Here is a 57671-nt window from a genome sequence, read left to right as displayed (position 1 = left end):
GAACCGGAGCGGCAAAGTTTCCGAAAAAAAACATCTAGTTTTGCAACGATTTAGCGGTTTAAACGATTTAAAGCGCGAAACACTCCCTTTGCCGCCCCGCGGCCCCCGTCATGATTCGTCTCTCCTCAATTGCGCTTTTGCGACGACCGATGCAGGTCGTGCGAATAATGCCAGCTTAAGCGCTGGCTGCAATACTTCGCCGGCCATCCTTCCCAAAACCCGGCGCAGGGTCTTCCGTTACACGACCCTACTGAAGAGAACTTTTACGAATAACCGACCTTAGTCCGAGTGTAATTTCCTAGTGTGACTTTTTCCGGCCCGGTGCCGGGATGCCCCGCTCTCTGGCCTGATCCGCCAAACCCACTTCTCTTCTGGGTTTTTCCGCCAAACCGCCGCTTTCGGCGCCGGTTGCCGCGTAGCCTCGCCCACCCGCTGCGCTTCCCCTTGCTTTTCGTCTTTCCGAGTCCGTTGCCGTATAAAGAGGCGACTAACCGAGCTTTGACCATGCTATTACGAGTCGCTACTGCTGCCGATGCGCAGTATGTGGAAACCCTTTGCCAGTGGTACGAGGAATCTGCCAAAACACGCGGCGTCGGCATTGCCAAGCGTGACCCTAACTATCTGAAAAAGAAGATGGAGAAGGGTGATGCCATCATTGCCTTCGTGGATGACCAGCTGGCCGGTTTCTGCTATATCGAAACGTTTGAGGACAACAAGTTTGTCGTCAACTCCGGCCTGATCGTGAATACCGAGCTGCGCAAGGAGGGCTTGGGCCGCGCCATCAAGCACCGCGTGTTTGAGCTCTCGCGCACCAAGTACCCGGCCGCCAAAATCTTCGGTATTACTACCAGCGGGGCCGTGATGAAAATCAACTCGGAGCTGGGCTACCGCCCCGTGGCATTCCCTGACCTGACCCAGAGCGACGACTTCTGGAAGGGCTGCATGGGCTGCAAAAACTACCCGATTCTGCAGGAAAACCAGCGCAAGATGTGCCTCTGCACCGGTATGGTCTACGACAAGCTCGACGACCAGTTCAGCCAGAAAACCATTGAAATCCTGAGCCAGGAGCAGTCTTAGCAACCGGCAGGAAAACACCAGAACGTCATGCTTCATCTATCGTCCGCGAAGTAGAAGCATCCCGCAGGCTGACGTCTGGGTTACCATTGCAACCGCAGCACGTGAGATTCCTCGCAAGCTCGGAATGACGTTCTAATATCCCCTCAATACATGAAAAAGGTAGTTTTAGCGTACAGCGGCGGTTTGGATACCTCCTTTTGCGTGGTGTACCTGACCCGCGAGCTGGGTTTGGAAGTGCACACGGTTATCGTCAACTCCGGCGGCTTCTCTGAGGAAGAGCTTACGGCTATTGAGAAGCGGGCCTACGAGTTGGGCTCTACCAAGCACGAGGTAATCGACGTCACCCAGCGCTTCTACCAGGACTGCCTGCGCTACCTGATTTTCGGCAACGTACTGAAAAACGATACCTACCCGCTGAGCGTCAGCGCTGAGCGGATGTTTCAGAGTCTGGCGTTGGCCGAGTATGCTCGGGAGCACAAAGCCGACTACATTGCCCACGGCAGCACCGGTGCCGGCAACGACCAGGTGCGCTTCGACGTGGCCTTCTCGGTGATTTCGCCCAACACCGAAATCATCACCCCAATTCGGGATTTGAAGCTGAGCCGCCAGGCCGAAATCGACTTTCTGAACCAGCACGGCTTTGAAATGAGCTGGGAGAAGGCCAAATACTCGATTAACAAAGGCATCTGGGGCACCAGCGTGGGCGGCGTCGAAACGCTGACTTCGCACCAGGCTCTGCCCGAATCAGCTTACCCCACGCAACTCAGCGCCACGGAGCCGACCAGCATTGAAATTACCTTCGAAAAAGGCGAGCCGGTGGCCCTGAATGGCGAAACCATGAACCCGGTGGCGCTGATTCAGGCTCTCAACGAGCTGGCTGGCGCTTACGCCATTGGCCGCGACACCCATGTCGGCGACACGATTTTGGGCATTAAGGGCCGCGTGGGCTTCGAGGCCCCGGCCCCGCTGATTCTGCTCAAGGCCCACCACTTGCTGGAAAAGCACACCTCCAGCCGCTGGCAGTTGCTGCACAAGGACTACGTGGCCAACTGGTACGGCACGCTGCTGCACGAGGCTCAGTACCTCGACCCGGTGATGCGCGACTTCGAAGCTTTCCTCACCTCGTCGCAGGAGCGGGTGTCGGGCAAGGTATTCGTGACCTTGAAGCCTTACCAATTTGAGCTGCAGGGCATCGAGTCGCAGTACGATATGATGCGCTCCAAAGTAGCCACTTACGGCGAGGAAAACGACGCATGGGACGGCCGCGACGCCAAAGGCTTTATCAAGATTTTCAGCAACCAGCTGCGCATCCACTCTTCCTTCAACGATGAAAATTAAGGTCGGTATTGTCGGCGGCGCGGGCTACACGGCCGGGGAGCTGATCCGCATTCTGCTCTACCACGAGTTCGTGGAGCTGGGCGCCATCGTCAGCTCGTCCAATGCAGGCAACACGGTGCATCAGGTACACGATGACCTGGTGGGCGACACCAACTTGGTATTTGCCGCTGAGCTGGTCGGCGACGAGGACGTAGTGTTTCTGTGCCTGGGCCACGGCAACTCGAAAGCCTGGCTGGAGAAAAATGCGCTGCCCGACACGACCCATGTTATTGACCTGAGCAACGACTTCCGCCTGGAAGCCGACGCCGAGTTTGCCGACCGGGAATTCGTGTACGGGTTGCCGGAACTCAACAAAGGGCGGATTCAGCAGGCTCAGAACATTGCTAATCCCGGCTGCTTTGCCACCGCTATTCAGCTAGCCTTGCTGCCGCTGGCCCAGGCCGGCAAGCTGACCGAGGATGTGCACGTGTCGGCCATAACGGGCTCCACGGGGGCGGGGCAGAGCCTGGCGGAAACGGTGCACTTCTCCTGGCGCTCCAACAATATGTCCATCTACAAGCCTTTTACGCACCAGCACTTGGGCGAAATAGGGGAGAGTCTGGCGCAGTTGCAGCACGAGTTGGACGTGGATATTCACTTTATCCCATACCGTGGCAATTTCGCCCGGGGCATCTTCGCCAGTGTTTACACGCCTTCGGAGTTAAGCCAGGACGAGGCGCGGGAGCTGTACCGGAAGTTCTACGCCGACGCCCCGTTCACCACGGTTTCGGACAAGGAAGTACATTTGAAGCAGGTAATCAACACCAACAAATGTCTGCTGCACGTGCAGAAAGTGGGCAAGCAACTGCTCATCACCTCGGTTATCGATAACCTGGTGAAAGGTGCTTCGGGTCAGGCAATTCAGAATATGAACCTCCTTTTTGGCCTGCCGGAAACGACGGGACTCAACCTTAAATCGGTGCTTTTCTAATGGAGCTTTTCAACGTATATCCGCTCGTCAACATCACGCCCGTCAAGGCGCTGGGCGCTAAGCTGTGGGACGACAAAGGCCAGGAATACCTGGATTTCTATGGCGGCCACGCCGTTATTTCCATCGGCCACAGTCACCCGCATTACGTGCAGCGCCTCACCGAGCAACTGCAGAACATTGGCTTCTACTCCAACTCGGTGCAGATTCCGATTCAGCAGCAGCTGGCGCACAAGCTGGGCCAGGTGTCGGGCTACGAAAGCTACTCGCTGTTTCTGTGCAACTCCGGCGCTGAAGCCAACGAAAACGCCCTGAAGCTGGCGTCCTTCCACACCGGCAAAAAGCGAGTCATTGCGTTCAAAGGCGCGTTTCACGGCCGGACCTCGGGCGCAGTAGCGGCTACCGATAACCCCAAAATCGTCGCGCCTTTCAACGCCGACCATACTATTTCCTTCGTGGAATACGACCTGGCCGCCGTGGAGCAGGTGCTGCAGGGTGGCGACGTTTGCGCGGCCATCATCGAGCCGATTCAGGGCGTGGGTGGCATCATCATGCCTTCCGATGAATTCCTGCAAAGCCTGGCCGCGCTGTGCAAGCAGTACGGCGCTCTGCTCATTGCCGACGAAGTGCAGAGCGGTTACGGCCGCAGCGGTAAGTTCTTTGCCCACCAACACGCCGGTATTCAGCCCGACGTTATTTCCGTCGCCAAAGGCATGGGCAACGGCTTTCCCATCGGCGGTATCCTGATTTCGCCCGAGCTGAAAGCCTCCTACGGTTTGCTGGGTACTACCTTCGGCGGCAACCACTTGGCCTGCGCCGCCGCGCTGGCCGTGCTGGAAGTTATTGAGCAGGAAAACCTGCTGAACCACGCTGCCGAGCTGGGCGCTTACCTGCGCAATGAGTTGGAAGCCAATGCCGGGGCTGAGGAAATCAGGGGCCGGGGTTTGATGGTGGGCATCAAATACGACTTCGCCATCAAAGACGTGCGTGACAAGTTGCTGTCGGACTTCCATATCTTTGTCGGCAACGCATCCGACCCGACCGTGCTCCGCTTACTCCCTCCCCTCAATATAACCAAGGCCGAAGTTGACCGATTCCTGCAGGCGCTATATGCCTTAACAGAGAAATCGGTTAACGTCATTCAGCAGGCCTCCGCGCTGGACTAAAAACTTCTTCCCCTCCTCGCTTGATGTGCAACATCATCTGAGGAGGGGATTTTAGTACCCGCATAGCCTAAGTCACTCACTAGAATTTCCATCAATTGATGAAGCAAGTAAAGCTGGTGCTGGAAGATGGCACCGAAATCCAGGGCGAATCCTTTGGCGCGTTTACGTCTGCCGCGGGTGAAGTCGTATTCAGCACGGCCATGACCGGCTACCCCGAAAACCTCACCGACCCGTCCTTCGCCGGCCAGATTCTGGTGCTCACCTACCCCATGGTGGGCAACTACGGCGTGCCCGGCGAGGAATTGTACGAGTCGATTTCGAAGATTTTCGAGTCGGACAAGATTCACATTGCCGGCCTGGTGGTGAATTACTACTCCGAGGAGCACAGCCACTGGAACGCCGCCAAGAGCCTAGGCGACTGGCTCAAGGAGTACAACATTCCCGGCATCTTCGGCGTGGATACCCGCATGCTGACCAAAATCCTGCGGGAGAAAGGTGCCATGCTGGGTAAAATCGTGGCCGAGGAAGACGTGGAACTGCACGACCCCAACCAGGACAATCTGGTGGCCCAGGTGAGCCCCACCGAGGTGCAGCACTACGGCACGGGCCAGCACAAAATCGTGCTTGTCGACTGCGGCACCAAGACCAACATCATCCGCTGCTTCCTCCAGCGCGACGTGGAGCTCATCCGCGTGCCCTGGGACTACGATTTCACCACGCTCGACTACGACGGCCTGTTCCTGAGCAACGGCCCCGGCGACCCGAAAATGTGCGAGCCGACCATACAGCACCTGCAAACCGCGCTGGGGCAGGACAAGCCCATTTTCGGCATCTGCCTGGGCTCCCAGCTCATGGGCCTGGCTGCGGGCGGCGACACGTTCAAGCTCAAGTACGGCCACCGCAGCCACAACCAGCCCGTGCTGCTCACCGGCACCAAGCGCAGCTACATCACCAGCCAGAACCACGGCTTCGCCGTCGATACCGACACGCTGCCGGCCGAGTGGGAAATGTTGTTTGAGAACCTGAACGACGGCACCTGCGAAGGTATCCGCCACAAGACCAAGCCCTTTTTCTCCACCCAGTTCCACCCCGAAGCTGCCGGCGGCCCCGAGGATACGGAGTACCTGTTCGACGACTTCTTGAAGGCTGTGGCGGAGTATAAGGCAGCTAAGTAGAACGTCAAGCTGAGCTTGCCGCAGCATCTCTACCAGTTGCAAGTATTCTAACCAACAACGAAACCCGACTGCCCTTTTAACACGGCCTGATTTACGGTCTGTTACCAACCCTTAGAATGAACAAACCCAACAAAGTTCTCATCCTCGGTTCCGGCGCGCTCAAGATTGGGGAGGCCGGTGAGTTCGATTACTCCGGCTCCCAGGCCCTCAAAGCCCTGAAAGAGGAAGGCATTCGCACCATCCTCATCAACCCCAACATTGCCACCGTGCAGACGTCGGACAATATTGCCGACGATGTCTACTTCCTGCCCGTGACGCCCTACTTCGTGGAGGAAGTCATCAAAAAGGAAAAGCCCGATGGTATTCTGGTGGCTTTCGGCGGCCAAACGGCCCTGAACTGCGCCGTGGCCCTGTTCCGCGGCGGCGTATTCGAGAAGTACAACGTGAAGGTGCTGGGCACGCCCGTGCAAAGCATCATCGACACCGAGGACCGGGATATTTTCAAGGAAAAGCTCGAGCAGATTGGGGTGCTCTCAGCCCGCAGCGTGGCCGTAACGACCATGGAGGACGCGCTGGCCGCAGCCGAGAAAATCGGCTTCCCGATTATCGTGCGGGCGGCGTTTGCGCTGGGCGGTTTGGGTAGTGGCTTCGCCAATAACATGGACGAGCTACGGACCCTGGCCCAGAAATCCTTCACGACTTCCGACCAGATTCTGGTGGAAGAGTCGCTGAAAGGGTGGAAGGAAGTGGAGTACGAAGTGGTGCGCGACCAGTATGATAACTGCATTACGGTCTGCAACATGGAGAACTTCGACCCTATCGGTATTCACACCGGGGAAAGCATCGTGGTGGCTCCGTCGCAGACCCTAAGCAACCGCGAATACCACAAGCTGCGCAGCATCGGTATCAAGACCATCCGCCACCTGGGCATCGTGGGTGAGTGCAATATTCAGTACGCCCTCGACCCTGTGTCGGAAGACTACCGCGTGATTGAGGTGAATGCCCGCCTGTCGCGCTCCTCGGCCCTGGCTTCCAAGGCCACGGGCTACCCGCTGGCGTTTGTGGCGGCCAAGCTGAGTTTGGGCTACTCGCTGTCGGAGCTCAAAAACAGCGTAACCCAGACGACTTCGGCCTTTTTTGAGCCGGCCCTAGACTACGTGGTGGTGAAGTTGCCGCGCTGGGACTTGGGCAAGTTCGAGGGCGTAAACCGGCAGATCGGCTCGGCCATGAAGAGCGTGGGCGAGGTAATGGCCATTGGTAAATCGTTCGAGGAAGCCATTCAGAAGGGCCTGCGGATGCTGGACACCGGCAAGCGCGGCTTCGTGGCCAACAAGCCCGAGCAGGTCGATACTGCCACCATCGATAAGCTGCTGAGCGAGCCGAACGAGGAACGCATCTTCGCCATCAACCTGGCCTTCGAGGCTGGCTATACGCTCGACCAGGTGCACGATCTGACCAAGATTGACCACTGGTTCTTGCAGCGCCTGATGACCATTTTCCAGCTGGGTAATAAGCTGGCCGAAGGTCGGGCCACCGGCCTGGCCGGGCTGGAAACCCAATTGCTGCGCGAAGCCAAGAAAGCCGGTTTCTCGGATCAGCAGATTGCCGTGAAGCTGCTCGGCGAAGGCGACGTGAAAGCCGACGAACTGCTAGTGCGGGCCCGCCGCAAGGCCCTGGGCGTGCTGCCCGTCATCAAGCAGATTGACACGCTGGCCGCCGAATTCCCGGCCAAAACCAACTACCTCTACAGCACCTACCACGGCACCGAAAACGACCTGGCCCAGGAAACCAGCAAGTCCATCGTGGTGCTGGGCTCGGGCGTGTACCGCATTGGCAGCTCCGTGGAGTTCGACTGGTGCGGGGTAAATGCCGTGCAGACGGCCGCTGCCGAGGGCTACAAAACCATCATCATCAACTACAACCCCGAAACGGTCAGCACCGACTACGACGTGTCGGACCGGCTGTACTTCGAGGAGCTGAGCTTCGAGCGGGTGATGGACATTCTGGACTTTGAGCAGCCCCAGGGCGTGATTCTGAGCACCGGTGGCCAGATTCCCAACAACCTGGCAATGCGTCTGGAAGAGGCCCAAGCGCCGATTCTGGGTACCACGGCGGCCATGATTGACCAGGCCGAAAACCGCCACAAGTTCAGCAGCATCATGGATGAGCTCGGCATTGCTCAGCCCCGCTGGAAGGAGCTGACCTCGCTGGAAGCCATGCACCAGTTCGTGCAGGAAGTTGGCTTCCCAGTGCTGATTCGACCTTCCTACGTCTTGTCGGGGGCGGCTATGAACGTCGTGTCCAACACCTTTGAGCTGGAGAACTTCCTGCAAACGGCTAAGGAAGTCAGCGCGGAGTATCCGGTGGTGGTGTCCGAATTTATCCAGGATGCCAAGGAAATAGAGCTGGACGCGGTGGCCGACAAAGGCGAAATTGTGAGCTACGCCATTTCTGAGCACGTGGAGTTTGCCGGCGTGCACTCCGGCGACGCTACCATGTACTACCCACCCCAGAAGGTGTACGTGCGCACCGTGCGCAAGCTCAAAATCATTGCCGAGAAGATTGCTAAGCGCTACGAAATCAGCGGGCCGTTCAACATTCAGTTCCTGGAAAAGGGCGGCGAAATCCGCGTCATTGAGTGCAACATTCGCGCCTCGCGCAGCTTCCCCTTCGTGTCGAAAGTATCGGGCCGCAACCTGATTCAGAAAGCTACGCAGGTGCTGCTGGGCAAGAAAGTGGAGCGCGACGAGAGTGAGCGGGTCTACGATTTGCCCTTCGTGGGTGTGAAAGCCCCGCAGTTCTCCTTCACCCGCCTGCCCGGCGCCGACCCAGTGATGCGCGTCGACATGGTGAGTACCGGTGAAGTAGGCTGCCTCGGCGACACGGCCGAGGAAGCCCTGCTGAAGTCGATGCTGAGCGTGGGCTACAAGATTCCCCAGAAAACGGTGCTGATTTCCGGTGGCCCCATCAAGTCGAAAGTAGCCTTGCTGTCGGCCGTAGAGCTGCTGGTGAAGAAAGGCTACCAAATTTACGCCACCCAGGGCACGCACCGCTTCTTCGCCGAAAACAGCATCCCGAGCAGCCAACTCTTCTGGCCCGATGAAATGGTAGAGCCCAACGTGCTGACCTACCTCAAGGAGAAGAAAATCGACCTGGTCATCAACATCCCGAAGAACCTCTCGAAGGGTGAGCTGGACAACGACTACAAAATCCGCCGCACGGCCGTGGATTTCGGCATCCCGCTACTGACGAATGCGCGGCTTGCCAAGGCGTTTATCCAGGCTTTCTGCAAGCTGGAGCTGAAGGATCTGAAGATCAAGAGCTGGAACGAGTATAAGGCTATGTAAGACCTGTGGTAAAAAAAGTGGAGCAACTCAAAGTAATTTGAGTTGCTCCACTTTTTTAGTGTTTGGTGACTAGTATCCGATTAACAGTTTATGACTAAAAAGACTTTATTCAAAGCTCTAATTATAGTAATAGGCTGCCTTGTAATTTTTGTGTTTGCTTTCGACAACACTTGGTTTGAACGGCCGCTAAAAGCAACAGCTGGTAAAGCTTTATTCAACTCGCCTGGGACTCGGTTAGAGCTCAAATGCAGCCGGGACTTTCTTGGACTTACGAATCACGGCGAAGCGTTTGAATTCTACCAATACGCTGTTTCTAATTCAGACGGAATAAAGGTTGGGTCCAACTCTACCTTGCCAGATTTTGAGAATGGCCTTTACGATCAACAACCAAGTATATTACAAAACGTCAAATCTTCTTCGTGGCAATCTACACCAGTACGTACAGAAGATACGGTTTACATGGCTGTAGCTGAATTTGGTAATCTTGATGGTTATAGTTGCAGTAAGCATTTTGTGCTAAATAAATATCTCAAAAGATCTGGTAGCTATTACGCTTTCTTCGCGGCTTACCCAGTCGGTAATTTCGTTTATGTATGGGTTCCTGCTGAACAGAAGTTGTTTCTAATCAAAAAGAGAGGTTGACGCATTTGCGTCGATAACCACTCATCCTACACACCACCCCACATGAAAAATTTCACCTCCTTCGCCGATGCCGGCGACTATCAGGCGCTGCTCAACAAAGCCCTCGAAATCAAGGCCGACCCCTTTGGCTACCAGCACGTAGGCCGCAACAAAACCGTCGGGCTGATTTTCTTTAACCCCAGCCTGCGCACCCGGCTCAGCTCTATCAAGGCAGCATATAACCTGGGCGCGCAAGCCTGGGTACTCAACGCCGGTGCCGACTCCTGGACCCTGGAAATGGCCGACGGCGCGGTGATGAACGGCACTACCCAGGAGCATATTAAGGATGCCATTGCCGTGATGAGCCAGTACTGCGACGTGCTGGGCGTGCGCACCTTTCCCACGCTCAAGGACCGCGAAGCCGACTACAGCGAAGAGGTCTTCAACAAGATTATGAAGTACGCCACGGTGCCCGTTATCAGCCTGGAAAGTGCCACGCTGCACCCGCTGCAAAGCTTTGCCGACCTGATTACGGTGGCCGAGTACAAGCAGACCGAGCGGGTGAAAGTGGTACTCACCTGGGCCCCGCACGTGCGGGCCTTGCCGCAATGCGTGCCCAACTCCTTCGCCGACTGGTTTTCGGAAATCAGCTGGGTGGATTTTGTCATTACTCATCCTAAGGGTTATGAGCTCGACGAGCGGTTTACTAAGGGTGCCCGGATTGAGTACGACCAAAAAAAGGCCTTCGAGGGCGCCGACTTCATCTACGCCAAAAACTGGAGCAGCTACCACGACTACGGCCAGGTGCTGAGCCAGGACCAGAGCTGGCTCGTGGATACGGCCCACATGAACCTCACCAACAACGGCAAGCTCATGCACTGCCTGCCCATCCGCCGCAACGTGGAAGTGTCGGATGCCGTGCTGGATTCACCCGCCGCGCTGATTATTCCTGAAGCCGGCAACCGGGTTTTCTCGATGCAAACCGTGCTGCACGAGTTGCTGAGTTAATAGCCGGCCGGCAGTGTGCCGCCCAGTACCGGTTGCTGCATACTGGTTTCAGAAAAAAAGGCGACGAAGAAGCCCGGAATTTCCGGACTTCTTCGTCGCCTTTTTTTAGCCTGATAAGTTGTGCAGATGGCTAGTCCAGCACGAAGATGCGCACGTCGTATATTTTCTGGATAACATACTGAGCAATGCCGCCCGTCACGGTCACGATTACCTGCGTATTGCCTGTTTTTAGCGAGTTGAGCGTCCAGACGATGTTGGTGCCCTGGATGCCCGCCTTCTCCAGCGTCAGAACCGATGGGTCGAACTTCATCGTTACGGTACCGCCAGTCGGCACCCGGTCACCTTCCTGAATGTTGAAAGGCATCTTGAACAGAACGTTGATTTTCTGGTTGTCGGGCTGCATGAGCTGCGGAGCGGCGTGTGGAGCTTCGACCGGGGCGGCGGCTGGGGCGGCACCCGCTGCAGCCTGGGCAGGAGCAGTAGTGGCTTTTTCAGTCGCCTCATTTTCGGCGGGAGGGATGAAGCCGCCCAGGAAACGCACCGGTACTGCCACGCCACTGGGGTGGTTGGCCGTGGCGATAATAACACTACCGGAGGGGGCTACCCGGGAAGGCATCTGGAGCTGAAATGCCTGTTCGTGGGTGTAATGTTCGTACGATTCCGGGTCGGCCAGGGGCCCGGTCCAGCCCTCCAGGTTAAACTTGTAGCCGCCCAGCCAGCTTTGCCGCTCAAATTGGATGCCAGTCGTGTAGTTGCGCGCCTCGCCTTCGGCAGATAGGGTCAGCGTTTGGGTGTGTACATTATAGGAAGCCGCCAGTTTATCGGCCGGGATTGGTCCAAGAAAGCCCATGGTATAATTGTGTCAGAAAGGGTGAGAAGGAATGCCCGCCGCGGGTTGAAGCGCGGCCCGGAATAGCCGACGGCGGCCGGCAACGGTTACGTGGTGTATTCGTGGGCGAGACTTGGCACGTAACCACCGCAACCCTCCCCTGAGCTACATGACAAAGGAAGTGCAGCCGGCCTCGGGTATTCAGCGTAGTAATACGCCTTTTTTTAACCACGTATTTCTACCTGCCTAGCTTGCAATAGGCTATGCAGGAGCTGGTTGGCTGGCGGCACGCTTCGATTAGGCAGTGGTTGACTTTACGGCTGTAAAAAGGTAAATTCAGTGTCCACTTTATCTTTTGAAGTCATGGAGAATCAGGCTGAAAAACGGGCCCGAATGCTGGTTGAGCAATGGCTGGTGGCCCACCCGGAACGTGTGCGGAACCGCCGGCGCAAACCCGACGACTTTCTGAACTGGAAGCTGGCTGCCATTCGCTCGGTGCGGGATGGAAACCCCTACGACGTGGAGAATATCCTGAGCTGGCTAGCCACGCAGGCCGAAGGCGCGGCCATGGAGGATTAGCGTAATTCTGAAAAACGAAAAGCCCGCCGGATTCCTCCAGCGGGCTTTTTGTTGAACGTGGCTCGGGGCTTACTGCTTCACAAACTTGGTCGTGAGTTGGGTTTTAGTATCCTCGTAGCGCACCAGGTAAATGCCACCGGTCAGGGTACCGGCGTCCACGGCCGTGTGTTCGGTGCCGGCTGCTACGGGCAGCTGGGCCACCTGTCGGCCCTCCATGCTGTATATCAGCACTTTGGCCAGCTTACCAGCCAGCGGGTGCGTCACGGTCAGTTGGGCCCTGGCGGGGTTAGGATACACGCCCAGACCCATTTTCAGGCTTTCCGAGGCTTTAGTGCCCATCACCACGGCCGTAAGGCCGTTGAGGTAGTTTTCCAGCATAGTGTAGCCGCTGGCGCTCCGCACGCTACGGTCCGAAGCGTCGTTAGGATTCAGGCCGTTGGCCAGCTCAAAGGTATCGGTCATGCCGTCGTGGTCGGTATCGGCGGGGGCAGTGCCGCAGGTGAGCGTAGGCCAGGCGCTTTGCGAGATGCTGTAGGCCGTGCCATGAGCGTAGCCGCCCTGCACGTCGATGAGGCGACCTTTACGCTCCTGCACATTGCGGATGATCCGCTGGTCGAGCGTGTCGCGGGCGGGCAGTACGGCTCCCACATTGGCCAGCACCGCGTCGTAAGCGGCCTGGGCCGACTGCGTGGGCATGGGCAAAATATTAAACGGCGTCGTGACTTTAGCCTGAGCCGTGTCGGTGCGGGCCCCACCGGCCATAACCACGCCCAGCCAGTTGCGGTTCGTGACGGCCGGGTAGCCGTCTACGTAGTTGCCGGTCATGTATACCTTGGGGTAGGGCAGCACTGGGGCGGTGGTCTGCTTGCCCGGGTTCATAATCATCGACCTCACCGGCACGCTGGACGAGCTTCCGGTGCTGGTGCTGGGGCCATACTTGTAGTAGTTGTTGACGACGTTGTAGTTGCCGCCTTCCCCGCCATTGGTGCTGTAGCTGGCCCAGTTGTAGATAACGTTGTTGCGGAAGTCTCCATTTTCCTGGCCTGCGGTGTAGGGCGGCAGGTTGCGGCTGCCCTCGAAGCGCGGGTTGCGGCCCCGGCAGTGGGCAAACAGATTGTGGTGAAACGAGGCATTACGCCCGCCCCAGATGCCGCCGTAGCCGTGGCGCTCAAAATCAGTATCACCGGTTTCGAAGTGGTAGGAATAGTCGAGCGGCTCGCTCATCAGGTTCCACTGCAAGGTGGTACTGTCGCCACGGTACACGCTCAAGGCCTCATCGGTGCTCCAGCTCATGGTGCAGTGGTCAATGATAATGTTTTTGCGGCCCGTACCACCAAAGGCGTCGTCGGCGCCCGCGCCGTTTACCATACCCTTGTTCTGGAACCGGTCGCCCATCCGGAACCGCACGAACCGCACAATGACGTTGTCGGCTCCGATGGTGACGGGGTAATCGGCCAGGCAGATGCCTTCGCCGGGCGCGGTCTGGCCCGCCACGGTGGTGTTAGCCTTGTTGAAGCTCAGCGCTGAAGTCAGGTGAATAGTACCACACACCCGAAACACGATAGTGCGGTGCGCGGCGGCCTGGTTGATGGCGTAGCGCAGGGTACCGGGCGTATTGGTATCAGCCAGCGAAGTTACTTCGAATACAGTGGTGGGCACGGCTGCCGTACCGCGGCCACCCTTGGTATACTTGCCGGCTCCCTCGGCCCCCGGAAACGAAATGAGCTGGGCCTGCGCCCCGATGGCCGGAACCAGCAACGACAGGGCCAGGGCCAGGCTCAGCCGGCTTGGCGCAGCGCGGACAGCGCTTTTCAGCGGGGTAAAATTCAGGAGCATAGAGGCTGTTGACTAAGGCGAAGAGAAGAGTAGTTCAGGCGCGCCAAGGGCAGACCGCGTGAATCAGAAGTTGATATTACTCAATCAGCTGCGCCTTCGCAGGGCCGTCAGCGGACTTTATTCGCGCAATCGTTACCGGGAACGTTGCCAACGTAACCGATAAAAAATAGCGGCGGTGGGTGCGTACTCACTCGAACCCAGGGTGTATGCGAAAAATTCAGGGCAGCGAAGCAGCACTGGCAACGTTCCCGACAACGATTGCACAAATAAAGAAGCTGACTAAGCCTAAATCTGCTGCGTAATCGGCTTACTATTAAGTTCTGATTATTCCCACCAAATCGTTTTCCTATGACTTCTACCCGTACGCATTCCGGCGCTTCAGCGTCGGCATTCCGGTATTGGCTAGCCCTGTGTGTGCTGCTAACTACCTTTCTCCTGAGTAGTGCCGCACAGGCCCAGACCTACGATGCGGTAGTAGCCCAGGATGGCTCCGGCGCTTTCCGCACGGTGCAGGCCGCCATCGACGCCGCGCCTACGGCCCGCACCGCTAACTATACCATCTACATCAAGAACGGCCGGTACAAGGAGAAAATCAACGTGCCGAGCAACAAGCCATTTTTGCAGCTCATCGGCCAGAGCGTGGCTAACACCATCCTGACCTACGACGACTTTTCGGGCAAGCCCAACCCGGCCGGTGGTACGTTTGGTACGTCCAACTCGGCTTCGGTTACCATCAACGCCACCGACTTCTCGGCTCTGAACATCACCTTCGAAAACACGACCGGCGACGCGCCCCAGGCCCTGGCCATCAACGTGAATGCCGACCGGGCTGCGTTCAAGAACTGCCGCTTCCTGGGTGGCCAGGATACGGTGTTGGCCAACGGCAACGGCCTGCGTCAGTACTTCCGCAACTGCTACATCGACGGCACCGTGGACTTCATCTTCGGTAGCTCCCGCGCCATTTTCGACCGGTGCGTAGTGTACGCCAAAACCCGCCAGGACGGCCTCGGCGGTAGCTACATTACAGCCGCCAACACCCAGCCCGGCCAGGCTTTCGGCTACGTATTCCGCAGCTGCACCATTCCGGCCAACCGCGGCACGACTACCTACGTGCTGGGCCGCCCCTGGCAGAACTCGACCGGCAGCGTACCACTGGCGGAAAACAAAGTAGTGTGGCTCAAAACCACCATGGCTACCGGCGTTATTAAGCCCGAGGGCTGGAGCACCTGGGATGCCGGCACCAACACCGCCCTGATTACCTACGCCGAGTACAACAGCCGCAAATTCGACGGCCGCCCCATCAATGTGAGCCAGCGCGTGAGCTGGTCGAAGCAATTCACCCCGGCCGATACGGCGCAGTATTCCATCAGCAACCTGTTTGGCACCTGGGACCCTTGCACCGTCAATTCGAGCATCTGCACCACCTTCACGCCTGATATTGCCGTCACGAACCTGCGCGCCGTGAAAGGGGCCAGCACCGCCACTTTCACCTGGAACATGGCCTGGGCTATCAATCAGGTGAAGTTTGAGGTGTTCCGTGCTTCCACCCGCAAAGGCACCTACGCCAAGGTTGGTACCGACATTGTAGCTGCCAACGACACCACCTACAACTACCAGACGGCCGACGCGCTGCCTGCCGCCGGTGCTGCTTACTACTATTACATCCGGGCCTCCAAAACCGGCCTGGCTACCCAGATTACTGATACGCTCGAAGTGTCGCGCGTCCCCACCGTTACCATCACCGGCAGCCTGGGTACCTTCGCGCAGTATGCCAACGGCCCTTCGGCAGCCCGTACCTACCAGATGGCCGCCGAAAACCTGACCGCCAACCTGACCGTGACGCCGCCCGCCGGCTACGAAGTATCGCCCAACGGCGGCCTCAACTGGTTTACACCCACCACGCCGCTGGTCCTTATTCCGACCAATAACGTTGTGGCCAACACCACCATCAGCGTGCGTCTCAACGCTACGGCGGCGGGCAGCTACGCCGGCAACATCGTGCACAGCAGCCCCGGTGCGGCCTCGGTTACAGTGCCGGTAAGCGGAACGAAAGTGAATACCAGCGCCCCGGTTTCGGAGCGGCTCCAGATGTGGTCGATGCGGGTAAGCGCCCAGGACAGCGCCGCCATCCGCTCGCCGCGCGTGGCCGCCAGCACGCCCACGCTGCGCCGGCTCTACGTTTCCAATGGTACTACGGTAGCTGGTGTGCCAGCCTACTCGTCACGCTACGGCCAGGCTTTCGGAGCCAGCACCAACGGTGACGGTTCGTGGGGTACGGCTTCGCCCGTGCTGGGTCCGGGCGGCAACCTGAACCGCCGCTTCTACGAGCAGTTCACCATCACGACCACCGGCAGCGCAGCCCGCATCGACTCTGTGCTGCTGTGGTCGGCGTTCTATAATACCAACAGCAACACCAAGCTGGCGGTAGTGTACTCCAAAACCGGCTTCACCACTGCTGACTCCACCGACGTATCGGGTGGTATGGGCCCAAGCGGGGCGCTGAATAGCACCGCTAACGGCGCTTTCGCCACGCCTATCGTTCTCAACAACCAGAACACGGGCACCAACCAGAACTACCGCCTGGCGCTGGCCGGGGCTAGTGGCGTACAGCTGGCCGCCGGCCAAACGCTGACAATCCGGATGTACTGGAGCTGCGGCAGCGGCAGTTCGGGCCGCTACGGTCTGCTGCGCGACGTGCAGGTAAAGGGCGAAGCCCTGACTATCACCGGCACGCACGCCGCCGCTGCTTTGGCTGCTGGCCTGGCCGTGTACCCCAACCCGGCCCAGCAGGTAATGACCCTGACCCACCCCAAAGCCGAGGCCAACGCCACCGTGACGGTGTACTCGTTTGACGGCCGAAAAGTGGCGACTTTCAGTACCAAGCCCGGCACCGAGCAGACCCCGCTGAAGCTGGAAAGCTTGGCGAAAGGCACCTACCTGCTGCGCTACAGTAGCGCCAAAGAAAGCCTAACGACTAAGTTTGTCAAAAACTAGCCTCCGCTAAAAAACGGCCCCGGAAATTGCTTCCGGGGCCGTTTTTGCTTTAAGTAGGTACCAGTAACAATAGCTCAGACCGCCCTGCACGCGGTAACCAACTCATTACTGAATGGTAAAATCAACCCGAATTTTCCTGCTGGCTGCTTTGGCGGCTATTTTCTGCCTGCCCCGCTTCACGGCGGCCCAAACCTCTTCCCTGTCGAAAGTATGGGTACCCGACCTGGGCAACGGTACTTATAAAAACCCGGTGCTGTATGCCGACTACTCCGACCCCGATGTGGTGCGGGTGGGCAATGACTACTACCTCACCTCATCGAGCTTCAACGCCGCACCCGGTTTGCAGATTCTGCATTCCACCGACCTGGTCAACTGGACCATTATCGGTGCGGTATTCACCCAGCAACCCCCGCAGGCTCGCTACGACCTGCCCCAGCACGGCAACGGCGTGTGGGCACCCTCCATTCGCTACCACAAAAAGAAGTTCTATATCTATTACCCCGACCCCGACCTGGGCATTTTCGTGACGCGGGCCGACAACCCGGCCGGGCCCTGGGAAGCGCCGGTGCTGGTGAAGGAGGCCAAGGGTTGGATTGACCCCTGCCCGCTCTGGGACGAAGATGGCAAAGCCTACCTCGTACACGGCTTTGCCGGGAGCAGGGCCGGTTTCAAGAGTGTGCTGGCTGTGAGCCGCATGAGCCCCGACGGCCGCAGCCTGCTCGGCGACGACGTGCTGGTATTCGACGGGCACGAAAAGCACCCCACGATTGAAGGCCCCAAGTTTCACAAGCGCAACGGCTACTACTACATTCTGGCGCCGGGTGGGGGAGTGGCTACCGGCTGGCAGGTGGCACTGCGCTCTAAAAGCGTGTTTGGCCCCTACGAAGACCGTATCGTGATGGACCAGGGCAAAACCACCATCAACGGGCCGCACCAGGGCGCCTGGATTGACACGCCGACCGGCGAAAACTGGTTTATGCACTTTCAGGACCAAGGGCCCTACGGCCGCGTGGTGCACCTGCAGCCGATGGTGTGGAAAAACGACTGGCCGGTAATTGGCAACGACCCCGACGGCGACGGTAAGGGTGAGCCGGTACTTACCTTCCGCAAGCCGGCTACCAAAGGTAAAGCTGCCGCGCTGGCCACACCCGCCACCTCCGACGAATTCGACTCGAACCAGCTGGGCCTGCAGTGGCAGTGGCACGCCAACCCGCAGGTGGGCTGGGCTTTCCCGACCGGTGCAGGCTATCTGCGGCTGTACTCGGTGCCGCTGCCTACTGATTTTAAGAACTTCTGGCAGGTGCCTAATCTACTGCTGCAAAAGCTGCCGGCCGAGGTATTTACCGTCACGACCAAGCTCACATTTACGCCCCGCTTCGAAGGTGAGAAAACCGGCCTGATTATGATGGGCCTGGACTATGCGTACCTGTCGGTAACCAACCAGGGCGGCAAGCTCCAGCTGAGCCAGACCACCTGCCAGAACGCCGACAAAGGCACCGCCGAAACTACGGCCGCGCCCGTAGCCACCATGCCGGCCGGGCAGCCCGTGTACCTGCGCGCGGCCGTAGCCGCGGGTGCCAAGTGTCAGTTCAGCTACAGCCTCGACGGGCAGACGTTTCAGCCGGTAGGCACGGCGTTTCAGGTGCGGGAAGGCAAATGGATTGGTGCCAAAGTGGGCCTGTTTTGTACCCGGGCCGGCAAAACTAACGACGCCGGTGCGGCTGATGTAGACTGGTTTCGGGTGGAATAACTGCGCGGAATCTTGCTTAGAAAGGCCTTCAGCTGCAACTGGAGGCTTTTTCTGTTTTCAGCCGGTGCTCCTTTCTCGGTAGCTCGGCCAGTTCTACCGCTCACAGTCGGCACGTAAACTAGTAGGCTGCTGTGCGCGAGGTAAGATGGTGAGTGTAGACTCAGCCGATTAGAAAAATACAATAAGTAAAATTGATGGTGAAAAGGCCGGCAAAAATAGAGGAAGGCTAAGGATATGACTATTAGGAGGCTAGTATAGCAATAAACCCGGTTTAATGGAACGACGGCAACGATGCCGGGAACGTTTGCACAAATAAAAAAGCGTGGATTCTTCGCTTTTGCCGGGGGTTAGTGTAAACTTATAGAACCGGTGAATCGGCTAACAGTACAAAATTAGCCCGACTAACAGGTAAGAGTGCAAAACGCATTCTGGTCTTTCTACTGCTTTTCTTTCGCCTGTCCGGTAAGTCTCTCCACACCATCCGGCCACGCACAGCAGCGAAGCCCGTCAATTGAAAATTTCAAATTCCCACACCTAACGTCACATGAGAAAGCACCTACTGTTCCTCTGGCTGCTACTGAGCGTCGCGCTGCACGCGGTAGCCCAGCAGCGCAGCATTCAGGGAGTCGTCCGATCCACTGAGAAAGATGAGCCTCTACCCGGGGTAACGGTTGTTGTGAAGGGAACCACCAACGGCGCCTCTACCGGCCCCGATGGCACGTTTTCCATCACCCTGCCCGCCAATGCTACCGACGTTACCCTGCGCCTGAGCTACATCGGCTTCGTGTCGAAAGACGTGAGCGTGGGTAGCCAGAACAACATTACGGTGCAGCTGAGCCCCGATACCAAGCTGATGGAAGACGTGGTGGTAATCGGCTACGCGGCCGTGCCCCGCAAGGACATCACCGGCTCCGTATCGTCGGTAAGCGCCGCCCAGATTAAGGACGTACCGGTAAACTCAGCCGCTGAAGCCCTAACGGGCCGCCTGGCTGGGGTGCAGCTTACTTCCTCGGAAGGTACGCCCGGTGCCGATGTGCGCATCCGGGTGCGCGGCGGCGGCTCTATCACCCAAGACAACTCGCCCCTGTACGTAGTAGACGGCATGCAGCTGGAAAACGCGCTGTCGGTTATTTCGCCCCAGGATATTGCCTCGGTTGACGTACTGAAGGATGCCTCGGCCACGGCCATCTACGGTGCCCGCGGTGCCAACGGCGTGGTTATCATCACGACCAAAAACGGTATCGAAGGCCGCACTACTATTAACTACACCGGTTTTGCCGGCGTGCGGCAGTTGGTTAAGAAGCTGGATGTGCTCAAGCCCGGCGAATACATTGATTTACAGTACGAGCGCGCCTCGCGCCAAAGCGCCGACCTGGCTACGTTCCGTAGCGCCTACGGCTCCAGAAACTTCACCAGCGATACGCTGAACCTGGCTCGTCAATCGCCTTTCACCGACTGGCAGGAAGAAGTATTCGGCCGGGAAGCTTTCCAGCAGACGCATAACCTCACCGTTTCGGGTGGTGGCAAAGGCACGGTATACTCGCTGAGCCTGACCAACAACACCGAAAAAGGCATTCAACTGGCGTCGGAGTTCAACCGCAAGCTGGTGAGCTTCCGCCTCGACAACAAGGCTACCGACAAGCTGCGCATTGGCTTCAACGTGCGTCTCAACGACCAGACCGTCAACGGTGCCGGCACGGCCAGCGGTGGACTTTCCAGCTCGTCGCGCCTGCGCAATACGATACAGTACCGGCCCTTTACCAACAACCTGGGCAGCGGCGTAGTACTCGACCCCACCCAGGAAGACGAAGAATACTATATTTTGAGCGGTGGCAACAACGGTCTGATTAATCCGATTGTATTGGCCAACGCCGAGTACCGCCGCGACATTCAGCGCCTGGCTAACGCCACCACTTACGCCAACTTCAACTTCACCAAGGCCCTGAGCATCCGCTCGACCTTCGGCGTTGACTACCGCATCACGCGTTCCGAAGCCTTCAACAGCAAAGTAACCAGCGTGGCCCGCCAGAACGGCAACCAGCCCACGGCTTCCATCGGCACCGGTACCCAACTCACGCTCAACAATTCGAACGTGCTGAGCTACAAGCTCCAGGCCAAAGGCCGCCACGCCTTCGACGCGCTGCTCGGCCACGAAGTGTTCCAGACGCTGAACAACTCGCTCAACATCTCGGCCCTGTACCTGCCGACCAACATCGAGCCCGAAAAGGCTCTGGCCAACTTCAACCAGGCCCAGGCTCCGGCCGGCTTCGTGCAGCCTTCGCCAACCACTAACGAAGACCCGAACCGTATTCTGTCAGCTTTTAGCCGCGTGAACTACTCCTTCGACGACAAGTACCTCTTCACCGGTACAATGCGTGTTGACGGCTCGTCGAAGTTTGCCGCTGGTAAGCGGGTGGGCTACTTCCCGGCTGCTTCGGTAGCATGGCGCGTGTCGAAAGAAGGCTTTATGCAGTCGTTGGCTATGGTAACGGACCTGAAGCTGCGCCTGAGCTACGGCCTGTCGGGCAACAACCGCATTGCTAACAACCTGTTCCGTGAGACGTTCATCTCGAACGGCGTGGAATACTCGCTGGAAAACGGCCGCACGCCCGGTCTGGCTACTACGTCGCTGGCTAATCCCAATCTGAAGTGGGAAACTACTCGGGCGCGCAACTTGGGCATGGACCTGAGCTTGTTCAACAACAAGGTGCAGATTACGGCTGATGCTTATTATAACACCACTTTCGACCTGCTGATTGCCCAGCCCGTGCCCGTAACCTCGGGCTACACCACGCAGCTGCGCAACATCGGCGAAACTTCTAACCGCGGCATTGAGCTGCAGATCAGCAGCACCGCCATCCAGACGCCCGACTTCACCTGGTCGCTGAACGGCAACGTGTCGATTAACCGCAACCGGGTGGAAAGCCTGGGCGGCCAGCCCTACCTGCCCGGCATCAACTCGGGCTGGACTTCCGACACCGGTACCGACTACCTCGTAACGCCGGGCCAGCCAGTGGGCCTCATGTTTGGCTATGTAACCGACGGCTGGTATAAAGTGGAAGACTTCAACGCCACGCAGGCGGCCAACGGTACTTGGAACTACGCGCTGAAAGATGGTATTCCGAACAACAACATCGTGGTGGCCGACAACACCGGTACCACGGTAAACGGGGTAATTCAGCCCACGCCGGGCGCCGTTAAGTTCAAGGACACCAACGGCGACGGCCTCATCACCACCGACGACCGGCAGGTAATTGGCAATGCCAACCCTAAGTTTACCGGTGGCCTGAACCAGCAATTTGCCTACAAAGGCTTCGACGCCAGCGTGTTCCTGAACTTTGTAGTTGGCAACGACATTTACAATGCCAACAAGATTGACTTCACCAGCAGCTACAACCCCAACCAGAACGTGCTGGGCATCATGCGCGACCGGTGGCGCACGATTGACGACCAGGGCAACGTAGTAAGTGAGCCTACTGCTTTGGCCGCTCTCAACGCCAACGCCAAAATCTGGCGTCCGACGCGGGGCCGCTACCTGCTGCACTCGTGGGCTATTGAAGATGGCTCGTTCCTGCGCGTAAACAACATCACCATCGGCTACACCCTGCCGAAGTCGCTGACGCTGCGGGCCAAGCTGACCCAGGTTCGTTTCTACGTGACGGCCAACAACATCTACACCTTCACCAAGTACAGTGGCTACGACCCGGAGGTGAACACCCGCCGCGCTACGCCGCTTACGCCGGGCGTTGACTATGCCGCTTATCCGCGCAGCCGCGCTTTGTTGTTCGGCGTGAATCTCTCCCTCTAATTTCCCACCCCGATGTTCACGATAAAACGCTCTATTTTTCGTCCGGCCCTCACGGTGGCTGCTATCAGCTGCCTGGCTGCGACTTTCTCCTGCAAAGATTACCTCGACGTCAGCCCCGCGTCTTCCTACATCAGCGACGACGTATTCAGCAGCGTGGCCAACGTCAACAGCGCTATAGTTGGTGCCTACGACCCACTGTCGGGTGATGCTGGTTACGGCGTGCGCCTCTCGACGGGCTACCCCTCCGACACGGACGAAGGCCAGAACCGGGCCGGTGCTGCCGACGGAGGTAGCCGCGACATCAACCGCTACCGCGTAACGTCGGGCACCACCGAGCTGCCGGCGCCTTTCACTACGCTGTATCTGGGCGTGGAGCGGGCCAACATCTGCATCAAGAACATTCCGCAGATGGACCTCTACAAGAACGGCAGCGCGACCGAGCAGAAGGCCTTGCGCCGGATGCACGGCGAAGCACTGGCGTTGCGGGCGCTTTACTTTATGGAAATCGTGCGCAACTGGGGCGACGTGCCCGCGCAGTTTGAGCCGTCTTCGGCTTATTCCGACTTGAACCTGCCCCAGACCGACCGTAACGTTATCTACGACCAGATTCTGGGCGACCTAGCCCTGGCCTCACGGCTGCTGCCTTGGCGCAAGGAGTCGGATGCTAACGCCTACGAGCGGTTTACCAAAGGTGCTGCCAAGGCTCTGCGGGCCCGCATTGCACTGGCCCGCGGCGGCTACCGCGCTAATGCCCGTACCGGCCAGATGGAGCGCCCATCCGACTATCTGAACTACTACACCATGGCCCGGGCCGAGTGCGATACGCTGCTCAAAACCCGTAGCCAGCACACGCTGAACCCGAGCTTCGAAGCCGTGTGGCGCAATATCAACGAGTCGCGCTTCGACGTTTCGTACGGCGAAATCATGTTTGAGGTAGGCATGGGCTCAGGGTCGGCTCTTTCCGACAGCAAGCTGGGCTACAACAACGGTCCGCGCCTAGATGTAAACTCGCGCTGGGGCCAGGGTGGAGGCTCGTACACCATCAATCCGAACTACTTCTACGCCTTCGACTCGACCGATGTGCGCCGCGACGTGACGGTGACGCTTTACCAGACCACTGCCGCCACTCCCAACACGCAGACCAGCGCCACGCTGACGACCCTGCGCGACGGCAAATTTCGCCGCGACTGGCGCGTGCCGATTCTGACCGGCTCCTCGCAGAACCTGGGCCTGAACTGGCCGATTATCCGCTTTGCCGACGTGCTACTGATGTTTGCCGAAGCCCAGAACGAACTGGCCGGCCCCAGCGCTGCTTACAACGGCACTACGCCGGTAGCGGCTCTGGAAGAAGTTCGGAAACGTTCGTATCCTACGGCGTCCTACAAGGTGCTACCCGCTGCGCAGGTGGGTTCCAAAACCACTTTCTTCGATGCGCTGGTAAAAGAGCGGCTGCTTGAATTCGGCGGCGAGGGTATCCGCAAGTATGACCTGATCCGCTGGAACCTGCTTGGGGCCAAAATAGCCGAAACCAAGGCCCAGCTCACGGAAATGCGCAACGGTACCGGGGCTTACGCCAACATTCCGCTGTATGTGTACGGCTATGCCGTAAACGACCAGTTGCGCTACGCCCGCTCACTCTACCGTCCGTCGTTCAGCAACGCCAGCACGCTCAGCAACTACACGCTACCCGGCACCACGACGGTTTCCAACCGCTTCAGCTGGCGCCAGGCGCTGGGTGGCACCTCTACTTTCATCGAACTGTTTGCGGCCAACTACGTGCCCAATACCGGAGATGAGCTGCTAGCCTTCCCACAGGCCGTGGTTGACACGAACCCTAACCTGAAGCAGAACTTCGGCTACTAATCAACGCTTACAACAGCCCGGCAGCTGAGATTTTGACCAAAGCCAGGCTTCCCACTGGAAGCCCGGCCGCTGGTGAAAATTTCAGCTGTCTGGTTAGTAGGAATGCAGAATGGCTGCCTGGCGTCTGCCAAAACCAGCCGATGAATACCATTTACACCCTGCCGGAGAAACCACCGGCGGAGGCAGCCGAAGGAAAGCAAACCCGAGACGACAAGCCGCTGTCATTATGAACTACCTCTCCCAAGACATGGAAACGCAGCCGGGCGCGGCGGCTCTGCCCGAAAAAGTGCTGCAGTTTGGCACCGGCGTGCTGCTGCGTGGCCTGCCCGACTACCTCATCGATAAAGCCAACCGCCAAGGCCTCTTCAACGGCCGCATCGTGGTGGTCAAGTCGACCGACGGGGGCGACATCAACGCCTTCAGCCGCCAGGACGGGCTCTACACGCTCTGCATCCGGGGCGTGGCCGATGGGCAAACGGTGGAGGAAAACGTGGTGTGCTCGGCTATCAGTCGGGTGCTGTCGGCCAAAAGCCAGTGGGCCGACGTGCTGCGCGTGGCCCGCACCCCGGAACTGCAGGTGGTCATTTCCAACACCACCGAGGTGGGTATTCAGCTCGTATCCGAGTCGATTCAGCAGACGCCGCCCCACTCGTTTCCCGGCAAGCTGCTGGCTGTGCTGTATGCCCGCTACCAGGCCTTCGATGGCGCGCTGGACAAGGGGCTGGTGATTGTGCCCACGGAGCTGATTCCCAACAACGGCTCGAAGCTGGAAGGCATCGTGCTGGAGCTGGCCCACCTCAACGGCCTCGACGCGGACTTTATCGAGTGGCTCGAAGCGGCCAACCACTTCTGCAACTCGCTCGTGGACCGCATCGTGCCCGGCCGCCCCGACGCGGCCACCCAGGCCGCCCTGGAAGAGGAGCTAGGCTACTCCGATGACTTGCTCACGATGTCGGAAGCCTACCTGCTCTGGGCCATCGAAGGCGACGAGCGGGTGCGGCAGGTGCTTTCCTTCGAACAGGTGGATGCCGGCGTCGTCATTCAGCCCGACATCAACCAGTTCCGGGAGCTGAAGCTGCGGATGCTCAACGGCACGCACACGCTTAGCTGTGGCCTGGCCCTGCTCAGCGGTTTCGATACCGTGCGCGGCGCCATGGACGATGAGGTATTGGGTAGCTACATCACCAGCCTGATGCAGGACAACCTGCGCGCTGGTATTCCCTACCCGGTGGCCGATGAAGTGTCGCGCGAGTTTGGCCGCCAAGTACTCGACCGGTTCCGCAACCCGTTTGTGGAGCACCGCTGGCTGGGCATCACGCTCAACTACACGGCCAAGTTGCAGATGCGGGCCGTGGCCACGTTGGTGCAGTACGCCGAGCGATACCAGAAAGTGCCCCAGTGCGCGGCTGTGGGCTTCGCCGCCTACCTGCTCTTCATGCGCGGCACCCGCCAGCAGGACCATACCTGGTATGGCGAGCTGAACGGCGAGGAATACCCGATTCAGGATGAAAAAGCCGGCTATTTTGCCGACCTCTGGCAGCGCCTCACGCCCGCCGAGCTAACCACCACCGTGTTGCGCAACCAGGCCCTCTGGCACCACGACCTGACCACGCTGCCGGGCTTCGCGCCGCAGGTGGCTGCCTACCTGGAGCAGATGCTGGAACAGGGCGTGTATGCCACCGTGGCCAGCCACCTAAACGCCCAGGTTTCGGCCTGATTGTATTGAAAAACACATAAAAAGCCTGGGCCACGTAGCTGTTGCCCGGGCTTTTTTATGTTGAAATTGGCCCGCCAAAAATTGTCAGACCGTAGCCCTATCCTACATGAGAAACTTTCTGCTGATCCTGATTCTGGCCTTGAGCGGCGGCGTGGCCCGGGCCCAAAAGCCCTACGACGTGCTCGACTGGAAAGCCAACGTGTCGCTCAACAGCGCGTTGCAGCAGCAGGTGCGGCAGCAGTACAACGGCCGTCGCACCGCCCTGGCCCAGGCGCTTTCCTCCGAATCCGGCCTGCTTGCCTACCGCGACAGTGCCCGGGCCCGTTTCCGCCGCCTGCTCGGGCCGCTGCCGGCTCGTACTCCCTTGAAGGCCCGCGTTACCGGCACTTTGGCCCGCGCCGGCTACCGCATTGAGAAGGTAGTGTACGAAAGCACGCCTCGCCACCACGTGACGGCCAACCTGTACGTGCCCGACGGCGCGAAAGGCCGCCTGCCGGGCGTGCTGCTGTTCTGCGGGCATGAGGCCGAGTCGAAGGCTACCGAGTCGTACCAGAAAACGGCCATCCTCTTCGCCACCAACGGGTTTGTGGTGCTGATTATCGACCCGATTTCGCAGGGTGAGCGGTACCAGCTGGCCGATGCCGCCGGCAAGCCCCTCACCCGGGGCGGCACTACCGAGCACACGCTGCTCAACTCCCAATTGAACCTGTTGGGCACCAGCGCCGTGGCCGCTGAGCTCTGGGACAACGTGCGCAGCCTCGACTACCTGCTTACGCGCCCCGAAGTGGATGCCGAGCGAATTGGGGCGCTGGGCAACTCGGGGGGCGCTACTCAAACCGCTTACTTCATTGGCTTCGATGAGCGGGTAAAGGTGGCCTCGCTGTGCAGCTACGTAGTCAGCGGGGAGAAAGTGCTGGCCCTCACCGGTCCCTCCGACGGCTGCGTGCAGATTCCTGGTGCCGGCCAGGCCCGGCTCGACGCGGCCGACTGGCCCATCATGTTTGCCCCCAAGCCTTTGCAGATTCTGGCCGGCCGCTTTGACTTCGTCGATTATACTATTATTCAGGACGTTGACCGGGAACTGCGGCAGGTGTACGCGGGTCTGGGGCAGCCAGAAAAAGTAAGCCTGTTTACCTACGACGACGGCCACGGCATTTCCCAGCCCAAGCGCGAAATGGCCGTGCAGTGGTTCCGACAGTGGCTTTACAACGACCCAAGCCCAGTACGGGAAGGTGCCTTGGCCACGCTCACCCCGCAGGAGCTCTGGAGTACCAGCACTGGCCAGGTTACCACGGCCTTTAAAGACGAGTTGACCCTTGTGCAGCGCAACCTGAACGAAGCGGAACAACTGACCCGGCAGCGGAAGAAAGCCGGGCAGATTCGGGACTTACCGGCCATTATCCGTCGGCAGCTCAGCTTGCCGACCGAGCTAAGCGCGCCCGTGGCTGTGGAGTGGAAGGAAACCATTCAGTCCCATGATATTGCGCTGCGCAAGCTCATCATCCGGCGCGAAGGGCAAGTGCCGCTGCCGGCGCTGCTGGCACTGCCGGCCGGCGAGGCACCGGTAGCCAAAGTGGTGCTGTGGCTACCCGAGCGTGGCAAGCGTAGCCTGGCCGATAGCACGGCGCTGCTCACCAGCTACCTGCGGCAGAATTACGCCGTGTTGCTCACCGACCTGCGCGGCCTGGGCGAAACCACCGACCCGGAGGCCCTCAACGACAAGAAATTCTACAACCGCGAGTACCGTAATGCCCTCATGGCCCTGCACGTGGGGCAGCCGCTGCTGGGTCAGCGTGTGGTAGATGTATTTATGGCCCTGAGCTTTATTGGGCAGGAGCCCCGCCTGCGGGCCGCGCCGGTGGCCGTGTACGCCACGGGGCGGGCCGCGCCGGTAGCCTTGCACGCGGCTGTGCTCACGCCCGCTATTTCCACGCTGTGGCTGGGTCCGGGCGTCACCTCGTTTCGGCAGGCGCTGACGCAGCCCACGGGCAAAGACTGGTACTCGCTGGTACTGCCGGGTGTACTGCTGCGCTACGATTTGCCCGACCTCACTGCCGCTCTGGGTCCGCAGCGCCTGTTGGCCACGCTCAATCCCTGAAGCCTGAGGGCTAAATAAAGTTGCCGCGGGCAGGCCGGAAACAAGGTCTATGCAAACGGTTGCGGTAGTTTTTCTGGTCCAAATAGCGGATTGAACCAGTATTAAACGCGTTATTTAGGATTCCAAGCGTCAAACTCAGGCAGTAGAAAGGTAGCTTTAGCCAAGCTTTTCCGGCGCTGCTTTTCCCGGCCCCGTGCTCCACCCCGAATTCCCTACTCTTTCCTTGTTTCAATGAATCAACTCGCCACTTTAGATTACATCGTCTTCTTTGTCTATTTCCTGATTGTATCGGGCTATGGCATCTGGATTTACCGCCGCAAGACTGGCCACGACGGCACCCTCGAAGGCGACTCCAAAGACTACTTTCTGGCCGAAGGCTCCCTGACGTGGTGGGCCATCGGCTCCTCGCTGATTGCCTCCAACATCTCGGCCGAGCAGTTTGTGGGTATGTCGGGCTCAGGCTTCAAGATGGGCCTGGCCATTGCTACCTACGAATGGATGGCAGCCCTCACGCTCATCATCGTGGCCGTGTTCTTCATTCCGGTGTACCTGAAGAATCACATCTTCACGATGCCTCAGTTTCTGCACCAGCGCTACAACGGCACGGTGGCCATGATTATGGCCATTTTCTGGCTGATGCTCTACGTGGTTGTCAACCTGACCTCGATTCTCTACCTGGGTGCCATTGCCATCAGTAGCATTGCGGGCCTCAACCTCACGTTTTGCCTGTATGCCCTGGCCGTATTTGCCGTCATCATCACGCTGGGTGGCATGAAGGTAATCGGCTTTACGGACGTGATTCAGGTGTTCTTCCTGATTCTGGGCGGTTTGGCTACCACTTACCTGGCCCTGGATATGGTGGCCGACCACTACGGGCAGTCGGGCGTTATCAGCGGCTTTAAGCTGATGCAGGACCAGGCCGCCGACCACTTCCAGATGATTTTCGAGAAGGACAATCCCAACTTTATTGACTTGCCGGGCCTCACGGTGCTGCTCGGTGGCATGTGGATTGTGAACCTGAACTACTGGGGCTGCAACCAATACATTACCCAGCGTGCCCTGGGCGCCGATTTGCCCACGGCCCGCGCCGGTATTCTGTTTGCCGCTTTCCTCAAGCTGCTCATGCCCGTGATTGTGGTACTGCCCGGTATTGCGGCCTACGTGCTCTACAAACAGGATGTATTTGGAGCTACCGAGTTTGGTGAAGGTGCCAACCTGAACCCCGACCGCGCCTACCCCGTGCTGCTCAACATTCTGCCCGTGGGGCTGAAAGGCTTGTCCTTCGCGGCCCTCACGGCGGCCGTAGTGGCCTCGCTGGCCGGCAAAGCCAACTCCATTGCCACAATCTTCACTCTGGATATCTACAAGAAAGTGCTGAACCCGGAGGCTTCCGAAAAGAAGCTCGTGGTGGTGGGCAAGATTGCCGTAGTAGTGGCCATGATTTTGGGCGTGCTGATTGCGCCCCACCTAGGCATCGACAAAAAAGGCGGCTTCCAGTACATTCAGGAGTACACCGGCTTCGTGTCGCCGGGCATTTTTGCCATGTTCATTCTGGGCTTCTTCTGGAAGAAAACGACGTCCAACGCGGCTCTGTTTGCTACCATCGGCGGCTTCTTGCTGTCCATCATGTTCAAGTTTCTGCCCGGCCTCGTGGATCTGTCGTTCCTGGCCCCGCTGGGCTTCGCGGTGAAAAGTGAGGCCGGTGTCTACGAAATTCCTTTCCTCGACCGGATGGGCTTCGTGTTCGTCATCTGTATTGTAGTGATGGTCATCATCAGCCTGTTTGAGACCAGCCGCGGCGTGAAAACCAAGGGCCTGGAGGTAGATTCGAGCATGTTCAAGCCTCAGCCCAGCTTCACCATCGGTGCCATGGTCATTGCCGTTATCCTGACGGCGCTGTACACCATCTACTGGTAAGTCAGAGTAGGAGGGAAGCCTCCGCTTTAACGTTTGCAAAGGCGGCTGCACTGTTGTGCAGCCGCCTTTTTTGTAGCGCGGGCTTTATTAACTCGCGTGGCCCGCGCCGAATAAGTTGTTCTGGCCCGCGAACTACAAAGTTCGCGCTACGCCAAAAGCGGTAATTGTGGCATCGTTCCCGGCAACGTTTGCGCAACTATTCTCCCGCTAACCGGCTTTTTCGGTCGCAAATTGGCTTTACTTGCTGCTACGCGTAACCCGATGCGGGGAAGTGGCGGGCCTGAAATGCCGGCGGCAAGCCCCAGGCGGGAAACGTGAAAATGCTCGTTCTACTCTCCGCCCACCCGTATGTCGCATCGTATTCTTACCGCCGTGGCGGCCGTTGGCCTGCTGGCGCTGCTGGCCTTCGCTGCGCCTCCAGCGGCTGGTATTAAGGTCTACCTCATCGGCGATTCGACCATGTCGAACAAAGAGGAAAAGGCTTTCCCCGAAACTGGCTGGGGCATGCCTTTTCGGTACTTCTTCGACGAAACCGTGACGGTCGACAACCGGGCCCAGAACGGCCGCAGCACCAAGTCGTTTCTGGCCGAAAACCGCTGGCAGCCCGTGGCCAATGACCTCAAGCCCGGCGACTACGTCTTCATCCAGTTTGGCCACAACGACGAGGTGCCCACCAAGGCCAACTACACGCCCGAAGCTGATTTTCGGGCCAATCTGCTGCGCTTCGTGCTCGAAACCCGCGCCAAAAAGGCTACCCCGGTGCTGCTCACGCCCGTGGCCCGCCGCAAGTTTGACGCGGCCGGCAAAATCGAGGAAACCCACGCCGTGTACGCCACCATCGTGCGCAGCCTGGCACAGGAGCAAAAGGTGGCCCTGATTGATCTGGACGCGGAAAGCCAGGCGCTGCTCCAGCAGTTCGGGGTCGAAAACTCGAAGCTGCTCTTCAACCACCTCGCGCCCGGGGAGCACCCCAACTACCCCGCCGGCCGCGACGACAACACCCACTTCAGCGAGTTAGGCGCCCGCAAGATGGCCCAGCTCGTGCTGGCCGACATCCGCACCCTCAAGCTGGAGTTGGCCAATCGTATTGTGAAGCGCGAAGTCAAGAAAACCGTGGACGCCCAGGCCCGCTAACCCCCACCAATTATGCTGAAAAACTTGCTGAAACGCACCTGGCCGCTGGCTTTGCTGCTGGTGCTGTCCTTTGCCGGAGCACCGCCGAAGAAGATCAAGCTCTACCTCATCGGCGACTCCACCATTGCCCAGAAGATCAAGCAGACCTACCCCGAAACCGGCTGGGGGATGCCGCTCTACACGTTCTTCGACTCGACGGTGGTGGTGGACAACCGGGCCCAGAACGGCCGTAGCACCCGCACCTTCATGGCCGAAAACCGCTGGCAGCCCATCGTGGATGCTCTGCAGGAAGGCGACTACGTCTTCATTCAGTTTGGCCACAACGACGAGGCCCAGGACAAGCCCGACCGATACGTGTCGCCGGCCGACTACCGCAAGAACCTCATCAAGTTTGTGACCGAGACGCGCTCCAAAAAGGGCAATCCGGTGCTGATTACGCCCGTTACGCGCCGCAAATTTGATAAGGAAGGCAAGGTGGTGGAGACCCACCCGGCCTATTCCGCCGCCACCATGGACGTGGCCCGGGAACTGAAAGTGCCCCTGATTGACCTCGACAAGATGAGCCGGGAGCTACTGCAGAAGTACGGCGTCGAAAACTCCAAGCTGCTCTTCCTGCAACTTGAGCCCGGCGACCATCCCAACTACCCTTACGGCCGCAACGACAACACACACTTCAGCGAGTTGGGCGCCCGCAAGATGGCCCAGCTGGTTGTAAGTCAGGTTATTGCCCAGAAAATGCCGCTGCTGTCGGAGCGCATCGGCAAGCCTACGGCCAAGAATGCCATACCGCCTGTGGCCAATGGCAAGGACGCTCAGCCTACTACGCCATGAGCAGAATACTAAGCCTTATTTGCATGCTCTGGCTGCTGGCCGGCCGTGCCTTTGGCTACGATTTCGTGGTGGCCCAGGACGGCTCCGGGCAGTACCGTACGGTGCAGGAAGCCTTCAACGCCGTGCCCGACTTCCGCAAGAAAGTCACCACTATCTTTATCAAGAAGGGCATTTATAAGGAAAAGCTGGTGCTGGCCGGCTCCAAGAATCTGGTCAAAATCATTGGGGAAGACCGGGAGAAAACCGTGCTGACCTACGACGACTACAACCAGAAGAAGAACATCTTCGGCGAAGACAAAGGCACCTCGGGCTCGTCGAGCATCTACATCTACGGCACCGACTTTTCGGCCGAGAATATCACCTTTCAGAACTCTTCGGGGCCCGTGGGGCAGGCCGTGGCCGTGTGGGTAGCCGGCGACAAAGCCCGCTTCCGCAACTGCCGCTTCCTGGGCAATCAGGATACGCTCTACACCTACGGCTACGGCAGCCGGCAGTATTACCAGAACTGCTACATCGAGGGCACCGTCGACTTCATCTTCGGCTCCAGCACGACCTTTTTCGAGGATTGCACCATCTTCTGCAAGAAGCCCGGTGGCTACGTCACGGCTGCTTCCACCCCCGATAGTACCCGCTACGGCTACGTGTTTATGCGCTGCAAAATAACCGGCGACGCGCCGGCCGGCAGCTTTATGCTGGGCCGGCCCTGGCGGCCCTACGCCAAAACCGTGTTCCTGAACTGTGACTTAGGCCAGCATATCGGGGCCGCCGGCTGGGACCATTGGGGCAAGGAAACCAACAAGCAAACCGCCTTTTACGCCGAGTACCAGAGCAAGGGCAAAGGTGCTCAGCCCAAGCAGCGCGTGGCCTGGAGCCACCAGCTCACCGACGAGCAGGCCAAAGAGTACACCCGCGAGAAAGTGTTTCGCAACTGGGACCCGACTAAAGACTAGCGCTGCCACCTGGCCGGCGCGTTGGTAGTAGTTGTCTCCTTAATTTCTGCGGAATGAAAGTAAGGAGACAATCGGTATTGCCTTTCCATCCGCACTGAACTTCTCATCATGCCCCTTCCCCGACTTCTGCTGGCCACTGGCTTGCTGCTTGCTACTACCCGGCTCCAGGCCCAGACCACGCCGCCCGTATCAGCTCCTGCCGCCCCGGCCACTGTTGCCAAGCCGGCCCCTACGCCGGCCCCGCCGCAAGTCACGCGCATGACGGTGGCCCCGGACGGCTCCGGCGACTACCGCACCATTCAGGAGGCCGTGAATGCCTCCCGGGATTTGTCGCAGGTCACGGTCACTATTTTCATCAAAAACGGCACCTACCGCGAGAAGCTGGTGGTGCCCGCGCACAAAACCAACGTGCTACTGCTGGGGGAGAGTAAGGAAGGCGTTATCATCAGTTTCGGCGACTACTCCGGCGACGCACAAAAGCACAGCACCTACACCTCCCACACGGTACTGGTGCAGGCCAACGACTTTACGGCTGAGAATATCACTTTCGAAAACTCGGCCGGACCGGTGGGGCAGGCCGTGGCCCTGCACGTGGAAGGCGACCGGGCCACGTTTCGCAACTGCCGGATGCTGGGCAATCAGGATACGCTGTACATGGCCGTCGAAAACAGCCGCCAGTACTACCAGAACTGCTACATCGAAGGCACCACCGACTTTCTGTTTGGCACCGCCACGGTGGTCTTCGAGGGCTGTGAGCTGCGTAGTAAGCGCAATTCTTACATCACGGCAGCTTCTACTACGGCTCACCAGACGTACGGCTACGTGCTGCTCAACTGCAAGCTCACGGCCAACGACGAGGCCAAGAAGGTGTATCTCGGCCGGCCCTGGCGGCCCAATGCCAAAACCGTGTTCATCAACTGCGAAATGGGCGCCCACATCACGCCCGCCGGCTGGGACAACTGGCGCAACCCTGACAACGAGAAGACAGTGTTCTACGCCGAATACAACTCCTCGGGTCCCGGTGCCAAGCCCAATGAGCGCGTGAAATGGGCCCGTCAGCTCACGGCCAAAGAGGCGAAGAAGTACACGCTCAAAAACATTTTCGCCGGCGGCGAAGGGTGGGAGCCAGTACAGAAGTAGGAGGGAAGGGGCAAACAGATCAAGCATGACGGCCTTTGCCCAACAATGGCAGCCCGCGAGATGCTTCGCTGCATTCTGCATGATGTTCAAATAAAGCTCAACCCGAATGATGAAAACCCTTCTGCTCCTGTGCTGTGGCCTGCTCCTCACCCAGACTGCCCTGGCCCAGACGCCGGCCGCTGCGCCGGTGAAAAAGACGGTGAAGGACTTTCCGCACACCGGGGAGCCACCCATGCCGCCGGTGAAGCCCATCCTCGACACGCCCCTGCGCGACGCTAGCATCTGCCTCGGTCCCGACAAAACCTACTACCTCACTGGCACCATCGGCCCCGACTTTATGGTGAGCAACGAGGGCATCAAGGTGTGGAAGTCGAAGGACATGAAGAACTGGGAGCCGCTGGGGCTGGTGTGGAGCATTGAGCGCGACGGAACCTGGCAGAAGCAGTGGACGGTGAAGAACGGCAACCGCCGCCGGGCCCTGTGGGCACCCGAAATCCGCTACCTCAACCACAACTTCTACATTGCCTACTGCGTCACGGGGCTGGGCACGGGCCTGCTGAAAAGCACCACCGGCCGCGCCGAAGGGCCCTACATAAGCACCAACACCCCCGACGCGCCCCTGACGCCCACCGGCATCGACGCGTCGCTGTTTCAGGACGACGACGGCCGGGTGTACTTTCTCTACGGCAGCGGCAGCATCGCGCCCATGAACGCCGACCTGAGCGCCCTCACCGGCCCGTTTGTGCCTCTGCGCAGTGCGGTAGCCGATACCGACATCGACCACCACCACCCAAACCGGCCCTGCAAAGACTCGGAGCTCAACCACGTAGGCTTCGAGGGCGCGTATTTGTTTAAAGCCAATGGCCGCTATTATCTATCTTGCGCCGAGCGGTATTATGAGCGCTACCACTGCATGACGGCCGAATCGAAGACGCTGCTGGGGCCTTACGAGCCGCGCTACGTATCGGTGCCGTACGCGGGCCACAACGTCTTTTTTCAGGACGTGAAAGGCAAGTGGTGGAGCACGATGTTTGGCAACGACGACGACGCGCCCGTGCAGAAACAGGCCGCCGTAGTACCCGTCGAGTTCGATAAGCAGGGCCACATCCGACCCGTGGTGAAATAGAAAAAACAGTTGTGAGTAAGCCGTGAGAGAGTATCTGCTGTTCGTCGACACCGAAACCTCCGGCATCCCGCACGACTGGGCCCAGCCGTACTCGGCGCTGGGCAGCTGGCCCCACATTGCCCAGCTGGCCTGGGTCGTGTGCTCCCGCGACGGGCAGGAAATCAAGGTCGAAAACCACTACATCCTGCCCAGCGACTACGACGTAAGCCCCGCCTCGGTGCGCGTGCACGGCCTCACGTACGAGTTTTTGCAGCAGCACGGCCAGCCCCGGCACGAGGTAATGCAGCGCCTCTTCGACGATTTGCGGCGCTACCAGCCCCTGGTGGTGGCCCACTTCATGAAGCTCGACTTTCACATGCTGGGCGTGGGCTTCCACCGGGCCGGGCTCGACAACCCGCTCGAAACGCTGCCTACCTTCTGCACCATGCTTACCACCAGCCGCTTTGTGCGGGCTGGCCGGCAAGGTTACCTGCGCCTGGGCGAGCTGTATGAGCGGCTGTTTCACGCCCCGCTCCAGCGCCAGCACGATGCCCTGGTGGACGCTTACGCCACGGCCCGGTGCTTCTTCGAGCTGTGGCGGCAGGGCGACATTACCGAGAAAATCATTGCAGCCCAGCCGCCCCTGCGCCGCCCCGTAGGAGCCGCCAGATCAAACCGTTCAGCTATACTTGCCGGGGTGGCGCTGCTGCTACTGCTGTTGCTGGCTGCTTACTTTATATTCCTCTCCTAGATGACCGACCGGATAGAATTTCTGCGCACTGTGAAGCCCTTCGACGTGCTGCCTGAGGATGTGCTGCGGGAAATTGCCGATCTGCTGGAGGAAGTCAGCCACCCGCGCGAGGCCATTATCTACATGCAGGATGTGAGCAAGCTGCGTGGCATTGATATCGTGGTGGAAGGCGGCTACGAAACGTTTTTCTATGACAGCCAGCAGAACAAGCGCCTCGTGGAGCAGTGCGGACCGGGTTGCTGCTACGGCGGCATTTCGGTGCTGCTGAACAAGAAACGCTCGTTGCGCACGGTGCTGGCCCGCAAGGGTACCAAAGTGTATTTCCTGCACCGCCGCGACTTCCGGGCCCTCTGCCAGGCCTACGACGGGTTCTTTCACTACTTCACCAACAAGTACGGCCAGCGGATGCTCGACGACGAGTACGCGCACTTCGTGAAGCTCAACCAGGGCAGCGTGGGCCAGAACTACATTGCCTCCGACCAGCTCTACTCGCGCCGGCTCGAAGGCGTAGAACTGCGCGACATCGTGGCCTGCCCCGGCGCTACGCCCATTCACGAAGTGGCGCGCCGCATGGCCGAGGCCCGCACCAGCTGCTACTTCATCACCGACGACGAGCCCAGCGGCGCCATCAGCGGCTACGTCACCGACATTACCCTGCGCGACAAAGTGGTGGCCGGCCTCACCGATGCCCGTCAGCCGGTGCGCACTATTGCCGACGCGCCGGTGGTAAGCATCAGCAACCAGGCGTTTGTGTATGAGGCCATTCTGCTTATGTTCCAGACCAAGACGCGCTACCTGCTGGTGCGCGACGAGCAGGAGCAGTACGTAGGTTTCGTGAGCCGCAACAAGCTGCTGAGCGACCAGGCCCAGTCGCCGTTTATCTTTATTCAGTCGGTAAAGCAGGCCGTGTCGGGCACGGAGCTGCGGCGGCGCTGGGAGCAGGTGCCCGAAATGGTGTACCAGCTCCTGGACCGCGGCGTGAAGCCTGAAATCGTGAATCAGCTCATCACCAGCACTTCCGATACCATTGCCCTCAAGGTTATAGAGGGCGTGATTCAGGAGCTGGGGCCGCCACCGGCGCGGTTCGTGTTTATGGTGCTGGGCAGCGAAGGGCGCAAAGAGCAAACCCTGCTCACTGATCAGGACAATGCTATTATCTACGAAGACAAGGCCAACGAGCAGCGTGAGGCCGTGCGCGACTATTTCAAGCAGTTTGCCACCCTGGTTTCCGACCAGCTCAACGCCATTGGGTTCAGCTTTTGCGAGGGGGGCTTCATGGCCAAAAACCCGAAGTGGACGCACTCCTTATCCCACTGGAAACGCAACTACACCGAGTGGATTACCGAGTCGAACCCCGAGGCGGTAATGCAGTTTGCGGCCTTTTTCGACTGCCGCTACCTCTACGGCGACGCCTCCATTATGGAGGAGCTGCAGGAGTTTCTGAGCGAGCAGTTGGCGGGTCCCCACGACCGGTTTTTCTACTACATGGCCATCAATGCCCTGCAGTTTGAGGCGCCGCTCACGTTCTTTCGCAACATCCGCACCTTCACCGTGGGCTCCCAGCAGGTCTTCAACCTGAAGAAAACCATGACGCCCATCGTGGATCTGGCCCGCATCTACGCCCTGAAACACCGCATCTTCCTGACCAATACCGGCGAGCGGCTGGCGGCCCTCAAGGAGCAGGGCGTGTTTACCGACAAGGAATACCACGAGCTGCTGCAGTCGTATTACTACCTGATGGGCATGCGCCTGAAAAAGCAGGCCGTACAGATCATCAGCGACAAAACCCGCCCCGATAACTACCTTGACCCCAAAACCCTGACCCGGGTGGAGGAAGTCAGCCTGAAGGAAATCTTCAAGGTAATCGGCGACTTCCAGCTCAAAATCAAGGTCGGCTTCGCCAAGACGCTGTAACGGCAATCTGCCGCCGCCACCCGCAAAACGCACTTTTTATGCCCACTACCACTTCTTTCGGCACCACCCACGATGGTACCGCGGTGCAGCTCTACACGCTCACCAACGCCCACGGGCTGCAGGTGAGCATCACCAACTACGGCGGCACTATCACCAGCCTGCTCGTGCCCGATAAAGACGGAAAGCTGAGCGACATCGTGCTGGGCTTCGACAACGTGAGCGGCTACCAGAGTCCGGAATACCTCAAGTCGGGCCCGTACTTCGGGGCCTTGATTGGCCGCTACGGCAACCGCATTGCCAAAGGCAAGTTCACCCTCGATGGCAAGCAGTACACGCTGGCTACTAACAACGGTCCCAACCACCTACACGGTGGCCAGAAGGGCTTCGACAAGGTGGTGTGGCAGGCCGAGCCCGGCACTTCGGCCGATGGGCAGACGCTCACGCTCAGCTACTTGAGCAAGGATGGCGAGGAAGGCTACCCCGGCAATCTGAACGTGATGGTCGTGTACACGCTCACCAACGACGATGCGCTGAAAATCGACTACTCGGCCACGACCGACAAGGCTACGCCTGTTAACCTCACCAACCACGCCTATTTCAACCTGAGTCTGGGCCAGAGCGACGATGTGCTGGAGCACGAAGTGACGCTGCACGCCAGCCGCTACACCGTCGTCGACGACACGCTGATTCCGACTGGTGAGCTGCGCCCCGTACCCGGTTCGCCTTTCGATTTTACCCGCCCGCACCACATCGGGGAGCGAATAGAGCAAGTGCCCGGCGGCTACGACCACAACTGGGTGCTGAACCCAGGCAGCGGCGACGGGGCGCACCCGGCGGCCCTGGTATACGACTTTGCCTCCGGCCGCACCCTTACCGTGACTACCACCGAGCCCGGCGTGCAGTTTTACACCGGCAATTTTCTGGACGGCACGCTGCAAGGCAAAGACGGTATTACCTACGGCAAGCACGCGGGCTTCTGTCTCGAAACCCAGCACTTCCCCGATTCGCCCAACCACGCCGATTTTCCCGGTACCATCCTGCACCCCGGCACTCCGTTGCAGAGCACTACGGTGTATGCGTTTGGGGTGCGAAAGTGAGTTTGCCGGCAAGAATAACCAGTATTTCTGACTTGCCGCTAAGCTGAACACTAGCCTTGGGCACGCCGCCGACTGCAAGCGGTAAAAAAGGGCATTCAGGCTTCTGTGGGCCTTATTTGTTTGTATTCGAAGACGTTTTTTACGAGTGCAGTAAGAGGGTGCTGGAAGGAGCTACTCAGCACTGAAGACACGATTTTAGTCAACGCCAGTGTCGGGTTTGCCGTAAGAGGCCTTACTGTGATATACTCACGGTTTGTAATTCTCTCTACATCTCACCAACCTCTCACTCTATGAAAACTGCTTTTGCCCTCGCCGCTCTGCTTGCCGCCGGTGTTACTTCGGCTTCGGCCCAAACCACCTCGGGCTCCACGACTTCTAGCACTACTACCGGTACTACGGTCGGCACTACGACTTCGGGCACTACAGTCGGTTCTACTTCCGGCTCGATGACCAGCGGTGCCTCTACCAGCGGCACTATGACTACTCCTACGACCAGCGGCACGGGTACCACCAGCGGCACCTACAATGGCACTACCGGTACGTATAACGGTACTACCAGCGGCACCATGGGTACCACTAGTGGCACTGGTACGATGGGTACTACCAGCGGCGCTACCACCACCGGCACGATGGGTACTACCAGCGGCTCCACAGACATGGGCACCACTTCCGGCGCTACCATGGACAGCGACAAAACGAAAATGAAAGCCGATAAAAAAGGCAAAATGAAAACCCGTGATGCTAACATGAAAACCAAGGCTAAAGCCAAGCCCGGTATGTAATTTTGGTTAGCGACACCAACTGAAAAATCCCCGATAGCTCACATGCTGTCGGGGATTTTTTGTGCCTGGTTTGCCCGATTTTTATTCTCCTGTTATCCGACGTAATTACAATTGATTCTTGCCAATTAAGAGCCTATTATGATTAGCAGAATTAAAATAGAAAAGCTAATTGCTTACAAGGTAGATAGCAGTTATTACAGACATAAAAAAAGGCCCGTCGGTATTACCCAGATGAGCCTTTTTTATTATCGTCTAGTGGCGCCTTTTAGGCTGGCTGCTGCTGCAGCTCCGAACCCAGACGCAGTAGCAGGTCGCCGATGGAGCGGATGTCGCCTTGCTGCTCGGCCGGGGCCTGAAAGGCAAACTGGGTAGTCTGAGAGCCCAGCAGGCTCAGGGTACGGCCCAGGGCCGGGCCGTTGAGCTTGGGAGCGGTAAGTAACGACTGCAGCGTGCCTATTTCGCGGGCAATGTCCTGTAGCTCTGGGGTGCCGCTGCGCAGAAACTCCTGCTGCCAGGCTTCGGTATTGTCCATAGCAGCACTGATGGGTATGTTGGTGAGGCCTTTTTTCAGGGCCTCAATAGTCGTGGCAAGATGGTTTTGGGGCAGGGTTTCGGTAGCCATGTAAGGATGGGCAAGAAGTGAAAAGAAACAGATACTAAGACAAAGCAGTGGTTTCGGCGGCTACCAGCTGTAGTTCGCGCAGCACGCTCACGGCGCGGCAGGCACTGGCCTCCTTGTCCTTTATTTCGAGCATAATATCCACGTCGAGGCCGTGCAGGTGGGTCAGGAACTCGCGGAACAGGTCTTCTTCCAGCGTGCTGGTGTGCTTACCTTTCCGCTCGCCCAGTTGCTGCGAACTGTAATCCATCATCAGTACTCCATCACGCTCGGGATGCCAGGTACCAGCGGCTAGTCGTAGGGCTTCGGCCATCGGCTCGCCGTGGTTGAGGCACTCGTGGTGGAAATTATCGAACAGAATCGGAATACCTACGGCCTCGTGCACCCGCAGACAGTCGCGCAGGCTGAACAGCCGGTCGTCGTTTTCGATAACCAGCCGGCGGCGCACCGCCTCGGGCAATTCCTGGTAGGTGGCAATAAAGCGGCTGATGGCCAGGTCCCGGTCGCCATACAGGCCCCCAACGTGAATCTGGAGCTTAGCGGTAGAATCCAGGCCCATTAGATCAAGCATGGAGCCCTGGTAGACCAACTCGGCAATGCTACGCTGCACAATATCGGTACTGGGCGAGTTGAGCACCACGAACTGGTCGGGGTGAAACGAGATGCGCATCTGCTGCGCCTTCACATAGTCGCCAATGGCCTGAAACTCGGCGGCAAAGCGCGTCTGCCACGGAAAGGTGTTGATGGGGTGGGAGCCAAAAGGCACGATGCTGGAGCCAATTCGGAAGAAACGCAGCCCGTTGGTTACGTTATACTCCAGAATGCGCTGCAAGCACTGTAGGTTAGCTGCTACCGCCAGCTCAACACGCTCATCCGAATACGAAGCCAGTCGAAACGTGGCCCCCGACGTGCAGTCGAGGCTTTCATTCACGCAGGGATACCCAATTTTCATACTCCGGGTTTACGCGGAGACAAAGGTGAAGTTGTGAGGAACGCCTGTCATTGCAAGTTTGCGCAGCAATCCGTCCTCTGAAATGTGCTCAGCCCTCTAAATTAAAAAGCCCTTTCTCGTAACAACAGGAAAGGGCTTTCTGGTAAAAGAGCAGGACTACCTGCGCATAGGATGGATTGTTGCGCAAACTTGCAATGACACGTTGAGCATCAGCACTTGAGCACATTCCCTGCATTAGCACATTAATCACTCGTAGCCGGTGTTGTCCTTAAAGTTCTTGTTGTACTTCTGGCGCTCTTTTTCGGCTTGAATGGCTTTCTGCTGGGCCTGGATTTCTTCCATTTTGCGCCGCTGCTGGCCTTCGCGCGAAAACTGGTCGTAGATCAGGCTGATGGGGCTGGCCAGGGTTGGGACGGGGGCGCGGGGCGCGATGGTATCGACCGGAAACAGGGGCTTGGGCGGTGGCGGGCGGCGCACGGCGTTGGGTGGCGGCGTGGGTCGGCGCACGTTGCGCAAGGCCCGGTTGATATCGGCACGGTCGGGCCGGCCTTCCTGAATGCGCACCTCGCCGAGCTGAATACTGTCGCGCACCATGTAAATCTGCACGATAATCTGGTTCAGGCCGGTACGGTCGAGGGGCAGGCGCTGGGGTTTGAAACCCACGGCCCGGAACAGCAGCGTATCGGTATTGGAGACGGTAATGCTGAAGTCGCCCTCGTTGTTGGCTACGGTGCCGCGGTTGGTGCCCTGCACGAAAACTGCCGCGCCGGCAATAGCCTTCCGGTCTTTCGCTCCGGAAATGGTGCCGCTCACGCGCACCTGCGCCAAGGTGCCACCTGCCCACAGCAGCAGGCCGGTCAGCAGAAACAATATCCGCGCTGAAAGTATACGCTTACCTACTCGAACCAAATCCGTCACGAAACAAAACTAAATACTGGCCACCGGCAAGGTAGCCAACTACTGAGCCAAAACGAGTACCCCACGTTGCAGCCACAAGCGCCGAAACAACGAAAAAACTGCCACAAAGGTGCGCGTTACCCCATGATGATTACATGATGCCGGCCTATTTCCCGGTTTCTGCAACCCTGTGCCGCGTCGGCCTTACTACAAGAAAAAGAGCCCGGTCTGGCTGACCGGGCTCTTTTCTGCGGGGCTAAAACCAACCGGGTTATTCGGTTTTGGTTTTGTTGCCGTCGGCATCTTTGGTTTTCACCTTGCCGTCTTCTTTCACTTTCAGCTTGCTGCCGTCACTGGCTTTGGCTTTCAGCTTTTCGACCTGCGTACTACCCGCCGTCGAATTGTCGGTCGACATGGCCGAGTTATCGGTAGTCGTGGTGGTGCTCATATCCGTCGAAGTGCTCATGTCTGAGTTGGACGACATGGCCGAGTTGTCGTCCATGTAGTTCGACTCATCGTAGGTCGAGCGGTTGGTTTCGTAGGCCTGGTACTGCGTGGGCTCGGTGAAAATCGACTTGAATTCGGTGTCGGTTTCCATGCTGGCTTCCCGCATGGCGGCGGCCATGCCGGTGGTGTCGGAGGTGTATTGATTACGCAGCTCACCCATACGGCGGGCGCGGTTGTAGTAGGCCATGCGCACGCGCGAAACCGTGGCCGTATCCTCGATTTTCATGTCCGAGGCCATTTTGGTAGCAATGGTGTTGGCGCGGGTCCGGTACTGGGCGTCCATGTCGCTGGTGTTCATGGCCGTGCCGTCAGCAGCGTCGGTGGTTACGGTTGTGGTGGTATCGGTGGTCGTCTTTTCCTGCGAGCAGGAAGCCATTGTGAATGCCGCGGCACACGACAACAGCAGGAGTGACTTTTTCATATTCAAGGGTAGGTTGTGAGAGAGGAATCGGAAATTAACTGGACCGTATACGCGCTGCTAAATAGCTCGGTTACTTTTGGTTGGAATTGTAAATAAAAAAGCGGCCGGTAGAATTACCAGCCGCTTTTTCAGCGCTAAATAAATTGCCGCTTTTACGCGCGGCGTAATTCAAAGACAGTTATTTCCGGTAAAAAACCCACGCGGCCTGGATACCCAATAAAGCCCAGTCCGGTATTTACGTACAAGTACTGTTTGCCTTTATTGTAAAGGCCAGCCCACTGCTTATATACGTATTGCACCGGGCTCCATTTCAGAAACGACAGGTTGACGCCAAACTGCATGCCGTGGGTGTGGCCCGAGAGCGTAAGGTCGATGTCGGGGTAGTTGAGCACCTGCGCTTCCCAGTGCGACGGGTCGTGGCTGAGCAGGATTTTGAAGGGTGCGTCGCCGCTGGCGGCGTGGGCCTGGGCCAGGTTGCCGTACTTGGGGAAGCGCATCTGGGCACCCCAGTTCTGCACGCCCAGCACGGCTATTTTCTCGCCGCCCCGCTCAATAGTGTGGCTTTCGTCGAGCAGCAACTTCCACCCGATTTTGGCGTGGTTGTTTTTCAGCCGGTCCAGGTTGGCCTTCTTGGCGGCCGCACCGCCCAGCTCGCTCCAGTCCACGTAGTCGGCGTAGTCATGGTTGCCCAGCACCGAGTAAATCGGGAGCTTCGACTGAATGCCGGCCAGGGCTTCAATGTGGGGCTCTACCTCGGTGGCAATGTTATTAACCAAGTCGCCGGTCATGAACACTAGGTCGGCCTGTTGCTTGTTGATCAGGGCTACGGCACGGTGCAGTGGCTCGGGGTTGGCGTTGAAGCTGCCGGTGTGCAAATCCGAAATCTGGAGCAGCTTGAAGCCGTCGAAGGAAGCGGGCAGGTTCGGGAATTTGAGCACCACGTTTTTCACCTGGTAATCGGTAGCGCCCTTCACCATGCCCCAGATGAGGGCCGCGAAGGGAATGCCACCCGCCAGCAAAGCCAGCCGGTTGATGAACTGGCTGCGCGAAATGCCCCGGCTACCGTCGCCGAGCGGGTCGGGCTGGGCGCCAAACTTGGAGGCAATGAAGCGCACGAGGCGGCCGGCATCATCGACGAGCAGAAACAGCACCACCACGAATTTCGACACGAACAGCACCATAATGGCGCTGGTGAGGTAGGTGCGCAGCAGCGTGGGCGGCGTGCCGCGTGATACGGCCATCCAGAGAATGCCGAGCAAAGAAATAACGGTGAGTAGCCAGTAGCCGGCCGCAATGAAGCGCTGCGTGGCGGCTGAAGCACCCTGGCTAACGGTGCGCACGGCCTGAAATACGTACCAATCGACGCCTAACAAAAGCACGACAAACAGCGCGCTGGTGATGATTCTATTCATAGGTAGGGGGGAACTTCGGCGGCAGGCATAAGGTTTGGCCGCCGCTGACTACTTTACCAGACGAATTACGCCCGGTTATACTTTATCCGTTACGCCCTACAACACCAATACCAGATGGAAACGTTTGACAATCTGTCCGATCAATCAATTACGCCCGTACTCTACCAGACCCCAGCCAGCTTCAGCATCAAGAGTTGGGCCGAGGAAGACCGGCCTCGCGAAAAGCTCATGCAAAAGGGCCGTACCGCGCTTTCCGACGCCGAGCTGATGGCTATTCTGCTGGGCTCGGGCACGGCCAAGCTCTCGGCCGTGGATGTGGCCAAGCTGATTCTGGCGGCCGTCAAAAATGATTTAAACGAGCTGGCCCGCCTGTCCATCAAAGACCTGATGCGCCATAAAGGCATCGGCGAGGCCAAAGCCATTACCATTGTGGCGGCGCTGGAGCTGGGCCGGCGGCGCAAGGAAACGGCCGCTGCGGCCCGCACCACCATCACCTGCTCGCTCGATATCTACAACCTGGTGCGCCCCAACCTGCAGGACTTGCCCCACGAGGAGTTCTGGGTGATTTTGCTGAACCGGGCCAACGTGGTGATGCGCAAAACCAGCGTGAGCAGCGGCGGCGTGGCCGGCACCGTAGCCGACCCCAAGATGATTTTCAAGGAAGCCCTGGAGCAGCTGGCCAGCAGCGTCATCCTGGTGCACAACCACCCCAGCGGCAACCGCCAGCCCTCGGCCGCCGATATTGCCCTTACCCGCAAGCTCAAGGAAGGCGGCCAGTTTCTGGATTTGCCCATCCTCGACCACCTCATCTACACCGACCACGGCTACTACAGCTTCGCCGACGAGAATATCCTGTAGCCTTGGCCCGGCCCGGGGTGTTACCTTTGCGCTACTTATGCGCATCAATCCCAAAATCTTCATTGCTCTCGGCCTGCTGCTTGTCATCGGCTATTTCGTGCAGGAGCTGGTGCTGGGCCACGACCAGTACGCCACCGGCATTCTGAAGGCCCGGACCGAGAAAAACAATTCCTTCCGCCGTGCCAAAGACTCGCCCCTGAACGCCGAGCAGCGCGACCATTTCGACTCGCTGCGCTACTTCGTGCCCGATAAAGCATTTCGCGTAACGGCCAAGCTGGAACATTTTGCCACCCCCGATACCGTGCGGATGCAGCTCACCGATGGCAAGGCCGACAAGTACCTGCGCTGGGGCAAAGCCTCGTTCGAGCTCAATCAGCAGCCCCAGCAGCTGGTGTTGTTTCTGAAAGTAGACGAGGCCGACGATGACCAACCCGAGCTGTTTGTGCCCTTCACCGATAAAACCAACGGCTTCGATACCTACGGCGGGGGCCGCTACCTCGACGTGGCCCTGCCGGCCGCTACCGACAAGGAAGTGGTGCTCGACTTCAACGCGGCCTACAACCCGTTTTGTGCTTACAACAACGAGTATGCCTGCCCCGTGCCGCCGGCTGACAACCGCCTGGCAGTGCCCGTGCCGGCCGGCGAGAAAAGCTTTCCGGAAATAGACCACACCGGTCATTCACACTAGCTTTTCGCCGCTTTTCCCGAATCCGTACCTTTGCCCCCCGAAGCAGTTGATTGCTGATGGTTGATTATTCAACAAGCGCCAGTAGTCAGCAAGCAGCTATCCGCAATCAACAACCAAGATGAAAATATCCCTCGACTGGCTCCGCACCCTGATTCCGACCGATAAACCCGCCGTGGAACTCGGCCAGCTGCTCACCGGCTCCGGTCTGGAAGTAGAGGGCATTGAGGAGCTCGAAAGCATCCCCGGCGGCCTGCGCGGCCTAGTGCTGGGCACGGTGCTCACCTGCGAAAAACACCCCGACGCCGATAAGCTCAGCCTCACCACCGTGGACGTCGGCGACGGTACGCCCCGCCAGATTGTGTGCGGCGCGGCCAACGTGCGCGCCGGCCTCAAAGTAGTAGTAGCCCTGGAAGGCGCCATGCTGTACCCGGCCCAGGGAGAGCCGTTCAAAATCAAGAAGTCCAAGATTCGCGGCGCCGCTTCCGAAGGCATGATTTGCGCCGAGGATGAAATCGGTTTGGGTACCTCGCACGCCGGCATCATGGAGCTGGATACCGCGCTGCCCAACGGCACCCCCGCCGCCGACTACTTCGGCCTGGGTTCCGACTCGGTGTACGAAATCGGCCTGACGCCCAACCGCGCCGACGCCGCCTCACACTATGGCGTGGCCCGGGAGCTGCGCGCTCTGCTGCGCCAGCCCTGCCAGCTGCCCGATATCAGCCAGTTCCACGCCCCGGCTACGGCTGTGCAGAACATTGCCGTGGAAATTCAGGACACCGAGGCCAACCCGCGCTACGCTGGTTTGTTGCTGGAGAATGTGAAAGTGGGCCCGTCGCCGGAGTGGCTGCAGCGCCGCCTGCGCAGCATCGGGTTGTCGCCCATCAACAACGTGGTGGACGTCACCAACTTCGTGTTGCACGAGCTGGGGCAGCCCCTGCACGCCTTCGACGCCGACCAGATTACGGGTAATAAAATCATCGTGAAGCGGGCCGCGGAAGGGGAGAAGTTCACCACTCTCGACGGTACCGAGCGGACACTGAAAGCAGCCGACCTGATTATTGCCGATGCCAACGGCGCGCCGATGGCCCTGGCCGGTGTGTTCGGGGGCAAAACCTCGGGCGTGTCGGACGCTACCACCCGCGTGTTCCTGGAAAGTGCCTACTTCCAGCCGGCGGCCGTGCGCAAAAGCGCCCAAGTGCACCAGCTCAAAACCGACGCGTCGTTCCGCTTCGAGCGGGGCACCGACCCCCACATGGTGCCCGTAGCCCTGAAGCGCGCGGCGCTGCTGCTCCAGGAAGTGGCCGGCGCTACCATTGCCGCCCCCATCGTGGATGAGTACCCAGCGCCCATCAGCCACACGCCCGTGCGCTTGCGCCTGCCCCGCGTCGAGCGGCTGGTAGGGCAGTTCATTGCCCCTGAGCGAATCCGCCAGATCCTAACCGACCTCGACATCCTCATCAGTGAGGAAAGCCAGGATGCCGCCGGCCACGCCGAATGGATTTTGAGCGTGCCGCCTCACAAGGTGGATGTAACGCGCGAGGCCGACGTCATCGAGGAAATCCTGCGCATCTACGGCTACAACCACGTGGCACTACGGCCCCACAACTCGGCCTCTTACCTGGCTAAGTTCCCCAACCCCGACCCCGAGGTGCTGCGCCAGAACACGGCCCGCCTGCTCAGCGGCCAGGGCTTCTCGGAAATCATTACCAACTCCCTGACCAACTCGCTCTACTTCGAAAAAGAAGGGGAGAAGGATGAAACGCTGGTGCCGGTGCTCAACTTTAACAGCGCCGACCTCAACGTAATGCGCCCCACGTTGCTGCATTCGGGCCTGGAAATCATCCGCTACAATGTCAACCGCCGCCAGCGCGACCTGAAGCTCTACGAGTTCGGCAAAACCTACCACCGCGAGGCCGAGGGCAAGTATGTCGAGAAGAACAAGCTCGTCATCTTCCTGAGCGGCAATACCGCCGCCGAAACCTGGCAGCAGAAGTCCGACAAAACCACCTTCCACCAGCTGGCTGCCGCCGTGCAGCAGGTGCTGGCTTCCTTCGGCTTTGCCCAGCCCGCTTCCCAGCCGGTGCAACACCCGTATCTGGCCGGCGGCCTCACGTTATTGGCCCAGAACCAGCCGGTAGCGCACCTCGGGGCCGTGTCGCCGGCTATTCTGAAACGGATGGATGTGAGCCAGCCCGTGTGGTACGCCGAGCTCGACTGGGACTTCCTGATGAAGAAGTACAAGAACACGCTCACCGCCAAGGAGCTAGCTAAGTTTCCCGAGGTGCGCCGCGACCTGTCGCTCGTCGTCGACCGTACCGTGACCTTCGACCAGCTTCGTCAGATTGCCCAGCGCACCGAGAAAAAGCTGCTGCAAAGCGTGAATGTGTTCGACGTGTACGAAGGCGAAAACCTGGGCGCGGGCAAGAAGTCGTACTCCGTTAGCTTCTCGCTCCAAGACCCGACCCAAACCCTCACCGAACAGGCCATTGATGGCGTAATGCAGCGCCTCATCGGCCAGTTCGAGAAGCAGGCCGGCGCCCTGATTCGTAAGTAGAACGGTTAAACAGCACGTCATGCTGAGCTTGGCGAAGCATCTCTACCGCAGTGGTAATTAGTTTTACTCTTGCAATAGAGATGCTTCGCCAAGCTCAGCATGATTGCTTTTCGCAGAAGACGCCAATTGTAAACTCACCGGCGTATTTTGGTGTTAAGAGCCGTTGGCTGACGGAAGTTAAAGCGCAACTTTAACTGCGAAGCACCAGAGCAGGTAACTTCGTCTTACATTAGCCTCCAAAATATTTCTTTTTCGATGGCCTCATCCAAGCAACTTGCCCAATTAGACCGCTTAGAGCGTCAGGTGACGTCTTTAGTAGCTGCCTATCAGGGCTTGCGCGAAGATCTGGCTGATGCCAACACCACCATTCAACAGCTCCGGGCCGACGTGCGCGACCGGGAGCGGCAGTTGAAGGATTTCCAGAATCAAGAGAATATCGCTAAACTTGTCAATACCATAGCAGGGGAACCTGTCAACGCAAACGAGCTGAAACTTCGCCTCAACGAATATATCCGCGAAATAGATAAGTGCCTTGCCTACTTGAGAGAGTAACGAACCTTACATCCCACGACTGCTGCTCCCGATGAGCGAACTTTCTATCAAAATCCGCATTGCCGACCGGGATTACCCTATGCGGGTAGCTCCTCTGGAGGAAGAACGCCTGCGCATGGCGGGCCGCCTTTTGGGCGAGCGGATCAAGGAATTTCGCGAGCAGTATGGCATTCAGGACAAGCAGGATCTGCTGGCCATGATTGCCTTGTCCACCATGGCTGACAGCCTGAAGGTCAGCAAGGAAAAGGACGGCACCGATGCGGCCCTCACCGAACGCCTGGCGCGCCTCGATGAGCTGCTTTCGGGAGTGGTGCTGGGCTAACGCACCGGCACAGTTTCAGACTCGAATCGGGTGGGGCAAGCGGCTCCGCCATTCGTTCGTCGTCGGCAGTATTTTCCGTGTTATGGTTTCTTCCCCACCCCCTAAAACCATAGCTCAATGCCCGACATTTTGTATATCATCCTGGCCTCCGTGCTTGCCCTTGGGGTCGGCATCGTGGTCGGCAGGCAGCTGGCCGGCAAGGCCCGCCTAGACCACGAGGCCGACGCCAAAGCCCGCGCCCAACAGATCATTCAGGAAGCCGAAACCCAGGCCACCCGTACCCGCGACGAGCGGATTCAGCAATCCAAAGACAAGTTTCGTCAGCTTAAAAACGAGTTTGAGCAGGAAAGTAAGCGCCAGAAGCAGGAGCTTGACGCCGAGCTGACCCAGCGCCGCCAAGGTGTGGTCGAGCAGGAGCAAAGCATCAAGCAGCTCACTCAGACCACCCAGCGCCAGCTCGAGCAGATTCAGAAAAAGGAGCAGGACATGGAAGCCCTGCGCGAAAAGCTCCAGAACGACTCGCAGCAGCAGCGCGAGCGGCTGGAAGCCCAGGAAGAAAAGCGCCGCGCCACGCTCGAAAACCAGCTGGCCAAACTCCAGCAGCGCGAGCAGGAAGTAGAAGAGGAGCTGGAAAGCACCCGCGAGTCGCTCAACGCCCAGCTCAGCCAGGTGCAGCATCAGCTCGAAACGATTTCGGGCCTCACCGCCGCCGAAGCCCGCGAGCAGCTGGTCGAGTCGCTCAAGAACGAAGCCCAGATCCAGGCCTCTTCCTACATCAAGGACGTGGTGGCCCAGGCCAAGCTCTCGGCTACCAAGGACGCCAAGAAAGTGGTGCTCGAAACCATTCAGCGCACCGCCGCCGAGCATGCCATTGAGAACTGCGTGTCCATCTTCAACATCGAATCGGACGACGTAAAAGGCAAAATCATCGGCCGCGAAGGCCGCAACATCCGCGCCCTGGAAGCCGCCACCGGCGTCGAAATCATCGTGGATGACACGCCTGAGGCCATCATCATCTCCGGCTTCGACCCAGTGCGCCGCGAAGTGGCCCGCCTCAGCCTGCACTTGCTCGTGAAAGACGGCCGGATTCACCCGGCCCGCATCGAGGAAATCGTGGCCAAGACTCGCAAGAACATCGACGAGGAAATCGTTGAAATCGGTGAGCGGACCATCATCGACCTGGGCATTCACGGCCTGCACCCCGAGTTGATCAAGATGGTGGGCCGCATGCGCTTCCGTTCGTCGTACGGGCAGAACCTGCTCCAGCACAGCCGCGAAGTAGCCAACCTCTGCGCCACAATGGCCGCCGAGTTGGGCCTCAACGTGAAGCACGCCAAGCGCGCCGGCCTGCTCCACGACATTGGCAAGGTAAGCACCGAGGAGCCCGAGCTGCCCCACGCCATTCTGGGCATGGAGATGGCCAAGAAGTACAAGGAGCATCCCGACGTGGTCAACGCCATTGGCGCCCACCACGACGAAATCGAGATGACGGCCATGATTTCGCCCCTTGTGCAGGCCTGCGACGCTATTTCGGGCTCCCGCCCCGGCGCCCGCCGCGAGATGATGGAAAGCTACATCAAGCGCCTCAAGCAGCTGGAAGAAACCGCCGTGGGCTTCGACGGCGTGCTACAGTGCTACGCCATCCAGGCCGGCCGCGAGCTGCGCGTGATGGTGAATGCCGACAACGTAACCGACGAGCGTGCCCAGGAGCTTAGCTACGAAATCTCGCAGAAAATCGAGAAGGAAATGCAGTACCCCGGCCAGATCAAGATTACGGTAATCCGCGAAATGCGCGCCGTGGCTTACGCCAAGTAAGCGGCTGTATTCAGTATACAAAAGCCCCTGCGACGAGAGTTGCGGGGGCTTTTGCGTTTAGTGCGTAATGCTCATGCCTCATGATGGTGCGGGATTGAGCTGATAAGTCGCTTCAGCCAAAGGAGCTGATGCTCTCATGCGGCTGTTTATATTCGTACATACCCGTCAGGTTGTCGGTAAGAAAGTAGACGAGTAGGGTGGAATGTATTATAGTCCCTCTGTTGATAATAACATTTTTCAATAGCTGAACGGCGGCTTGCGCTTTTTTGCAAAAGGTTTATAATGTCTGATTGACAAGATCGGGATCTGGCTAATAAACGCATGTTTTGACATTTAAAATGTGGTTTAAGGCCTTTTTGCGGCACAAATACCGACCGTTCCAAAAGTCTAATAAATCGGAAAGCTGGTTTTTGCTGGCTCCAGGTTTCCACTAGGTTTGAGCCATCGATTAACCAACCAGACAATCATTACCTCTAGTATGAAATTCGCTACCATTTACCGCTCTGTTATTGCTTATGCTACCCCGTTACTGCTGGCTACCAGCTGCACCGTGTACGCCCCTATGCAGCCCACTATTTCCACTATCAGCGGTCAGGGTCAGGCCGAAATCAGCGGCAGCGTACAAGTCAGCGGCCGGGTAGAAGGGGGCGTCACGTATTCACCCCTACCCAACCTGCTCGTAATGGCTGCCGGTACGTTTCGCCCCGATTTCGGCCGTGATTCCACTATCAGTACCACCCGGCAGTGGGAGGCCGGCGTGGGCGGCTACGTGCCGCTGGGCCACCGCTGGCAGCTCACAGGGCTGGTGGGCTACGGCCACGCCAACACCCATAAGGCCTACGCTGAGCTGGATGTTATTAGTGGGTGGAGCTCACTGGAAAACTACCAGGCGCGCTACAGCAAAACCTTCGGGCAGCTTAGTATCACTCGCGAATTCGGGCGTGGCTCGTTCGGCGCGGCTTACCGACTTTCCCGCATCAGCTTCGACGAGCTCAACTACGCGTCGGGTACCAGCCGCTACCCCGTGGCCCTGCGCCGCATGACGCGCCACGAGCCCTTACTGTTTGCCCGCGTGTCGCTCGATGCCTACAACCGCTGGCAGCTCCAGGGCACCATGGGCCTGTCGGTAGCCGCCGATGCCAAACAGGATGTAACCAACAACCCCGAGCTCTACCAGGCCAACCACACGCTGCTACCTATTCCGATGGCCAGCCTGGGCGTAGTATTTCGGCCCCAGCTTTTCGGAAAAAATAACGGCGCTCATAAGCCCGAGACACCCCGCAGAAATTAGGAGTCGTGAGGAATTACCCTGAATTTAGGACCAATTCCTCACGACTCCTTTTTATGCTATTATCGCCCAAATATCCGGTTGCCTTCTTGGCCCTTACTTTAGGATTGGGCAGCTGCTCGGTATACGCGCCCATGCTGCCCGCCACGCCCCAGCTCCGCGACAAAGGCCAGGCCGAGGTGCAGGCCACCAGCTTCCTGAATGGCCGCTGGGAAGGAGCCGCCACGTATTCGCCCCTGAAATACACGTTGGTGCGGGCCGCGGGCGGCTTCAAGACGGATAACCAGGACACGACCTATTTTCGGGTCCGGCAGTACGAAGTTGGGCTGGGTGGCTATTATCCCATCGGCGGCCACTGGCTGGTAAGTGGGCTGGGCGGCTACGGGCAGGCCCGCAGTAACCGAGGCTATTTCCAGCCGCAGTTTTTCGTTGGGGAGTCCTATCTGGTCGATTTTAAGGCCAACTACCACCGCTACTTCGGCGAAGTATCCGCCTCCTACTATAACTCCTGGCTATCGACGGGTATAGCGTACCGGCTGTCTAAAGTTCGCTTCAACTCGCTCACTTATAACGGTCAGCCCCTGCCACTCTCGGGCATGACGCGCATCGAGCCGATGCTGTTTATCCGTGTTGGGGGCGGCCAGGGGCGCATGCGCTGGCTGCAGGTACAATCTTCCATTGGCATTACGGGCGTGCCCAACAGCGACCTTGACCCTAACTCGACGGACCCCTACGAATTCGAGTACAGCCGCCTCCGGGAAAGCCGGCCCTTCCTGGCGCTGAGCTTGATTTTCTACCCGCACGAGCTGCTGAAGCCTAAGCAGTAGCGGCTATTGCAGCTTGCTGAACACGTTATTGAGTCCCTCGGCCCAGGTCGGGTGGGCAATAATCATGTTCTGGAGCTGCGGGTAGGTGAGCCGGCCCATCATCACCAGCTGAAACATCGTCATGATTTCGCCGCCCTCAGCCCCCAGAATGGCCGCACCCAGCACCCGGTCCTGCTTATCGACCAGCACTTTCCAGAAGCCCGTTTCGCGGCCCGTTTCCCGGGCCCGGCCAATGGTGCGCACCGGCATCTTGCCCACACGGTACTCTATGCCCTGCTCCTTGGCCTGCTGTTCGTTCAAGCCGATGCGGCCCAGTTGGGGCTCGGTAAACACGGTGTAGGGCAGGGGCCGCTGCTTGGCTGAGCGCCACTTGCCGTGCAGCAGTCCGTCGCGCACCACCCGGTAGTCATCGTAGCTAATGTGGGTAAACTGCGGCCCGCCGTGCACGTCGCCGAGGGCATACACACCCTTGGCCGCCGTTTCCAGGCGACTATTAACCTGGATGTAGCCTTTCTCGTCGGTCTTGATGCCCACGGTTTTCAGCCCCAGCTTGTCGGAATTGGGCACGCGGCCGGTGGCTACCAACAAGTGGGTGCCGCGCAGCCGTCTTTCGCCGGTGCGGGTGTGGGCCGAAAGGGTAATCTGGCCCTCGGCGTTGCGCGTCACCCGCCGGGCCTTGGCCCCAAGCACAAACTCAATGCCCTCGGCTTCCAGCATTTCCTGCATGGCCGCGCACACGTCGTCGTCTTCGCGCTCCAGCAGGTTTCTGTGGGATTCGATGATGGTAACCTGACTGCCGAAGCGCCGAAACATCTGCCCGAACTCCAGTCCGATGTAGCCGCCGCCCAGAATGAGCAGGTGTTCGGGCAGCTCCCGCAGGTCGAGCAGCTCAGTGGTGGTCAGGTAGGGCACGTCGGCCAGGCCTTCCAGCTCCGGCAGGGCCGCCCGCGTGCCGGTATTGAGGAAAATGAGCGGAGCCTCGATTTCCCGGGTTTTGCCGCCCACCAGCTGCACCTGCATAGTGCGCGGGCCGGTGAAGGCCGCGTGGCCGTGCAGTACCGTAATACCCGTCTGCTCTTCCTCCAAATTGTGCCGTACTCCTTCACGGGAGTGTTTTACCAGAGTATCCTTACGCGCTATTACCGCCCGAAAGTCGATTTGCGGCTCTACATCCGCCATGCCATACTCACTGGCGGTGCGCAGCTGATGAGCCCGCTCGGCCGAGGCCAGCAGCGCCTTAGTGGGCGAGCAGCCGTAGTTGATGCAGGAGCCGCCCAGGTGATTTTCCTCGACCAGAGCCACCGTGCGGCCAGCCTTGGAGAAGGCCGTAGCCAGTGGGTTGCCGGCCTGGCCGGAGCCAATAATCAAAACATCGTACGAAGTAGGCATAAAAAGCAGAAATTGGCGGAGAATCGACGGCCAGGCTTTGCAGGCAGGGCCGTTGAGCTTGGAGGTAAAGGCTATACGGGCGGGCTACCGTAGTAGCTGCCTGCCCCAAAGCGTTTTGCCGGTTTTCTTTCCTTTATTCCGCCTTTTTCTGTGGCTATGACGGTTGTGCTGCGGCTCGTGCTGCTTGGTGTTCTGATTACTGTAAGCAGCTGCTCGTCGCTGTATTTCCCACCGCCGCCCCAGGCGCCGTTGCTTACTCAGAAGGGCGAGTTCAGCGGCGGTATTCACACCAATGTCAGCCAGAATACGGCCCTGCAGGGTGCCTACGCCCTCAGCGACCATATCGGGGTACAGGGCAGCGCCTCGTTTCTGCGCTCCGATAAGAAACAGTCGTTTTTCGGCAGCAAGAAAGACCGCAAGTACGAGGAGCACGATTTCGGCGAGCTGGGCCTGGGCTACTTCACCCGCATGCGCGACCAGCGGGTACTGGAATTCTACGGCGGCTACGGCTTCGGCCACGGCAAGCGCACCGAAACCACCGAGGGCGTCAGCCAAACCTTCAACGGCCGCCTGGAGAAGTTCTACGTGCAGGCCAACTTCAGCAAAAAGGAAAGCAAAACCTGGCACTTCTTCGACCGCGACTGGCCCGTGTCCTACGGCATGGCCCTGCGCGCCAGCTACCTGCAGCTCCACGACTTCACCATCGACGGCAAGCCCCAGCCCACGGAAGACAACGTGTTTCTGGAGCCCATCAGCTTCACCCGCATCACCGTGCTGGGCCCCATCCAGTTCCAGATGATCAGTGGCAGCAACTTCGGCCTGCGCCACCGCAAGTACCTGAAAGCAGCCAACTCGGTGTTTCAGCTCGGCATCATCGTAAACTTGGGCGGGCAGGAGGGAAGGCGGTAGAGGCAAAGTAATCAGCATTAGTTCTACCGCATGGGCACCAGCTTATATACCATTGCCAACCATCAGGTGCCCTTTGAGAATAAAAGCCTGAAGGAGATAATTGACCTGATTTTGCCTAGGCTCAACACTCTGGTGCTGGAAAACGCCCGGTTTCTGTACGACTTCGCTGTGCACTGGTGTACAGACAGCGCGGGCCAACCAACAACGGCAGTCCAAACCGCTAGCTACTGGCGTCCGTTGCGCGAAGACCCACGGTATTATGATTTTGATACGGCGGCCTTTAAGTCCATTGCCTTTGAAGGCCCCTATGAGTTGCAGCTTACTTTCACGGAGTCGCGGCTGGAAATAGTGAATCCTCCCTACCGCTACAAGCAGTGGTTTTGCCTGCAAAGTGCGGATGGTACCGAAGCTATGGATCACCGCAACGAGTGGCGCCGGTATATGCGCCAGGTTGTATATGCCTTCGGCGGCAACCGGGTGCTGTATCTGGCCGACAATGCGCACCCAATGAATAAATACTTATTCATGGACGAGCCATTCGACCTGATTGAGCAGGCGCTGCGAAATGACTTTGGCGAACCCGCTACCAGTTTTAAGCAGGTATGTGAGCAACTCGAAACCAGGTATTTCCTGGACCAGTTTGCTGACTTGCCCTAACAAAAAAAGGCCCCGACTTGCGCCGGGGCCTTTCTCTGAAAGTCAGAAACCTTACTTGCTGCCCAGTACGCGCAGCATGGTTTCGCCAATCTCGGCGGGCGAATCCACGACGTGGATGCCGCACTCGCGCATGATGGCCATTTTGGCGGCAGCTGTGTCGTCGGCACCGCCTACAATGGCACCGGCGTGGCCCATGCGGCGGCCGGGAGGCGCGGTCTGGCCGGCAATGAAGCCCACGACGGGCTTCTTGTTGCCGGTTTCCTTGATCCAGCGGGCGGCTTCGGCTTCCATGCCGCCCCCGATTTCACCGATCATCACGATGCCTTCGGTTTCGGGGTCGTTCATAAGCAGCTCTACCGCTTCCTTGGTGGTAGTACCAATGATGGGGTCGCCGCCGATGCCGATGGCCGTGGTCTGGCCTAGGCCGGCTTTGGTGAGCTGATCCACGGCTTCGTAGGTCAGCGTGCCCGACTTAGACACGATGCCCACACGGCCTTTGGTGAAGATAAAGCCGGGCATGATGCCCACTTTGCACTCGCCGGCGGTCATCACGCCGGGGCAGTTGGGCCCGATCATGCGCAGACCTTCGCGGTCTTTGAGGTATTCCTTCACCGCAATCATATCCTTGGTCGGGATGCCTTCGGTGATGGTGACGATAACCTTGATGCCAGCGTCGGCGGCTTCCATAATGGCGTCGGCGGCGAAAGCCGGGGGCACAAAGATGATGCTGGTGTTGGCACCGGCTTTCTCAACGGCCTCAGCCACGGTGTTGAACACGGGACGGTCGAGGTGGGTAGTGCCGCCTTTGCCGGGCGTTACACCGCCTACCACGTTGGTGCCGTACTCAATCATCTGCTGGGCGTGAAACGAGCCTTCGGAGCCCGTAAAACCCTGCACAATCACTTTGGAATCCTTGTTGACCAGAACGCTCATTCGGAGAAGTGTTTAAGGATAATTTCAATTGGGGGTGGGAGCCAGCGGCCTAATTAGGCTGCCGGTGTGCAAAAGTAGGCTTTATTTGGGGCGCGGGCAAGGTGTAATCCATTGTGGGCCCAGGGCCGGCAAACAGCCTGTGCGCGCCAGAACTACCAACGGAACCGGGATTTGTTTGCTTCGTGACGGGTGAGGCCGGGTGGCGGGTACCAGCGGGGAATGATGGCCATCGGCAAGGCTCTCCCACCCGAATTCCGTACCTTTGCGGCCCTCTCAC

Annotated in this window: 44 protein-coding genes; 35 read left to right on the top strand and 9 right to left on the bottom strand. The window is 58.7% G+C overall.

The window, feature by feature from the left end:
* Window positions 1-504: 504 nt before the first annotated feature.
* From LGH74_RS17040 to LGH74_RS17005, 8 genes are all read left to right on the top strand, one after another.
* On the top strand, window positions 505-1077 hold the full coding sequence (locus tag LGH74_RS17040) for a GNAT family N-acetyltransferase (RefSeq protein ID WP_226177498.1): 573 nt from the start codon (window positions 505-507) through the stop codon (window positions 1075-1077).
* 150 nt (window positions 1078-1227) lie between these two features.
* On the top strand, window positions 1228-2415 hold the full coding sequence (gene argG / locus LGH74_RS17035; protein ID WP_226177496.1) for an argininosuccinate synthase: 1188 nt from the start codon (window positions 1228-1230) through the stop codon (window positions 2413-2415).
* Window positions 2405-3385, top strand: a complete 981-nt coding sequence (argC, locus tag LGH74_RS17030; protein WP_226177493.1) for an N-acetyl-gamma-glutamyl-phosphate reductase — start codon at window positions 2405-2407, stop codon at window positions 3383-3385. Before argG ends, argC begins: the two co-directional genes overlap by 11 nt.
* A complete protein-coding gene (locus tag LGH74_RS17025; RefSeq protein WP_226177491.1) occupies window positions 3385-4548 on the top strand; it encodes an aspartate aminotransferase family protein in 1164 nt (387 codons plus the stop codon). The genes argC and LGH74_RS17025 overlap by 1 nt, the downstream gene beginning before the upstream one ends.
* A 98-nt stretch (window positions 4549-4646) precedes the next feature.
* Window positions 4647-5723, top strand: coding sequence for a glutamine-hydrolyzing carbamoyl-phosphate synthase small subunit (carA, locus tag LGH74_RS17020; protein ID WP_226177490.1), 1077 nt, complete (start codon window positions 4647-4649; stop codon window positions 5721-5723).
* A gap of 116 nt (window positions 5724-5839) precedes the next feature.
* Entirely contained in the window at window positions 5840-9070 is a 3231-nt protein-coding gene (gene carB, locus LGH74_RS17015) for a carbamoyl-phosphate synthase (glutamine-hydrolyzing) large subunit (RefSeq protein WP_226177488.1), read from the top strand.
* Window positions 9071-9160: 90 nt separating this feature from the next.
* A complete protein-coding gene (locus tag LGH74_RS17010; protein ID WP_226177486.1) occupies window positions 9161-9712 on the top strand; it encodes a hypothetical protein in 552 nt (183 codons plus the stop codon).
* 42 nt (window positions 9713-9754) lie between these two features.
* Entirely contained in the window at window positions 9755-10699 is a 945-nt protein-coding gene (locus LGH74_RS17005; RefSeq protein WP_226177484.1) for an N-acetylornithine carbamoyltransferase, read from the top strand.
* Window positions 10700-10829: 130 nt separating this feature from the next.
* Here the strand turns inward: LGH74_RS17005 and LGH74_RS17000 are convergent, their stop codons facing one another.
* The gene (locus LGH74_RS17000) at window positions 10830-11549 is read right to left on the bottom strand and encodes a hypothetical protein (protein ID WP_226177482.1); all 720 of its coding nucleotides are present in this window, start codon (window positions 11547-11549) and stop codon (window positions 10830-10832) included.
* A gap of 342 nt (window positions 11550-11891) precedes the next feature.
* Here LGH74_RS17000 and LGH74_RS16995 point away from each other — a divergent pair, with 342 nt between their 5' ends.
* Window positions 11892-12107 (top strand): hypothetical protein, encoded by a 216-nt coding sequence (locus LGH74_RS16995; RefSeq protein ID WP_226177480.1) that lies wholly within the window; start codon window positions 11892-11894, stop codon window positions 12105-12107.
* A gap of 69 nt (window positions 12108-12176) precedes the next feature.
* Here LGH74_RS16995 and LGH74_RS16990 read toward each other — a convergent pair whose 3' ends face one another.
* Window positions 12177-13943: a T9SS type A sorting domain-containing protein gene (locus LGH74_RS16990; protein ID WP_226177478.1), complete on the bottom strand. Its 1767-nt coding sequence runs from the start codon at window positions 13941-13943 to the stop codon at window positions 12177-12179.
* 414 nt (window positions 13944-14357) lie between these two features.
* Between LGH74_RS16990 and LGH74_RS16985 the strand changes: the two genes are divergently transcribed.
* From LGH74_RS16985 to LGH74_RS16910, 16 genes are all read left to right on the top strand, one after another.
* Complete coding sequence (locus LGH74_RS16985) at window positions 14358-16937, top strand: pectinesterase family protein (protein WP_226177475.1); 2580 nt, start codon at window positions 14358-14360, stop codon at window positions 16935-16937.
* Between the two features lie 112 nt (window positions 16938-17049).
* Entirely contained in the window at window positions 17050-18687 is a 1638-nt protein-coding gene (locus LGH74_RS16980) for a glycoside hydrolase family 43 protein (protein ID WP_226177473.1), read from the top strand.
* 544 nt (window positions 18688-19231) lie between these two features.
* Window positions 19232-22495: a SusC/RagA family TonB-linked outer membrane protein gene (locus tag LGH74_RS16975; RefSeq protein WP_226177471.1), complete on the top strand. Its 3264-nt coding sequence runs from the start codon at window positions 19232-19234 to the stop codon at window positions 22493-22495.
* Between the two features lie 12 nt (window positions 22496-22507).
* Entirely contained in the window at window positions 22508-24358 is a 1851-nt protein-coding gene (locus LGH74_RS16970) for a RagB/SusD family nutrient uptake outer membrane protein (RefSeq protein WP_226177469.1), read from the top strand.
* A 226-nt stretch (window positions 24359-24584) separates the two neighbouring features.
* Window positions 24585-26075, top strand: a complete 1491-nt coding sequence (locus tag LGH74_RS16965; RefSeq protein ID WP_226177467.1) for a tagaturonate reductase — start codon at window positions 24585-24587, stop codon at window positions 26073-26075.
* Between the two features lie 106 nt (window positions 26076-26181).
* Window positions 26182-28173, top strand: a complete 1992-nt coding sequence (locus LGH74_RS16960) for an alpha/beta hydrolase family protein (RefSeq protein WP_226177464.1) — start codon at window positions 26182-26184, stop codon at window positions 28171-28173.
* A 231-nt stretch (window positions 28174-28404) separates the two neighbouring features.
* Window positions 28405-30090 (top strand): sodium/sugar symporter, encoded by a 1686-nt coding sequence (locus LGH74_RS16955; RefSeq protein ID WP_226177462.1) that lies wholly within the window; start codon window positions 28405-28407, stop codon window positions 30088-30090.
* 348 nt (window positions 30091-30438) lie between these two features.
* Window positions 30439-31224, top strand: coding sequence for a rhamnogalacturonan acetylesterase (locus LGH74_RS16950; protein ID WP_226177460.1), 786 nt, complete (start codon window positions 30439-30441; stop codon window positions 31222-31224).
* 12 nt (window positions 31225-31236) lie between these two features.
* Entirely contained in the window at window positions 31237-32055 is an 819-nt protein-coding gene (locus LGH74_RS16945) for a rhamnogalacturonan acetylesterase (RefSeq protein WP_226177459.1), read from the top strand.
* Window positions 32052-33005, top strand: a complete 954-nt coding sequence (locus tag LGH74_RS16940) for a pectinesterase family protein (protein WP_226177458.1) — start codon at window positions 32052-32054, stop codon at window positions 33003-33005. Before LGH74_RS16945 ends, LGH74_RS16940 begins: the two co-directional genes overlap by 4 nt.
* 108 nt (window positions 33006-33113) lie before the next feature.
* A complete protein-coding gene (locus LGH74_RS16935; RefSeq protein ID WP_226177457.1) occupies window positions 33114-34145 on the top strand; it encodes a pectinesterase family protein in 1032 nt (343 codons plus the stop codon).
* A 106-nt stretch (window positions 34146-34251) separates the two neighbouring features.
* Window positions 34252-35271 carry a family 43 glycosylhydrolase gene (locus LGH74_RS16930; RefSeq protein ID WP_226177456.1) on the top strand — a complete coding sequence of 340 codons (1020 nt, stop codon included), beginning with the start codon at window positions 34252-34254 and terminating at the stop codon, window positions 35269-35271.
* Between the two features lie 22 nt (window positions 35272-35293).
* Window positions 35294-36001 carry a 3'-5' exonuclease gene (locus tag LGH74_RS16925; RefSeq protein WP_226177455.1) on the top strand — a complete coding sequence of 236 codons (708 nt, stop codon included), beginning with the start codon at window positions 35294-35296 and terminating at the stop codon, window positions 35999-36001.
* Window positions 36002-37915, top strand: a complete 1914-nt coding sequence (locus LGH74_RS16920; protein WP_226177454.1) for a DUF294 nucleotidyltransferase-like domain-containing protein — start codon at window positions 36002-36004, stop codon at window positions 37913-37915. It begins immediately after the preceding gene.
* A 38-nt stretch (window positions 37916-37953) separates the two neighbouring features.
* On the top strand, window positions 37954-39012 hold the full coding sequence (locus LGH74_RS16915; RefSeq protein ID WP_226177453.1) for an aldose epimerase family protein: 1059 nt from the start codon (window positions 37954-37956) through the stop codon (window positions 39010-39012).
* 290 nt (window positions 39013-39302) lie between these two features.
* On the top strand, window positions 39303-39794 hold the full coding sequence (locus LGH74_RS16910) for a hypothetical protein (protein ID WP_226177452.1): 492 nt from the start codon (window positions 39303-39305) through the stop codon (window positions 39792-39794).
* A gap of 265 nt (window positions 39795-40059) precedes the next feature.
* On the opposite strand, the gene LGH74_RS16905 is transcribed toward LGH74_RS16910, so the two are convergent.
* From LGH74_RS16905 to LGH74_RS16885, 5 genes are all read right to left on the bottom strand, one after another.
* Window positions 40060-40416, bottom strand: coding sequence for a hypothetical protein (locus LGH74_RS16905; RefSeq protein WP_226177451.1), 357 nt, complete (start codon window positions 40414-40416; stop codon window positions 40060-40062).
* A 34-nt stretch (window positions 40417-40450) separates the two neighbouring features.
* Window positions 40451-41365, bottom strand: coding sequence for a UV DNA damage repair endonuclease UvsE (gene uvsE / locus LGH74_RS16900; RefSeq protein ID WP_226177450.1), 915 nt, complete (start codon window positions 41363-41365; stop codon window positions 40451-40453).
* A 246-nt stretch (window positions 41366-41611) separates the two neighbouring features.
* The gene (locus tag LGH74_RS16895; protein WP_226177449.1) at window positions 41612-42235 is read right to left on the bottom strand and encodes a carboxypeptidase-like regulatory domain-containing protein; all 624 of its coding nucleotides are present in this window, start codon (window positions 42233-42235) and stop codon (window positions 41612-41614) included.
* Between the two features lie 298 nt (window positions 42236-42533).
* Entirely contained in the window at window positions 42534-43190 is a 657-nt protein-coding gene (locus tag LGH74_RS16890; protein WP_226177448.1) for a hypothetical protein, read from the bottom strand.
* 152 nt (window positions 43191-43342) lie between these two features.
* The gene (locus LGH74_RS16885) at window positions 43343-44602 is read right to left on the bottom strand and encodes a metallophosphoesterase (RefSeq protein ID WP_226177447.1); all 1260 of its coding nucleotides are present in this window, start codon (window positions 44600-44602) and stop codon (window positions 43343-43345) included.
* A gap of 114 nt (window positions 44603-44716) precedes the next feature.
* Here LGH74_RS16885 and radC point away from each other — a divergent pair, with 114 nt between their 5' ends.
* The 8 genes from radC (at window position 44717) to LGH74_RS16845 (ending at window position 53506) form a co-directional block, all read left to right on the top strand.
* A complete protein-coding gene (gene radC / locus LGH74_RS16880; protein WP_226177446.1) occupies window positions 44717-45460 on the top strand; it encodes a RadC family protein in 744 nt (247 codons plus the stop codon).
* A 37-nt stretch (window positions 45461-45497) separates the two neighbouring features.
* A complete protein-coding gene (locus tag LGH74_RS16875; RefSeq protein ID WP_226177444.1) occupies window positions 45498-46148 on the top strand; it encodes a DUF1684 domain-containing protein in 651 nt (216 codons plus the stop codon).
* A gap of 118 nt (window positions 46149-46266) precedes the next feature.
* Window positions 46267-48702, top strand: coding sequence for a phenylalanine--tRNA ligase subunit beta (gene pheT / locus LGH74_RS16870; RefSeq protein ID WP_226177442.1), 2436 nt, complete (start codon window positions 46267-46269; stop codon window positions 48700-48702).
* Between the two features lie 255 nt (window positions 48703-48957).
* On the top strand, window positions 48958-49254 hold the full coding sequence (locus LGH74_RS16865; protein WP_226177440.1) for a hypothetical protein: 297 nt from the start codon (window positions 48958-48960) through the stop codon (window positions 49252-49254).
* A gap of 31 nt (window positions 49255-49285) precedes the next feature.
* Complete coding sequence (locus LGH74_RS16860) at window positions 49286-49576, top strand: cell division protein ZapA (protein WP_226177438.1); 291 nt, start codon at window positions 49286-49288, stop codon at window positions 49574-49576.
* Between the two features lie 117 nt (window positions 49577-49693).
* The gene (rny, locus tag LGH74_RS16855) at window positions 49694-51391 is read left to right on the top strand and encodes a ribonuclease Y (RefSeq protein ID WP_226177436.1); all 1698 of its coding nucleotides are present in this window, start codon (window positions 49694-49696) and stop codon (window positions 51389-51391) included.
* A gap of 478 nt (window positions 51392-51869) precedes the next feature.
* Window positions 51870-52682, top strand: coding sequence for a hypothetical protein (locus LGH74_RS16850; protein WP_226177434.1), 813 nt, complete (start codon window positions 51870-51872; stop codon window positions 52680-52682).
* An 86-nt stretch (window positions 52683-52768) separates the two neighbouring features.
* Window positions 52769-53506 carry a hypothetical protein gene (locus LGH74_RS16845; protein ID WP_226177432.1) on the top strand — a complete coding sequence of 246 codons (738 nt, stop codon included), beginning with the start codon at window positions 52769-52771 and terminating at the stop codon, window positions 53504-53506.
* Between the two features lie 3 nt (window positions 53507-53509).
* On the opposite strand, the gene LGH74_RS16840 is transcribed toward LGH74_RS16845, so the two are convergent.
* Window positions 53510-54895, bottom strand: a complete 1386-nt coding sequence (locus tag LGH74_RS16840) for a mercuric reductase (RefSeq protein ID WP_226177430.1) — start codon at window positions 54893-54895, stop codon at window positions 53510-53512.
* A gap of 156 nt (window positions 54896-55051) precedes the next feature.
* On the opposite strand from LGH74_RS16840, the gene LGH74_RS16835 reads away from it, so the two are divergent.
* Both LGH74_RS16835 and LGH74_RS16830 read left to right on the top strand, forming a co-directional pair.
* The gene (locus tag LGH74_RS16835; RefSeq protein ID WP_226177429.1) at window positions 55052-55804 is read left to right on the top strand and encodes a hypothetical protein; all 753 of its coding nucleotides are present in this window, start codon (window positions 55052-55054) and stop codon (window positions 55802-55804) included.
* Between the two features lie 30 nt (window positions 55805-55834).
* The gene (locus tag LGH74_RS16830; RefSeq protein ID WP_226177427.1) at window positions 55835-56461 is read left to right on the top strand and encodes a hypothetical protein; all 627 of its coding nucleotides are present in this window, start codon (window positions 55835-55837) and stop codon (window positions 56459-56461) included.
* Window positions 56462-56512: 51 nt separating this feature from the next.
* Here LGH74_RS16830 and sucD read toward each other — a convergent pair whose 3' ends face one another.
* The gene (gene sucD, locus LGH74_RS16825; RefSeq protein WP_226177426.1) at window positions 56513-57394 is read right to left on the bottom strand and encodes a succinate--CoA ligase subunit alpha; all 882 of its coding nucleotides are present in this window, start codon (window positions 57392-57394) and stop codon (window positions 56513-56515) included.
* Window positions 57395-57671 lie beyond the last annotated feature (277 nt).

The organism is Hymenobacter lucidus (genome assembly GCF_020447265.1).
Classification (GTDB): Bacteria; Bacteroidota; Bacteroidia; order Cytophagales; family Hymenobacteraceae; genus Hymenobacter; species Hymenobacter lucidus.
Note: the sequence above shows the minus strand (reverse complement) of the source record. Positions and strands in the feature narration are given on the sequence as shown.

Bases quoted from the DNA above. Each gene is read 5' to 3' on its own strand.
- argC (WP_226177493.1), top strand. From the start codon at position 2,405: ATGAAAATTAAGGTCGGTATTGTCGGCGGCGCGGGCTACACGGCCGGG.
- LGH74_RS16865 (WP_226177440.1), top strand. From the start codon at position 48,958: ATGGCCTCATCCAAGCAACTTGCCCAATTAGACCGCTTAGAGCGTCAG.
- LGH74_RS16830 (WP_226177427.1), top strand. From the start codon at position 55,835: ATGGGCACCAGCTTATATACCATTGCCAACCATCAGGTGCCCTTTGAG.
- LGH74_RS17040 (WP_226177498.1), top strand. From the start codon at position 505: ATGCTATTACGAGTCGCTACTGCTGCCGATGCGCAGTATGTGGAAACC.
- LGH74_RS16955 (WP_226177462.1), top strand. From the start codon at position 28,405: ATGAATCAACTCGCCACTTTAGATTACATCGTCTTCTTTGTCTATTTC.
- LGH74_RS16945 (WP_226177459.1), top strand. From the start codon at position 31,237: ATGCTGAAAAACTTGCTGAAACGCACCTGGCCGCTGGCTTTGCTGCTG.
- rny (WP_226177436.1), top strand. From the start codon at position 49,694: ATGCCCGACATTTTGTATATCATCCTGGCCTCCGTGCTTGCCCTTGGG.
- carA (WP_226177490.1), top strand. From the start codon at position 4,647: ATGAAGCAAGTAAAGCTGGTGCTGGAAGATGGCACCGAAATCCAGGGC.
- LGH74_RS16980 (WP_226177473.1), top strand. From the start codon at position 17,050: ATGGTAAAATCAACCCGAATTTTCCTGCTGGCTGCTTTGGCGGCTATT.
- LGH74_RS16995 (WP_226177480.1), top strand. From the start codon at position 11,892: ATGGAGAATCAGGCTGAAAAACGGGCCCGAATGCTGGTTGAGCAATGG.
- LGH74_RS16875 (WP_226177444.1), top strand. From the start codon at position 45,498: ATGCGCATCAATCCCAAAATCTTCATTGCTCTCGGCCTGCTGCTTGTC.
- LGH74_RS16990 (WP_226177478.1), bottom strand. From the start codon at position 13,943: ATGCTCCTGAATTTTACCCCGCTGAAAAGCGCTGTCCGCGCTGCGCCA.
- LGH74_RS17010 (WP_226177486.1), top strand. From the start codon at position 9,161: ATGACTAAAAAGACTTTATTCAAAGCTCTAATTATAGTAATAGGCTGC.
- LGH74_RS16905 (WP_226177451.1), bottom strand. From the start codon at position 40,416: ATGGCTACCGAAACCCTGCCCCAAAACCATCTTGCCACGACTATTGAG.
- LGH74_RS16975 (WP_226177471.1), top strand. From the start codon at position 19,232: ATGAGAAAGCACCTACTGTTCCTCTGGCTGCTACTGAGCGTCGCGCTG.
- LGH74_RS16940 (WP_226177458.1), top strand. From the start codon at position 32,052: ATGAGCAGAATACTAAGCCTTATTTGCATGCTCTGGCTGCTGGCCGGC.
- LGH74_RS16885 (WP_226177447.1), bottom strand. From the start codon at position 44,602: ATGAATAGAATCATCACCAGCGCGCTGTTTGTCGTGCTTTTGTTAGGC.
- carB (WP_226177488.1), top strand. From the start codon at position 5,840: ATGAACAAACCCAACAAAGTTCTCATCCTCGGTTCCGGCGCGCTCAAG.
- LGH74_RS17005 (WP_226177484.1), top strand. From the start codon at position 9,755: ATGAAAAATTTCACCTCCTTCGCCGATGCCGGCGACTATCAGGCGCTG.
- LGH74_RS16960 (WP_226177464.1), top strand. From the start codon at position 26,182: ATGAGAAACTTTCTGCTGATCCTGATTCTGGCCTTGAGCGGCGGCGTG.
- argG (WP_226177496.1), top strand. From the start codon at position 1,228: ATGAAAAAGGTAGTTTTAGCGTACAGCGGCGGTTTGGATACCTCCTTT.
- LGH74_RS16915 (WP_226177453.1), top strand. From the start codon at position 37,954: ATGCCCACTACCACTTCTTTCGGCACCACCCACGATGGTACCGCGGTG.
- LGH74_RS16950 (WP_226177460.1), top strand. From the start codon at position 30,439: ATGTCGCATCGTATTCTTACCGCCGTGGCGGCCGTTGGCCTGCTGGCG.
- LGH74_RS17025 (WP_226177491.1), top strand. From the start codon at position 3,385: ATGGAGCTTTTCAACGTATATCCGCTCGTCAACATCACGCCCGTCAAG.
- LGH74_RS17000 (WP_226177482.1), bottom strand. From the start codon at position 11,549: ATGGGCTTTCTTGGACCAATCCCGGCCGATAAACTGGCGGCTTCCTAT.
- LGH74_RS16835 (WP_226177429.1), top strand. From the start codon at position 55,052: ATGACGGTTGTGCTGCGGCTCGTGCTGCTTGGTGTTCTGATTACTGTA.
- LGH74_RS16840 (WP_226177430.1), bottom strand. From the start codon at position 54,895: ATGCCTACTTCGTACGATGTTTTGATTATTGGCTCCGGCCAGGCCGGC.
- pheT (WP_226177442.1), top strand. From the start codon at position 46,267: ATGAAAATATCCCTCGACTGGCTCCGCACCCTGATTCCGACCGATAAA.
- LGH74_RS16970 (WP_226177469.1), top strand. From the start codon at position 22,508: ATGTTCACGATAAAACGCTCTATTTTTCGTCCGGCCCTCACGGTGGCT.
- radC (WP_226177446.1), top strand. From the start codon at position 44,717: ATGGAAACGTTTGACAATCTGTCCGATCAATCAATTACGCCCGTACTC.
- LGH74_RS16935 (WP_226177457.1), top strand. From the start codon at position 33,114: ATGCCCCTTCCCCGACTTCTGCTGGCCACTGGCTTGCTGCTTGCTACT.
- LGH74_RS16860 (WP_226177438.1), top strand. From the start codon at position 49,286: ATGAGCGAACTTTCTATCAAAATCCGCATTGCCGACCGGGATTACCCT.
- uvsE (WP_226177450.1), bottom strand. From the start codon at position 41,365: ATGAAAATTGGGTATCCCTGCGTGAATGAAAGCCTCGACTGCACGTCG.
- LGH74_RS16890 (WP_226177448.1), bottom strand. From the start codon at position 43,190: ATGAAAAAGTCACTCCTGCTGTTGTCGTGTGCCGCGGCATTCACAATG.
- LGH74_RS16850 (WP_226177434.1), top strand. From the start codon at position 51,870: ATGAAATTCGCTACCATTTACCGCTCTGTTATTGCTTATGCTACCCCG.
- LGH74_RS16965 (WP_226177467.1), top strand. From the start codon at position 24,585: ATGAACTACCTCTCCCAAGACATGGAAACGCAGCCGGGCGCGGCGGCT.
- sucD (WP_226177426.1), bottom strand. From the start codon at position 57,394: ATGAGCGTTCTGGTCAACAAGGATTCCAAAGTGATTGTGCAGGGTTTT.
- LGH74_RS16930 (WP_226177456.1), top strand. From the start codon at position 34,252: ATGATGAAAACCCTTCTGCTCCTGTGCTGTGGCCTGCTCCTCACCCAG.
- LGH74_RS16920 (WP_226177454.1), top strand. From the start codon at position 36,002: ATGACCGACCGGATAGAATTTCTGCGCACTGTGAAGCCCTTCGACGTG.
- LGH74_RS16910 (WP_226177452.1), top strand. From the start codon at position 39,303: ATGAAAACTGCTTTTGCCCTCGCCGCTCTGCTTGCCGCCGGTGTTACT.